Genomic DNA, 56105 nt, shown 5'->3' on the forward strand with positions numbered 1-56105 from the left:
CCGTGTGTGGTGTGGAGCCTAGACACCTCCACCACACCGGAGGTCTTCGCCGTGATCAAGACCCAGCCCTGTTAACAACGCTCGTGATCAATACACCTAGGCCTTGGCTTCCGCCAGGAGCTTCTGGATGCGGGACACGCCCTCCACCAGGTCCGTGTCGCCGAGGGCGTAAGAGAGGCGCAGGTAGCCCGGCGTGCCGAAGGCCTCGCCGGGGACGACCGCGACCTCGGCCTCGTCCAGGATCAGCGCGGCGAGTTCGACGGAGGTCGCCGGGCGCTTGCCGCGGATCTCCTTGCCGAGCAGGCCCTTGACCGACGGGTACGCGTAGAACGCGCCCTCGGGGGTCGGGCAGACGACGCCGTCGATCTCGTTCAGCATCTTGACCATCGTCTGGCGGCGGCGGTCGAAGGCCTTCCGCATCTCCGTGACCGCGTCGAGGTTGCCCGAGACGGCGGCCAGCGCGGCGATCTGGGCCACGTTGGAGACGTTGGAGGTGGCGTGCGACTGCAGGTTGGTCGCGGCCTTGATGACGTCCTGCGGGGCGATGACCCAGCCCACGCGCCAGCCCGTCATCGCGTACGTCTTGGCGACGCCGTTGACGATGATGCACTTGTCGCGCAGCGCCGGCACCAGCACGGGCAGCGAGGTGAACTTAGCGTCGCCGTAGACGAGGTGCTCGTAGATCTCGTCCGTCAGGACCCACAGGCCGTGCTCGGCGGCCCACTCGCCGATCGCGCGGGCGTCGGCCTCGCTGTAGACGGCGCCGGTCGGGTTGGACGGCGAGACGAACAGGACGACCTTGGTGCGCTCGGTGCGGGCGGCCTCCAGCTGCTCGACCGAGACGCGGTAGCCGGTGGTCTCGTCGGCGACGACCTCGACCGGGACACCGCCGGCCAGGCGGATCGACTCCGGGTAGGTGGTCCAGTACGGGGCCGGGACGATGACCTCGTCACCCGGGTCCAGGACGGCGGCGAAGGCGTTGTAGATCGCCTGCTTGCCGCCGTTGGTGACCAGGACCTGCGACGCGTCGACCTCGTAGCCGGAGTCGCGCAGGGTCTTCTCGGCGATGGCCTTCTTGAGCTCGGGCAGGCCGCCCGCCGGCGTGTAGCGGTGGAACTTCGGGTCGCGGCAGGCCTCGACCGCGGCCTCGACGATGTAGTCCGGGGTCGGGAAGTCGGGCTCGCCCGCGCCGAAGCCGATGACCGGACGCCCGGCGGCCTTGAGGGCCTTGGCCTTGGCGTCCACGGCGAGGGTGGCGGACTCGGAAATGGCGCCGATACGGGCGGACACCCGGCGCTCGGAGGAAGGCGTTGCAGAGGTCATGCGGCCAATCGTCCCAGACGCCTCAGAGGCGCCGCACACCGTTTCAGTCACCGGACGGACCAGTCCGGTCCGTGCTCTGTTCGACGTCAGGGCCCGGACCACGTACACTCACCTGTCGTTGGACCCCGCCGGGCACCCCAGAGCGTGAGCACTCCGTGCACTCGTCTGGATGCGGTAGGTTGGGGGACGCAAAGGGTCGTAGCTCAATTGGTAGAGCACTGGTCTCCAAAACCAGCGGTTGGGGGTTCGAGTCCCTCCGGCCCTGCTCCACACTCCTTCTCGGACGTGTGCGCAGGTACGTACTTCGATGCAACGCCGTGCGGCGCAACCGGGCGCGGCTACGGCCACGACCCGGATTCAGGTGAGAGACGTGACGGACGCCCTGGGCTCCATCGACATGCCTGACGCCGAGGACGACACCCGCGAGAAGAAGGCCCGAAAGGGCGGCAAGCGCGGGAAGAAGGGTCCTCTGGGCCGGCTCGCGCTGTTCTACCGCCAGATCGTCGCGGAGCTCCGCAAGGTCGTCTGGCCCACTCGCAACCAGCTCACGACGTACACCACCGTGGTGATTGTCTTCGTCGTCATCATGATCGGTCTGGTGACCGTGATTGACTATGGGTTCCAGGAAGCCATCAAGTTCGTCTTCGGCTGATCCCCGCGGAGGGCGGCGCCTTGATGGGTGCCGCCCGTTTTCGCATGTTCCACCACCTTTTGTATCCAGGAAGAAGCAGCCACCGTGTCTGACCCGAACCTGAACGCGAGCCACGACTCCGTCGAGTCCGTCGAGGACGAGCTCGACATCGTCGAGGCGGCAGACGCTGTGGACCCCGACGAGGCCGAGCGCGCCGACGCCAAGGCCGGTGTCGCTGCCGAAGAGGCCGCCCTGCACGTGGAGGGCGAGGTCGACGCCGAGGCCGACGAGGACGACGCCCCGGCCGATGAGAACGACGTCGACGCCGCCGAGGCGGCCGCCGCCGAATCCCAGGAGTCCGAGGAGCCCGGCGAGGAGGCCCAGGCCGCCGAGGCCGAGGTCGAGGAGGAGGCCGCCGAGGCCGAGCCCGTCGACCCGATCCAGGCCCTGCGCGACGAGCTGCGCCTCCTTCCCGGCGAGTGGTACGTGATCCACACCTACGCGGGCTACGAGAAGCGCGTGAAGGCCAACCTGGAGCAGCGCGCCGTCTCGCTGAACGTCGAGGAGTTCATCTACCAGGCCGAGGTGCCCGAGGAAGAGATCGTCCAGATCAAGAACGGCGAGCGCAAGAACGTCCGGCAGAACAAGCTGCCCGGCTACGTTCTCGTCCGCATGGATCTGACGAACGAGTCCTGGGGCGTCGTCCGCAACACCCCCGGTGTCACCGGCTTCGTCGGCAACGCCTACGACCCGTACCCGCTCACCCTGGACGAGATCGTCAAGATGCTCGCCCCGGAGGCGCAGGAGAAGGCCGCCAAGGCCGCCGCGGAGGAGGCCGGTCTGCCGGCGCCCGCCGTCAAGCGCACCATCGAGGTCCTGGACTTCGAGGTCGGCGACTCGGTCACCGTCACCGACGGCCCGTTCGCGACGCTGCAGGCGACCATCAACGAGATCAACCCCGACTCGAAGAAGGTCAAGGGCCTCGTCGAGATCTTCGGTCGCGAGACCCCGGTCGAGCTGAGCTTCGACCAGATCCAGAAGAACTGATCGCAGAACTGATCTTCTGAGACACAGCTTCCGGACAGGTCAGACCGCCCCCTCGAAGGGCGGTCTGACCTGCTCGGTTTTCAGCCCCGCTCCGATACCCGTTATCGTGGTGCGGTATGCCTCCATCCGGATGACCGGATCGGCGGCGAAAAACTCTCACTAGGACCCGGAGAGAGCAATGCCTCCCAAGAAGAAGAAGGTCACGGGGCTTATCAAGCTCCAGATCAAGGCCGGTGCGGCCAACCCGGCTCCGCCGGTCGGCCCCGCGCTCGGTCAGCACGGCGTCAACATCATGGAGTTCTGCAAGGCCTACAACGCCGCGACCGAGTCGCAGCGTGGCATGGTCGTGCCGGTGGAGATCACGGTCTACGAGGACCGCTCCTTCACCTTCATCACCAAGACGCCGCCGGCCGCGCGCCTGATCCTGAAGGCCGCAGGCATCGAGAAGGGCTCCGGCGAGCCCCACAAGACCAAGGTCGCCAAGCTCACCGGCGCCCAGGTCCGCGAGATCGCCGAGCTGAAGATGCCCGACCTGAACGCCAACGACGTCGACGCCGCGATCAAGATCATCGCCGGCACCGCGCGTTCGATGGGCGTCACGGTCGAGGGCTGATCCAGCCACCCCCAGCACCACCAGTGGTAGGGCCAAGCGCTGGCCCGCACCACGACTCCATGCCTGAATCCGAAACACAGGAGCAGAAGTGAAGCGCAGCAAGACTCTCCGCGCTGCGGACGCCAAGGTCGACCGGGAGAAGCTGTACGCCCCGCTCGAAGCCGTCCGTCTCGCCAAGGAGACCTCCACGACCAAGTTCGACGCCACCGTCGAGGTCGCCTTCCGCCTGGGTGTCGACCCGCGCAAGGCCGACCAGATGGTCCGTGGCACCGTGAACCTCCCGCACGGCACCGGCAAGACCGCCCGGGTCCTGGTCTTCGCGACCGGTGACCGTGCTGCGGCCGCGGAAGCCGCCGGCGCCGACATTGTCGGCGACGACGAGCTGATCAACGAGATCGCCAAGGGCAACCGCCTCAACGAGTTCGACGCGGTTGTCGCCACCCCGGACCTCATGGGCAAGGTCGGCCGCCTCGGCCGCGTGCTCGGTCCCCGTGGCCTGATGCCCAACCCGAAGACGGGCACCGTCACCATGGACGTGGCGAAGGCTGTCACGGACATCAAGGGCGGCAAGATCGAGTTCCGTGTCGACAAGCACTCGAACCTGCACTTCATCATCGGCAAGGTCTCCTTCACCGATGAGCAGCTGGTCGAGAACTACGGCGCGGCGCTGGAGGAGATCCTCCGTCTGAAGCCGTCCGCCGCGAAGGGCCGCTACGTCAAGAAGGCCGCCCTGAGCACCACCATGGGCCCCGGCATCCAGCTGGACTCCAACCGCACCCGGAACCTCCTCGTCGAGGAAGACCCGGCCGCGGTCTGAGCCTGACGGCTCACCTGAGTGGCTGATCGGGCCCCTCGCCCCCTTCACAGGGCGGCGAGGGGCCCGTTCCGCTTTTTCCCCGCCCGGACCGGCACGTAGGGTCGGATCAAGATCCATTCGCGGGGGAAGAACGCAATGAAACAAGGTGGTCCGGGTACGGACGGACGCGGCCCTGGCGGGTGGCGCACTGCTGGTGGCCGCTCTGACGGCCTGCGGCTCCGACGGGGGCGCGGGCAAGGGTGACAGGGACGGCGGGGCGCCGACCGCGGGGAAGACCGCCCAGAAGCCCGCGGAAGCGGTCAGGGCCTCGTACAGGAAGACGGTGCCGGCCAAGTTCGCCAAGGCCTCCGTGTCCACCGTGGAGGCCGACGGCAAGACCCGCGAGGAAACCGGGGTCAAGGACTGGTACCCGTTCAGCTCGGACACCACGAGCGGCGGCAAGCACACCGTCATGATCGGCGACACCGTGTACTCGCCGATGGAGAAGGAAAAGAACGGCGGCAAGCCGTGGATGAAGATCGAGCTGGGTTCCCCGGACAAGCCGGGCGTCCGCCGCCTTCGATCTGTGGATCGACAAGGAGGGCCACCCGGTCCGGGTGGACTCCGTCCTCACGGACGAGAAGGGCGCGGCGAAGACCACGGCGAAGTTCTCCGACTTCGGCAAGGCGCCCGCCGTGGCGGCCCGCCCGCGGACCAGGTCACCGACTTCGACGCCGTGCAGAAGGAGACCGAGCGCAAGCTCAAGGAGGCCGAGGACACGCTGAAGGGCCTCGGTCACTGAGCCGTTCCCGGCCCCCGGACGGTGCCGCCGGCTGACCGATTTGCCTGACCGGTGCACGGTCGCGTAGTCTTCCCCGGAAGCCAAAGACCGCTGGTCGTTGCCGTGCTCGCAAGGGTGCGGTGGCCGAAGGATCCGCTCCATGCGGACGACCCGCGCAGGTGACTGTGGAAGAGTTCCCGGATTTCATCCGGTCGAGCTACGCCCTGGCGCCTGCGCCGGGGCGTTTTGTATGTCAGCCCCTTCTGAGCGGTCCTCATCACCCGGAAGGAGGCCGACGCATATGCCGACGCCCAACAAGGCTGCATCGGTGGCCGAGCTCACGGACGCGTTCCAGAGCTCCAACGCCGCCGTGCTGACCGAGTACCGGGGTCTCACCGTCAAGCAGCTCAAGACGCTGCGTCGCTCCCTCGGTGAGAACGCCCAGTACGCCGTGGTGAAGAACACGCTGACCAAGATTGCGGCCAACCAGGCCGGGATCACCGCACTGGACGAGCACTTCGCTGGTCCGACCGCGGTCGCCTTCATCACCGGTGACCCGGTGGAGTCGGCGAAGGCCCTGCGTGACTTCGCCAAGGAGAACCCGAACCTCATCATCAAGGCCGGTGTCCTTGACGGTAAGGCTCTCTCCGCAGACGACATCAAGAAGCTTGCGGACCTTGAGTCCCGCGAGGTTCTGCTCAGCAAGCTGGCCGGCGCGTTCAAGGGCAAGCAGTCCCAGGCTGCCTCGCTCTTCCAGGCGCTGCCGTCGAAGTTCGTCCGCACCGCGGAAGCGCTTCGCGTCAAGCTCGCCGAGCAGGGCGGTGCCGAGTAATTCGGCTCGCGCATTGATCCACGCCGCCTAGTGCGTGGGTCGCAGCGGGCCGTTACGCCCGCCTCTATATACATCCGGCACCTGCCGAATTAGTGGAAGGATCGCCCATCATGGCGAAGCTCTCTCAGGACGACCTCCTCGCCCAGTTCGAGGAGATGACCCTCATCGAGCTCTCCGAGTTCGTGAAGGCCTTCGAGGAGAAGTTCGACGTCACCGCCGCCGCGGCCGTCGCCGTTGCCGCCCCCGCCGGTGGTGCCGGTGGCGCTGCCGAGGCCGTCGAGGAGAAGGACGAGTTCGACGTCATCCTCACCGGCGCCGGCGACAAGAAGATCCAGGTCATCAAGGTCGTGCGTGAGCTGACCTCCCTGGGTCTGAAGGAGGCCAAGGACCTCGTCGACGGCACCCCGAAGCCGGTCCTTGAGAAGGTCAACAAGGAGGCCGCTGACAAGGCCGCCGAGGCCCTCAAGGCTGCCGGCGCGGCTGTCGAGGTCAAGTAACACCTCTGGGGCCCCCTGTGGGTCCCTGCGAAGGGCGATCACCCGTAAGGGTGGTCGCCCTTCGGCGTACCCGCAGTGCCTGACTTGCCCTGCTCTCGTTGGGGAGTAGGGTGATCTTCGTTGCCCCGCGCCAGGGTCCGCAGATGATCCGCACGGAGCAGGGGGCCTTGACGAACGGCACGAGGCGCGCAATTCTCAGACCCGTTGTGAGACCGGTCCGCCCGGTCCGGGATCCGTGAACCACACGGATCGGCGATCCGAGGCATGGATCGACTACGAAGAGGGCAGTACTGATACGCGCTCCGTGCGCGAGTACCGCAGCGTGGGACGCAGTGTTGGGTTGAGTAGTGCTGGTGTGAAGAGACGTGGGGAAGGCCTGTTGCCGGTTTCCGGAAACCTGGTCTGGACATCAGTGAGCCAAGTGGCTACACTGACCCTTTGCGCTGCCTGTTAGCTGTCCCCTGCCCGTCGCCAGGGGCATGCCCACGCTTGAGCACACTTGATTGATCGTCCTGATCTGGCCTTTTGGTCAAATCAGGCGCAGTCCGTCTTCTGTGCCGGCTGGGACCGGTACGCGCGTAGTGAGTCCGAGCCCTCGGAAGGACCCCCTCTTGGCCGCCTCGCGCAACGCCTCGACCAATACGAACAACGGTGCCAGCACCGCCCCGCTGCGCATCTCCTTTGCAAAGATCAAGGAGCCCCTCGAGGTTCCGAACCTCCTGGCGCTGCAGACCGAGAGCTTTGACTGGCTGCTCGGCAATGCCGCCTGGAAGTCTCGCGTCGAGTCGGCGCTTGAGAGTGGACAGGACGTCCCCACCAAGTCCGGTCTGGAAGAGATCTTCGAGGAGATCTCGCCGATCGAGGACTTCTCCGGGTCGATGTCGCTGACCTTCCGCGACCACCGGTTCGAGCCGGCGAAGAACTCTGTCGACGAGTGCAAGGAGCGCGACTTCACGTACGCGGCGCCGCTCTTCGTTACCGCCGAGTTCACGAACAACGAGACCGGAGAGATCAAGTCTCAGACGGTCTTCATGGGCGACTTCCCGCTCATGACCAACAAGGGCACCTTCGTCATCAACGGCACCGAGCGTGTCGTGGTGTCGCAGCTCGTCCGTTCCCCCGGTGTCTACTTCGACTCCTCCATCGACAAGACGTCCGACAAGGACATCTTCTCCGCCAAGATCATCCCGTCCCGGGGTGCCTGGCTGGAGATGGAGGTCGACAAGCGCGACATGGTCGGTGTCCGCATCGACCGCAAGCGCAAGCAGTCCGTCACCGTCCTCCTGAAGGCCCTCGGCTGGACCACCGAGCAGATCCTTGAGGAGTTCGGCGAGTACGAGTCCATGCGCGCCACCCTGGAGAAGGACCACACCCAGGGCCAGGACGACGCGCTGCTCGACATCTACCGCAAGCTGCGCCCGGGCGAGCCGCCGACCCGCGAGGCCGCTCAGACGCTGCTGGAGAACCTCTACTTCAACCCGAAGCGCTACGACCTCGCCAAGGTCGGCCGCTACAAGGTGAACAAGAAGCTCGGCGCCGACGAGCCGCTCGACGCCGGTGTGCTGACCACCGACGACATCATCGCGACGATCAAGTACCTCGTGAAGCTCCACGCGGGCGAGACCGAGACCACCGGTGAGTCGGGCCGTTCGATCGTCGTCGAGACCGACGACATCGACCACTTCGGCAACCGTCGTCTGCGCAACGTCGGCGAGCTCATCCAGAACCAGGTCCGTACGGGTCTGGCCCGTATGGAGCGCGTCGTGCGCGAGCGCATGACCACCCAGGACGTCGAGGCGATCACGCCGCAGACCCTGATCAACATCCGGCCGGTCGTCGCCTCCATCAAGGAGTTCTTCGGCACCAGCCAGCTGTCGCAGTTCATGGACCAGAACAACCCGCTGTCGGGTCTGACCCACAAGCGCCGCCTGTCGGCGCTGGGCCCCGGCGGTCTGTCCCGTGAGCGGGCCGGCTTCGAGGTCCGTGACGTCCACCCGTCGCACTACGGCCGCATGTGCCCGATCGAGACCCCCGAAGGCCCGAACATCGGTCTGATCGGCTCGCTCGCCTCCTACGGCCGCGTCAACGCGTTCGGCTTCGTCGAGACCCCGTACCGCAAGGTCGTGGACGGTGTCGTCACCGACGAGGTCGACTACCTGACGGCCGACGAGGAAGACCGCTTCGTCATCGCCCAGGCGAACGCCGCGCTGAACGACGAGATGCGCTTCACCGAGAACCGCGTCCTCGTCCGCCGTCGTGGCGGCGAGATCGACTACATCGCCGGCGACGACGTCGACTACATGGACGTCTCCCCGCGCCAGATGGTGTCCGTCGCGACCGCGATGATCCCCTTCCTTGAGCACGACGACGCCAACCGTGCCCTCATGGGCGCGAACATGATGCGCCAGGCCGTTCCGCTCATCAAGGCGGAGGCCCCGCTCGTCGGCACCGGCATGGAGTACCGCTGTGCGGTCGACGCCGGTGACTCGATCAAGGCGGAGAAGGACGGTGTCGTCCAGGAGGTCTCGGCCGACTACATCACCGTCGGCAACGACGACGGCACGTACACCACGTACCGCGTCGCCAAGTTCTCCCGCTCGAACCAGGGCACCTCGGTCAACCAGAAGGTCATCGTCAACGAGGGCGACCGGATCGTCGAGGGCCAGGTCCTGGCCGACGGTCCGGCGACCGAAGAGGGCGAGATGGCCCTCGGCAAGAACCTGCTCGTCGCGTTCATGCCGTGGGAAGGCCACAACTACGAGGACGCGATCATCCTGTCGCAGCGCCTCGTGCAGGACGACGTCCTCTCCTCGATCCACATCGAGGAGCACGAGGTCGACGCCCGTGACACCAAGCTGGGCCCCGAGGAGATCACCCGGGACATCCCGAACGTCTCCGAGGAGGTCCTCGCCGACCTCGACGAGCGCGGCATCATCCGCATCGGTGCGGACGTCGTCGCCGGCGACATCCTGGTCGGCAAGGTCACGCCCAAGGGTGAGACCGAGCTGACCCCGGAGGAGCGCCTGCTCCGCGCGATCTTCGGTGAGAAGGCCCGCGAGGTGCGTGACACCTCGCTCAAGGTCCCTCACGGTGAGATCGGCAAGGTCATCGGTGTCCGCGTCTTCGACCGCGAGGAGGGCGACGAGCTTCCCCCGGGCGTGAACCAGCTGGTCCGCGTCTACGTCGCCCAGAAGCGCAAGATCACCGACGGTGACAAGCTCGCCGGCCGCCACGGCAACAAGGGTGTCATCTCCAAGATCCTTCCGATCGAGGACATGCCCTTCCTGGAGGACGGCACCCCGGTCGACATCATCCTGAACCCGCTGGGTGTCCCGTCCCGAATGAACCCGGGACAGGTCCTGGAGATCCACCTCGGCTGGCTCGCCAGTCGCGGCTGGGACGTCTCCGGCCTCGCGGAGGACTGGGCCGAGCGCCTCAAGGCGATCGGCGCCGACAAGGTCGCGCCCGGTACGAACGTCGCGACCCCGGTGTTCGACGGTGCCCGCGAGGACGAGCTCGCCGGCCTGTTCGAGCACACCATCCCGAACCGCGACGGTGACCGCCTGGTCCTCCCGTCCGGCAAGGCGCGTCTGTTCGACGGCCGCTCCGGCGAGCCGTTCCCGGACCCGATCTCGGTCGGGTACATGTACATCCTCAAGCTCCACCACCTGGTCGACGACAAGCTCCACGCGCGGTCGACCGGTCCGTACTCGATGATCACGCAGCAGCCGCTGGGTGGTAAGGCGCAGTTCGGTGGCCAGCGCTTCGGTGAGATGGAGGTGTGGGCGCTTGAGGCGTACGGCGCCGCCTACGCCCTCCAGGAGCTGCTGACCATCAAGTCCGACGACGTCACCGGCCGCGTGAAGGTCTACGAGGCCATCGTCAAGGGCGAGAACATCCCCGAGCCGGGCATTCCCGAGTCCTTCAAGGTGCTCATCAAGGAAATGCAGTCGCTCTGCCTCAACGTGGAGGTGCTGTCCTCGGACGGCATGTCCATCGAGATGCGCGACACCGACGAGGACGTCTTCCGCGCGGCGGAGGAGCTCGGTATCGACCTGTCCCGGCGTGAGCCGAGCAGCGTCGAAGAGGTCTGACGGGCCTGGCGGGGGGCTCGCTCAAGAGCCCCCCGTCATCCCCGGGACCGTTCAGACCATGATTGAGACTCGACCCCGAAAGAGGGATTGACGCACAGTGCTCGACGTCAACTTCTTCGACGAGCTGCGGATCGGCCTTGCCACCGCGGACGACATCCGAACCTGGTCGCACGGCGAGGTAAAGAAGCCGGAGACCATCAACTACCGCACCCTCAAGCCCGAGAAGGACGGACTCTTCTGCGAGAAGATCTTCGGTCCGACCCGGGACTGGGAGTGCTACTGCGGCAAGTACAAGCGTGTCCGCTTCAAGGGCATCATCTGTGAGCGCTGTGGCGTCGAGGTCACGCGCGCCAAGGTGCGTCGTGAGCGGATGGGCCACATCGAGCTTGCCGCTCCCGTCACCCACATCTGGTACTTCAAGGGCGTCCCGTCGCGCCTGGGCTACCTGCTGGACCTCGCGCCGAAGGACCTTGAGAAGGTCATCTACTTCGCCGCGTACATGATCACGTTCGTCGACGACGAGCGCCGCCAGCGCGACCTGCCGTCGCTGGAGGCCCACGTCTCCGTCGAGCGCCAGCAGATCGAGAACCGCCGTGACGCGGACCTCGAAGGCCGTGCCAAGAAGCTTGAGACCGACCTGGCCGAGCTTGAGGCCGAGGGCGCGAAGGCCGACGTGCGCCGCAAGGTGCGCGAAGGCGCCGAGCGCGAGATGAAGCAGCTCCGCGACCGCGCCCAGCGCGAGATCGACCGCCTCGACGAGGTGTGGAACCGCTTCAAGAACCTGAAGGTCCAGGACCTTGAGGGTGACGAGCTGCTCTACCGCGAGCTGCGTGACCGCTTCGGCACGTACTTCGACGGCTCGATGGGTGCCGCGGCGCTGCAGAAGCGCCTGGAGTCCTTCGACCTGGAGGAGGAGGCCGAGCGCCTCCGCGAGATCATCCGTACCGGCAAGGGCCAGAAGAAGACCCGTGCGCTCAAGCGCCTCAAGGTCGTCTCCGCGTTCCTGCAGACCAGCAACAGCCCCAAGGGCATGGTGCTGGACTGCGTCCCGGTGATCCCGCCGGACCTGCGTCCGATGGTGCAGCTGGACGGTGGCCGCTTCGCGACCTCCGACCTGAACGACCTGTACCGCCGCGTGATCAACCGCAACAACCGCCTGAAGCGCCTTCTCGACCTCGGTGCGCCCGAGATCATCGTGAACAACGAGAAGCGCATGCTCCAGGAGGCGGTCGACGCCCTCTTCGACAACGGCCGTCGCGGTCGCCCGGTCACGGGCCCCGGCAACCGTCCGCTGAAGTCCCTCAGCGACATGCTGAAGGGCAAGCAGGGTCGATTCCGTCAGAACCTCCTCGGCAAGCGCGTGGACTACTCCGCGCGTTCCGTGATCGTCGTCGGTCCGCAGCTGAAGCTGCACCAGTGCGGCCTGCCCAAGGCCATGGCGCTGGAGCTCTTCAAGCCGTTCGTGATGAAGCGCCTGGTCGACCTGAACCACGCGCAGAACATCAAGTCGGCGAAGCGCATGGTCGAGCGCGGCCGCACGGTCGTGTACGACGTGCTCGAAGAGGTCATCGCCGAGCACCCGGTGCTGCTGAACCGTGCGCCCACGCTGCACCGTCTCGGCATCCAGGCCTTCGAGCCCCAGCTGGTCGAAGGCAAGGCCATCCAGATCCACCCGCTCGTCTGCACCGCGTTCAACGCGGACTTCGACGGTGACCAGATGGCCGTGCACCTGCCGCTCTCCGCGGAGGCGCAGGCCGAGGCCCGCATCCTGATGCTGTCCTCGAACAACATCCTCAAGCCGGCCGACGGCCGTCCGGTCACGATGCCGACCCAGGACATGGTCCTCGGTCTGTTCTTCCTGACCACCGACGGTGACCTCCGTGACACCAAGGGCGAGGGCCGCGCGTTCGGCTCCACGGCCGAGGCGATCATGGCGTTCGACGCCGGTGAGCTCGCGCTGCAGTCGCAGGTCGACATCCGCTTCCCGGTGGGCACCATCCCGCCGCGCGGCTGGGTGCCGCCGGTGGCCGAGGAGGGCGAGCAGGAGTTCCAGCCGGGCGACAGCTTCCGTCTGAAGACCTCGCTGGGCCGTGCGCTCTTCAACGAGCTGCTGCCCGAGGACTACCCGTTCGTCGACTACTCGGTGGGCAAGAAGCAGCTCTCCGAGATCGTCAACGACCTGGCCGAGCGCTACCCCAAGGTCATCGTGGCGGCGACGCTCGACAACCTGAAGGCGGCCGGCTTCCACTGGGCGACCCGTTCGGGCGTCACCGTGGCCATCTCCGACGTCGTCGTGCCCGAGGCCAAGAAGGCCATCGTCGCGGGCTACGAGGCGATGGACGAGAAGGTCCAGAAGCAGTACGAGCGCGGTCTGATCACCAAGGACGAGCGCACGCAGGAGCTCATCGCGATCTGGACCAAGGCGACCAACGAGGTTGCCGAGGCGATGAACGCGAACTTCCCCAAGACCAACCCCATCTTCATGATGGTTGACTCGGGTGCCCGAGGAAACATGATGCAGATGAGGCAGATCGCCGGTATGCGTGGTCTGGTGTCGAACGCGAAGAACGAGACCATCCCGCGTCCGATCAAGGCGTCCTTCCGTGAGGGCCTCACCGTTCTGGAGTACTTCATCTCCACGCACGGTGCCCGTAAGGGTCTGGCGGACACCGCCCTGCGTACCGCCGACTCGGGTTACCTGACCCGTCGTCTGGTGGACGTCTCGCAGGACGTGATCATCCGCGAGGAGGACTGCGGTACCGAGCGCGGCCTGAAGCTGAAGATCGCCGTCCGCGGCGAGGACGGCGTGCTGCGCAAGGCCGACGACGTCGAGACCTCGGTCTACGCCCGCATGCTGGCCGAAGACGTGGTCATCGACGGCAAGGTCATCGCGCCGGCCAACGTCGACCTCGGTGACGTCCTGATCGACGCCCTGGTCGCCAACGGCGTCGAGGAGGTCAAGACCCGCTCGGTCCTGACCTGTGAGTCCGCGGTCGGCACCTGTGCCTTCTGCTACGGACGCTCCCTCGCCACCGGCAAGCTGGTCGACATCGGTGAGGCGGTCGGCATCATCGCCGCCCAGTCCATCGGTGAGCCCGGTACCCAGCTGACGATGCGTACCTTCCACACCGGTGGTGTGGCCGGTGACGACATCACGCAGGGTCTGCCGCGTGTCGTCGAGCTCTTCGAGGCCCGTACCCCGAAGGGTGTCGCCCCGATCTCCGAGGCCGCCGGCCGCGTGCGGATCGAGGAGACCGAGAAAACGAAGAAGATCGTCATCACGCCGGACGACGGCAGCGACGAGACGGCGTTCCCGATCTCGAAGCGCGCCAAGGTCATCGTGCACGAGGGCGACCACGTCGAGGTGGGCCAGAAGCTCACCGCGGGTGCCACCAACCCGCACGACGTGCTGCGCATCCTCGGCCAGCGTGCCGTCCAGGTCCACCTGGTCGGCGAGGTCCAGAAGGTCTACAACTCGCAGGGCGTGTCGATCCACGACAAGCACATCGAGATCATCATCCGGCAGATGCTGCGCCGCGTGACGATCATCGAGTCCGGCGACGCGGAGCTCCTGCCGGGCGAGCTCGTCGAGCGCTCGAAGTTCGAGACCGAGAACCGTCGTGTGGTCACCGAGGGCGGTCACCCCGCCTCCGGCCGTCCGCAGCTGATGGGTATCACCAAGGCCTCGCTGGCGACGGAGTCCTGGCTGTCGGCCGCCTCCTTCCAGGAGACGACCCGAGTCCTGACGGATGCGGCGATCAACGCCAAGTCCGACAGCCTCATCGGCCTCAAGGAGAACGTCATCATCGGTAAGCTCATCCCGGCCGGTACGGGCCTCGCCCGCTACCGCAACATCCGGGTCGAGCCCACCGAGGAGGCGAAGGCCGCGATGTACTCGGCCGTCGGCTACGACGACATCGACTACTCGCCCTTCGGCACCGGCTCCGGCCAGGCGGTCCCGCTGGAGGACTACGACTACGGCCCGTACAACGGCTGAGACTCGTAAGAGGAAGCCCCCCGTCGCTCCGAGAGGAGCGGCGGGGGGCTTCTTCGTGTTACCCGGCCGGGGAGCCGCCCCCGGAGCCCTGGGCGGCCGTCAGCCGGCCCTGTGCCGGTCCTCAGCCGCCTGCGCGCCGGCTGGAGGACGGCTGCGAGCCGCCCGTCAGGCCCGGCGCCGGCGGCGGGCTCCGGCGACCGTGACCGAGGTGAGGGCCAGGAGGGCGAGGGTGGCGGCGGCCAGGCCGGGGGTGAGGCCCTTGGGGGTGAAGGTGCAGGAGAGCTTCGTGGTGCCCGGGGATACGGGGAGGGCGAGCAGGCCGTGGAAGGGGCGGATCGGGGCGGAGCACTGCCAGCCGGGGACGGCCGTCGTCGCGAGGACCGCGGTGCCCGTGGTGCCCTGCGGGAGGGTGGCCTCGATGGTGTGGCCGCCCACGTCGACCGCGGTCGCGCCGGTGCGGGTGAGGTGGGTGACCGCCGCGTCCAGCCTGCCGCGGTCCAGGCAGCCGACGGCGTGGTCCCCGGCCGTGGCGCCCTCGGTGCGGGTGTGCACCGTGACCGGGAGGGTGCCGTCCGCGGGGACCGGGCCGAGCTTCAGCACGCCGGTCATCCGGTCCTCCAGGCGGTGCTCGGCGCCGCCGGCGGTGAGGGTGCCGTAGAGGGCCGGGGAGAACCAGTACGCCTCCGAGCCGGGCGTGCAGCGGGCCGTGTAGGTCTGCTCGGTGGAACTGCCACCCCGGGTGACCGGCGGGACCTCGTAGACGGTGGCGCCGAGGACGTTCTCCTGGCGGGCGTAGACGCTGTCCGCCGGGTTGGGGGACGCGTACGCCCCGCTGCGGACCGTCACCAGCGGGGGCGCGGGGGAGCGGGTGGCCGTCCAGCCGCCCTCCGCGGCCCCGGGCCGGACGCGGGCGCCGATCGAGAAGATCGCGTCGAGCACCGGGTTGTCGGCGCCGAAGAAGGTCCGGCCGTCGTTCTTGAAGCCGTAGCCCAGCGGCTCCAGGGCCTGGTAGGTGACCTCCGGGAGGTAGCTGCTGTAGTACTGCGGGCCCTCCGCACGCAGCGCCAGGGCGTCGTTGTACGAGGTCTGCGGCGCGCCCGAGTCCGTCCGGTACGCGGGCCAGCCGTCCACCCCCCGGACGGCCTCCCCGTGCTCGTTGACGGAGCGGTTCGAGGTGGCGACCGGCTTCGCCCAGCGCTCCCGGGCCCGGCGGGCGTCCGCGTTCGCGGCCGCCACGGTGGACTCCGCGAAGACCGCGCCGACCATGAGGACGGCCGCCACGGGGATCAGGAAGCGGCGCTTGTCGCCGAGCGCGAGCAGGACCAGCGCGAGGAGGGAGACGCCCCCGCCGACGAGTACCGCCCGCCAGGTCCAGCCGCCGAAGTCGTCGGTGTGCCGGAGCAGGAACGTGGCCGCGACCAGCAGCCCCGCCGACGCCGCCAGGTGGAGCGGGCGCGGCCGGTTGGCCAGGGCCAGCCAGGCGGCCATCACCACCAGCCCGCTGAAGACGAAGGTCTCGCGGTACGGATTGCCGTTCGGGACGGCCAGGCCGTGCCACAGGTACTGGGTGGGCGGGAACTGGAACGACGCCGCCACCAGCACCACCGCCGCCGCCCACACCAGGCGGGTCCGGCGTGCGACGGCGGTGTTGAGGACGAACGATCCGGCGAGGACCAGGCCGAGCGAGGCCACGTACAGCCGCGGCCGGCCGCCCCACAGGTGGGTGGCCGGGAGCATCCCGGCCAGGAAGACCTCGATCCGCACCGGGTCGAAGGCCCCGGCCTCCGTCGGCTGGGCGGCACCGCTGGACAGGAACGACGGCAGGAGGAGCGGAAGGGTCAGCAGAATTCCGGTCGCCGCGGCGGTCGAGGCCCGCCAGACCGCCCGCAGCCGCTGCGCCCCCGTCATGTCGCGGGTGGCCAGCCGGATGCCGAGCAGTACGCAGGCCGCCATCGTGGCCATCATCGCGGTGTAGAAGTTGCCGAACCAGGCGAGCGCCACGAACAGCGCCACCCCGGGCCAGCGGCGCTCCTCCAGGCACCACTCGACGGCGATGCCGAGCAGCGGGAGCGCGACCAGGCCCCACAGCCACATCGGGATGTACGAGGCGTCGCTCAGGGCCCAGCCGCACAGGCCGTAGCAGGCGCCGAGCACCCCGCGCTGCCATCCCGGGCCGGGATGCAGCTTGCCGAGGTAGACGGTCATCAGGGCGGCGGCGGTGCCCATCGTCACCGGGGTGATCACGAAGACGGCGAGGTCGACGTGGGCGCGCGGGACGAGCACGGCCAGCCAGGAGAACGGGTTGCCGAGGTACGTGTGGTAGTCGGACAGGAACTGCTGGCCGAAGCCGCCGCGCCAGGTGAAGAGCAGGTCGCCGGCGGCCTGCCCGTGGACCAGGTCCCACAGCGCCCGGTGGAAGGGCACGTACTGGTTGGCCTGGTCGTTGATGGCCCGGCCGGTGTCACCGAAGGGGAAGGTGCCGCGCGCCACCCAGGCCGAGCAGAAGGCGGCCGAGGTGATCAGGAAGGCGAGCAGGGGGCCGTACGTGCGCCGGGTCCGGCGCGGGAGCCGCTGGAGGCGGCGGCGGGGCGACGGGTGGGCGGGGCTGTCCGCCGCCGTCGGCTCCGAGGTGACCGTCCCCAATGTCCTGCTCCCTGGTGATCGTGCGGTTCGTGCGGTTCGCGGCTGAATCGCTGACGCAGTTTAGTGGCCGGGGGTACGGCTGCCGGGGCTGCCGGAGCCGGGTGCCCCCGTTACCACGCCCCTCCCGTACGCGCGAGTCGGGACGGCCCGGGCGGGCGCTTGGCCAAGCGGCACATGACCGGCGGGAATGGGGGCCCGGTGGGGGCCGGGCTTTTGTTTTGACCGGAGTCCGTGCGATAGGTACGCTCAGACCTTGTGCCTGGGGTGTGCCTGGGCTCCCGTGCGTGTCCATCAACCGCAAGGCGAGCCGAATCAGCCACCGCGATCCATGCGTTTCCGTGCTTGCGCGGAGGTCCGCCGGATCCGACACACCCGACCGCGTGGGTCGGCAAAGTTCCAGGTTAGCTTCACTACACGGCACACAGAAACCGGAGAAGTAGTGCCTACGATCCAGCAGCTGGTCCGTAAGGGCCGGCAGGACAAGGTCGAGAAGACGAAGACGCCCGCGCTTGAGGCTTCGCCCCAGCGCCGCGGCGTCTGCACGCGTGTGTTCACGACCACCCCGAAGAAGCCGAACTCGGCGCTCCGCAAGGTCGCGCGTGTGCGTCTGACCTCCGGCATCGAGGTCACCGCTTACATTCCGGGTGAGGGACACAACCTGCAGGAGCACTCGATCGTGCTCGTGCGTGGTGGCCGTGTGAAGGACCTGCCGGGTGTTCGTTACAAGATCATCCGCGGTGCGCTTGACACCCAGGCTGTCAAGAACCGCAAGCAGGCCCGCAGCCGCTACGGCGCCAAGAAGGAGAAGTAAGAATGCCTCGTAAGGGCCCCGCCCCGAAGCGCCCGGTCATCATCGACCCGGTCTACGCATCTCCTCTGGTGACCTCGCTCATCAACAAGATCCTGCTGAACGGCAAGCGCTCCACCGCCGAGCGCATCGTCTACGGCGCCATGGAAGGCCTCCGCGAGAAGACCGGCAACGACCCGGTCATCACGCTGAAGCGCGCGCTGGAGAACGTCAAGCCGTCGCTTGAGGTCAAGTCCCGCCGTGTCGGTGGCGCGACCTACCAGGTCCCGGTCGAGGTCAAGCCCGGCCGTCAGTCCACCCTCGCGCTGCGCTGGCTGGTCGGTTACTCCCGCGCCCGTCGCGAGAAGACCATGACCGAGCGCCTCATGAACGAGCTCCTCGACGCCTCGAACGGCCTCGGTGCGGCCGTCAAGAAGCGTGAGGACACGCACAAGATGGCCGAGTCCAACAAGGCCTTCGCGCACTACCGCTGGTAGTCCCACCCCACATCGAGACCGAGAGAAGACTGAAGCCTTATGGCTACCACTTCGCTTGACCTGGCCAAGGTCCGCAACATTGGGATCATGGCCCACATCGACGCGGGCAAGACGACCACCACCGAGCGCATCCTGTTCTACACCGGTGTCTCGTACAAGATCGGTGAAGTCCACGACGGCGCTGCCACGATGGACTGGATGGAGCAGGAGCAGGAGCGCGGCATCACCATCACGTCCGCCGCGACGACCTGCCACTGGCCGCTGGAGGACGTCGACCACACCATCAACATCATCGACACCCCGGGCCACGTGGACTTCACGGTCGAGGTGGAGCGTTCGCTCCGCGTCCTCGACGGTGCCGTCACCGTGTTCGACGGTGTCGCCGGTGTGGAGCCGCAGTCGGAGACGGTGTGGCGTCAGGCCGACCGTTACGGCGTGCCGCGGATCTGCTTCGTCAACAAGCTGGACCGCACCGGTGCCGAGTTCCACCGCTGCGTCGACATGATCGAGGAGCGCCTGGGCGCTGTTCCGATCGTCATGCAGCTGCCGATCGGCGCCGAGGCCGACTTCCAGGGTGTCGTCGACCTCGTCACCATGAAGGCGTTCGTCTGGTCCGCCGAGGCGACCAAGGGCGAGATGTACGACATCGTCGACATCCCGGCCACGCACACCGAGGCCGCTGAAGAGTGGCGCGGCAAGCTGGTCGAGACCGTCGCCGAGAACGACGACGAGATCATGGAGCTCTTCCTGAACGGCGAGGAGCCGTCCGTGGAGCAGCTGCACGCCGCCGTCCGTCGCATCATCATCGCGTCCGGCAAGTCGAAGGGCACCACGGTCACCGCGGTGTTCTGTGGCACCGCGTTCAAGAACAAGGGTGTTCAGCCCCTGCTCGACGCCGTGGTCCGCTACCTGCCGTCGCCGCTGGACGTCGAGGCCATCGAGGGCCACGACGTCAAGGACGCGGAGCTGGTCGTCAAGCGCAAGCCGTCCGACGACGAGCCCCTCGCGGCGCTGGCGTTCAAGATCATGAGCGACCCGCACCTCGGCAAGCTCACCTTCGTCCGGGTTTACTCGGGCCGCCTGGAGTCCGGCACTGCCGTGACGAACTCCGTCAAGGGCAAGAAGGAGCGCATCGGCAAGATCTACCGCATGCACGCGAACAAGCGTGAGGAGATCGACTCGGTGGGCGCCGGCGACATCGTCGCCGTCATGGGCCTGAAGCAGACCACCACCGGTGAGACGCTGTGCGACGAGAAGGACCAGGTCATCCTGGAGTCCATGGACTTCCCGGCCCCGGTCATCCAGGTCGCCATCGAGCCCAAGTCCAAGGGTGACCAGGAGAAGCTGGGTGTCGCCATCCAGCGTCTCGCGGAGGAGGACCCCTCCTTCCAGGTTCACTCGGACGAGGAGACCGGCCAGACCATCATCGGTGGTATGGGCGAGCTGCACCTTGAGGTGCTGGTCGACCGTATGCGCCGTGAGTTCAAGGTCGAGGCCAACGTCGGCAAGCCGCAGGTCGCGTACCGCGAGACGATCCGCAAGGCCGTCGAGCGTCACGACTACACCCACAAGAAGCAGACCGGTGGTACCGGTCAGTTCGCCAAGGTGCAGATCGCGATCGAGCCGATCACGGACTCCGAGGGCCCTGCCTACGAGTTCGTGAACAAGGTCACCGGTGGCCGCATCCCGAAGGAGTACATCCCTTCGGTCGACGCGGGCGCGCAGGAGGCCATGCAGTTCGGCATCCTCGCCGGCTACGAGATGACCGGCGTCCGCGTCATCCTTCTCGACGGTGGCTACCACGAGGTCGACTCCTCCGAGCTCGCGTTCAAGATCGCCGGTTCGCAGGCCTTCAAGGAGGCCGCGCGCAAGGCTTCTCCCGTGCTCCTTGAGCCGATGATGGCCGTTGAGGTCACCACGCCCGAGGACTACATGGGCGATGTCATCGGCGACATCAACTCTCGCCGTGGCCAGATCCAGGCCATGGAGGAGCGCAGCGGCGCTCGCGTCGTGAAGGGCCTCGTGCCGCTTTCGGAGATGTTCGGCTACGTCGGAGACCTCCGCAGCAAGACCTCGGGTCGCGCCAGCTACTCGATGCAGTTCGACTCCTACGCCGAGGTTCCCAGGAACGTCGCCGAGGAGATCATCGCGAAGGCCAAGGGCGAGTAACTCTTCCGAGTTCACGCTTTAGGCTAATCACCGGAACCTCCGGGGCCTCAGGAGAAAATCTCTTGTTGCCCCGGTGGGGACGGCAATCCAGCAAAGATCACCTGGCGCCGATGAGTAAGGCGTACAGAACCACTCTCCAGGAGGACCCCCGTGGCGAAGGCGAAGTTCGAGCGGACTAAGCCGCACGTCAACATCGGCACCATCGGTCACATTGACCACGGTAAGACGACCCTCACGGCCGCCATTACCAAGGTGCTGCACGACGCGTACCCGGACCTGAACGAGGCCTCGGCCTTCGACCAGATCGACAAGGCTCCTGAGGAGCGCCAGCGCGGTATCACCATCTCCATCGCGCACGTCGAGTACCAGACCGAGGCGCGTCACTACGCCCACGTCGACTGCCCGGGTCACGCGGACTACATCAAGAACATGATCACCGGTGCCGCGCAGATGGACGGCGCCATCCTCGTGGTCGCCGCCACCGACGGCCCGATGCCGCAGACCAAGGAGCACGTGCTCCTGGCCCGCCAGGTCGGCGTTCCGTACATCGTCGTCGCCCTGAACAAGGCCGACATGGTGGACGACGAGGAGATCCTGGAGCTCGTCGAGCTCGAGGTCCGTGAGCTGCTCTCCGAGTACGAGTTCCCGGGCGACGACCTGCCGGTCGTCCGCGTCTCCGCGCTGAAGGCCCTTGAGGGCGACAAGGAGTGGGGCGAGAAGCTCCTCGGCCTCATGAAGGCCGTGGACGAGTCCATCCCCACCCCGCCGCGTGACACCGAGAAGCCGTTCCTCATGCCCGTCGAGGACGTCTTCACGATCACCGGTCGCGGTACGGTCGTCACCGGCCGTATCGAGCGTGGTGTCCTGAAGGTCAACGAGACCGTCGACATCATCGGTATCAAGGAAGAGAAGACCACCACCACGGTCACCGGTATCGAGATGTTCCGCAAGCTGCTCGACGAGGGCCAGGCCGGTGAGAACGTCGGTCTGCTCCTCCGTGGCATCAAGCGCGAGGACGTCGAGCGCGGCCAGGTCATCATCAAGCCCGGTTCGGTCACGCCGCACACCGAGTTCGAGGCCCAGGCCTACATCCTGTCGAAGGACGAGGGTGGCCGTCACACCCCGTTCTTCAACAACTACCGCCCGCAGTTCTACTTCCGTACCACGGACGTGACCGGCGTCGTGACCCTCCCGCAGGGCACCGAGATGGTCATGCCGGGCGACAACACCGAGATGTCGGTCGCGCTGATCCAGCCGGTCGCCATGGAGGAGGGCCTGAAGTTCGCCATCCGTGAGGGTGGTCGTACGGTCGGCGCCGGCCAGGTCACCAAGATCACGAAGTAATTCGTGTTCTGACCTGGTAGCTCGCGCGAGCGGGCACCATGTTTGACGGAAGGGCCCCTTCCCCGTCGCTCACGCGAGGGGGAAGGGGCCCTTTTCCTTGCGCCGTTGCCCGTGGGGTACTGCGACCGGGTACTCCGTCCGGGTACTCCTCCGTCCGGGTGCTCCGGGCTCACGCCGTACGACGAAGGGCCGCACCCCGGTCGGGTGCGGCCCTTCGTCGTACGGGGGCGGTGGAGCTCAGTCCACGCGCAGCGACTCCGTGAACTCCCGGCAGACGGCGTAGTCGGGCAGCAGGCCCGTGGCGACGGCCTGCGCGAGCGAGGGGGCGGCCTCGTCGCGGGCGGAGAGCAGCGGGGTGTCGGCCGGCCATTCGATGCCCAGCTCGGGATCGAGCGGGTGAACCGAGTGCTCGGCGGTCGGGTTGTACGTCTCCGAGCAGAGGTACGACAGCGTGGCGTCGTCGCTCAGGGCGCAGAACCCGTGGCCGAGGCCCTCGGAGAGGTAGACCGCGCGGCGGTCCACGTCGTCCAGGCGGACGCCCTCCCAGCGGCCGAAGGTCGGCGAGCCGACCCGCAGGTCCACGATGACGTCGAGGACGGCGCCGCGGACGCAGGTGACGTACTTGGCCTGGCCGCGCGGCACGTCGGCGAAGTGGATGCCGCGGACCACACCGCGCGAGGAGACCGAGAGGTTCGCCTGCGCCAGGTTCAGCGGGTGCCCGACGACCTCGGACAGCTTGTCGAAGCGGTACCACTCGGTGAACAGGCCGCGCGGGTCGCCGTGCAGCTGGGGGGTGATCTCGTAGGCGCCGGCCATCGAGAGCTCGCGGAACTTCATCGGGCTGCCTCCTCGTTGAGCAGGCCCAGCAGGTAGTCGCCGTAACCGCTCTTGAGCAGCGGCTCGGCCAGTGCGCGCAGCTGCGCGGAGTCGATCAGGCCGGCGCGCCAGGCGGCTTCCTCGATGCAGCCGATCTTGAAGCCCTGGCGTTCCTCGATGACCCGGACGAACTCCGAGGCCTGGACCATGGAGACGAACGTCCCGGTGTCCAGCCAGGCGGTACCGCGGTCGAGGATGGTGACATTCAACTCACCGGCCTGGAGGTACGCGTCGTTGACCGCGGTGATCTCCAGTTCGCCGCGGGCGCTGGGCTTGAGGCCGCGGGCGATCTCGACGACGCGGTTGTCGTAGAAGTACAGACCCGGCACGGCGTAGCGGGACTTGGGCTTGGCCGGCTTCTCCTCGATGGAGATGGCCTGGCCGTTCTCGTCGAACTCGACCACGCCGTACGCCGTCGGGTCGGCCACCGGGTACGCGAAGACCCGGCCGCCCTTGGAGTCGGTGTGCTCGGCGAGGCGGGTGCCGAGGCCGCTGCCGTGGAAGATGTTGTCGCCGAGGATCAGGGCCACGGACTCGTCGCCGATGAAGTCGGCGCCGAGCACGAAGGCCTGGGCGATGCCCTCGGGGCGCTCCTGGACCGCGTATTCCAGCCGGATGCCGAACTGGGAGCCGTCGCCGAGCAGACGCTCGAACTGGGCCCGGTCCTCCGGCGTGGTGATGACGAGAATCTCGCTGATTCCTGCCATGACCAGGGTGGAAAGCGGGTAATAGATCATCGGCTTGTCGAAGACGGGGAGCAGCTGCTTCGAGACTGCCCGGGTCAGCGGCCAGAGTCGGGATCCGGTGCCGCCGGCCAAGAGAATTCCACGCATGCCCACAACCCTATGCGAGAGCATCCGGAGTGCCGAGGTCCGGGCCCGGGGGGTGGTGCGCCAGCCGCTAGACTCTTCGTATTATGCGCATCCTCGTGACCGGCGGCGCCGGCTTCATCGGTTCTGAATTTGTCCGCCAGCAGCTCGGTGCGGATGCATCGGCCCAGATCACGGTCTTCGACAAGCTGACCTACTCCGGCGTCGAAGCCAACCTGGCGCCGGTCGCGGACCACCCCGGCTACCGCTTCGTCAAGGGCGACATCTGCGACGCCGAGGCCGTCGACCAGGTGATGCCCGGTCACGACGTCGTGGTGCACTTCGCCGCCGAGTCCCACGTGGACCGCTCGATCGCCGGTGCGGGCCCCTTCGTGATGACCAACGTCGTCGGTACGCAGGTCCTGCTGGACGCGGCCCGCAAGCACGGCGTCGGCCGCTTCGTGCACATCTCCACCGACGAGGTGTACGGCTCGATCAACGAGGGCTCCTGGACCGAGGAGTGGCCGCTGGTCCCCAACTCCCCGTACTCCGCCTCCAAGGCCTCCTCCGACCTGCTCGCGCTGGCCTACGCCCGGACGCACGGCATGGACGTCGTGGTCACGCGCTGCTCGAACAACTACGGGCACTACCAGTTCCCGGAGAAGGTCATCCCGCTGTTCGTCTCGAACCTGATGGACGGCAAGAAGGTCCCGCTGTACGGCAACGGCGGCAACGTCCGCGACTGGCTGCACGTCTCCGACCACTGCCGCGGCATCGACCTGGCCATGCGCAAGGGCCGCGCCGGCGAGGTCTACAACATCGGCGGCGGCACCGAGCTCACCAACAAGGAACTGACCGGCGTGCTCCTGGAGGCCGCCGGCCTGGGCTGGGACATGGTCGAGCACGTCGAGGACCGCAAGGGCCACGACCTGCGCTACTCCATCGACATCAGCAAGATCGGCGCAGAGCTCGGGTACGCCCCGCAGGTCACCTTCGAGGACGGCATCAAGGCCACCATCGACTGGTACCGCGAGAACCGCGCCTGGTGGGAGCCGCTGAAGGCGAAGGCGGCCCTGCAGAAGTGAGGACCAACTCGTTGGCCGGGCGCTGGCTCGTCACCGGCGCCGCCGGGATGCTCGGCCAGGACGTCCTGACCGTCCTGAAGCGCGCCCGGATCGACGCCGTGGGTCTGCGCCGCGACGACCTCGACATCACCGACGCGGCCGCGGTCCGCGCGGCGGTCGAGGGTGTCACCGTGGTCGTGAACTGCGCCGCCTGGACCGACGTGGACGGCGCCGAGACGGCCGAGGACGCCGCAACCGCCGTCAACGGCACGGGCGTACGCGTCCTCGCCGAGGCCTGCGCCGCCGCCCACGTGCGCCTGCTGCACGTCTCCACCGACTACGTGCTCCCCGGCGACGCCACGGAGCCGTACCGCGAGGACGCCGAGACCGGCCCGGTCAACGCCTACGGGCGCTCCAAGCTGGTCGGCGAGCAGGCCGTCGCCGAGCTGCTGCCGCAGGACGGCTACATCGTCCGGACCGCCTGGCTGTACGGCGAGCACGGGCCGAACTTCGTCGCCACCATGCTGAAGCTGGCCGCCCAGCGCGACACCCTCGACGTGGTCGACGACCAGCACGGCCAGCCCACCTGGTCCTACGCGCTGGCCCGCCACCTGGTCGAACTGGGCCTGGCCGCGCTGAAGGGCTGGGCCATGGGCGGGGTCTACCACGGCACCGCGAGCGGCCGGACCACCTGGATGGGACTGGCCCGCGAGACCTACCGGCTGAGCGGACTGGACCCGGAGCGGATCCGGCCCACCACCTCCGAGGCCTTCGTCCGCCCGGCCGTCCGTCCCGCCTTCAGCGTGCTCGCGCACGACCAGTGGGCCGAGGCAGGCCTCGCCCCGCTCGCCGACTGGCAGGAGCAGCTGGCCGAGGCGCTCGCCACCCCCGGCTTCGCGGCACTCGCGAAAGCGGCCCGGGACGGCCGAGCGGGATGAAGGCCCTGCTGAACAAGCTGAGCGCGGCACTGCCGCCGGGCACCGTCGCGGTGGCCGGCGGCACCGTCGTGCTCGGTGCCGCCTCGTACGTCCACCTGGGCGTGGCCGGACACAGCCTGTCCAGCGACGACATGGCGAACGTGTCGGTGCTGTGGACGATCGTCATGTCCGTCGGCATCGGCGTCTTCTTCCCCATCGAGCAGGAGCTCACCCGGATCGTCGCCGCGCGCGCGGTGCTCGGCCACGGGGCCGCCCCCGTACTGCGCCGCGCCACCCTGCTGACCGCGGGGATGCTCGGCGCCACGCTGCTGGTCCTCGGGCTCGGCGCGGCCCCGATCGCGGACCTGCTGTTCCGCGGGGACCGGGGCCTGGTGGCCGCGCTCGGCGGTGCCTTCACCGGCATGGCGGTCTGCTACCTGACCCGGGGGGTGCTGGCCGGCCTCGGCCGGTTCGGTGCGTACGGCGTCCAGCTCGCCGTCGACGGCGGCCTGCGGATCGTCCTCGCGTTCGGCTGCGCCCTCCTCGGACTGCACTCCGCGCTCGCCTTCAGCCTGGTCCTGGCGGTCGCGCCCGTGGTCGCGATGCTGGTGACCCTGCCGGTGCTGCTGCGCGCCGCCGGTCCCGGCGAGGACATCGCCTGGCGGGAACTGGTGGGCGGGCTGGGCCTGTTGATCTGCTCGACCCTGCTCTCCCAGGTGGTCGTCAACGCCGCCGTGATGAGCACCAAGCTGCTGGCGCCCACGGACAGCGCGCTGATCGGCGCGCTGCTGAACGCGCTGGTCCTGGCCCGCGTACCGCTGTTCGTCTTCGGTTCGCTCCAGGCCTCGCTGCTGGGCGGGCTCACCGCGGCCTACACGGCGGGGGACCGGGCGGCGTTCTCGGCGATGCTGCGCCGGATCGCCGTGGTGGTCCTGCTGCTCGGCCTGGCCGGCGGAGTGCCCGCCACCGCCCTCGGGCCGTGGCTGATCGAGGTGCTGTTCGACGCCCGTCCCGTCCTGGGCTGCCTCGACTTCTTCCTGTTGTCCGCCGGCACCGTGGCGTACATGTTCGCGATGGTGCTCGGACAGGCGCTGATGGTATTCAAGCGGCACAACCTGCAGTTGCTCTGCTGGGCCGTCGGCGCCGCCGTCCTGGTCGCCGTCACCTTCGCCCCCGGTGACGTCGCCCTGAGGGTCATCCTGGCCTACGCCCTCGGCTCCCTGGCCACCGTGCTCGGTATGCTGACCGTGCTGAGGCTGGGGTTCCCCGGAGCGGCCCCGGGCACCGCCGAGGGCCCCGGGCGCGAGGTCGCCGCAAGCCCGCTGGGCGCCGGAACGGTCGGGGAGTGACCGTGTCCGCCTACGACGTCCCATCGATCACCGAGCACTCGCACGTGCCACATTCCGCTGGAGCTACCGTGTCCCAATACGACGATGTCTGGCTGGTCATACCGGCCTATAACGAGGGCCAGGTGATCGCCGGTGTGGTCGAGGGAGCACGCGAGACCTTCCCGAACATAGTCGTCGTCGACGACGGCAGCTCCGACGACTCGGCCGAGCACATCGCGACCACGGGCGCCCACCTGGTGCGCCACCCGGTCAACCTCGGCCAGGGCGCCGCCCTGCAGACCGGTCTCAAGTACGCGCTCGCCCAGCCCGGTGCCCGCTACTTCGCGACCTTCGACGCCGACGGCCAGCACCAGACGGCCGACGTGGAGAAGATGGTCGAGCTGCTGCGCGGCGGGGAGGTCGACGTGGTGCTCGGCTCCCGCTTCATCGAGCAGAACGGCCAGGTGCCGTGGATCAAGCGGGTCGTGCTGCGCACGGCGGCTGCCGTCAGCCCGACCGCCCGCAAGCTCAAGCTCACCGACGCCCACAACGGGCTGCGGGTACTCAGCCGCAAGGCGGCCGAGCAGCTGAACATCACCATGAACGGCATGGCGCACGCGTCCGAGATCGTCGGCTTCCTCGCAGGCTCCGGCCTGCGCGTCGCCGAGGTGCCGGTGGACATCCTGTACACCGAGTACTCGCGGGCCAAGGGCCAGTCCCTGATCAACGGCGTCAACATCATCTTCGACATCACTATGCGGGAGCGTGGCCGCTGATGAAGTACTTCTGGATTCAGCTGCTGCTCATCGCGGGCTCGGTGTCGATGGCCCTCGTCTTCATACGCACGTGGGGCCAGGCCAAGAACCGCGCCTGGAAGCGCATCGCGTTCTCGGTGTTCGTCGTGGTCAACGTCTACGCCGTGCTCCGCCCCACCGACGTGACCTGGGTCGCCCACCAGCTCGGTGTCGGCCGCGGCACCGACCTCGTGCTGTACGTCATGGTGCTGGCGATGGGCTTCCTGACCCTCAACACCTTCCTGCGCTTCCGCTCGTTGGAGAAGAAGCTCACCGACCTGGCCCGGACGGTGGCGCTCAGCGAGGGCGCCCGGCACAACGACGAGCGCCTCGGCTCCAAGCCGGGCGCGGCGAGCCCCGACTCCGACTCCGTGAAGGCCTGACGCCCCGTGGTGACCTTCGACTTCATGCTCCCCTACTACGGGGACGTGCAGCTGATGCAGGACGCCGTCCGCAGCGTCCTGGCCCAGACCGACCCGGACTTCCGCCTCGTCGTGATCGACGACGGCAAGGAGCCGGACGTGCCCGGCTGGTTCGAGGCGCTCGGCGACGAGCGGGTCCACTACACCCGCAACGAGCAGAACCTCGGCATCACGAAGAATTTCCAGAAGTGTGTACGGCTCTCCGAGGCCGACTACGTCGTGATCATGGGCTGCGACGACCTGCTGCACCCGCACTACCTGGAGACGGTCCGCGCGCTCATCAAGGCGAACCCGGGCATCGGTATGGTCCAGCCCGGCGTCGAGGTGATCGACGGCGACGGCAAGGTGGCCTACGGGCTGGCCGACCAGACCAAGCGGCGGCTGTACGCCCCGCAGGTCAATGGCCGGCGCCTGATGGGCGGCGAGGAGCTCGCCGCCAGCGTGCTGCGCGGCAACTGGCTGTACTTCCCCTCGATCGCCTGGCGCGGCGAAGCCCTGCGCGGGGTCAACTTCCGCGACGAGTACTCGGTCATCCAGGACCTGGCCCTGGTCGTCGATCTGCTCGAACTCGGCGAGCAGATGCTGATCGACGAGTCGACCACCGTCTTCCAGTACCGCCGGCACGCCGTCAGCGAGTCCTCCGTGCAGGCGTTCTCCGGCACCCGCTTCACCGAGGCCGAGCGGTACTTCAACGCCGTCGCCGACCGCATGGACGCGCGGGGCTGGAAGAAGGCCGCCCGCGCGGCCCGGTTCCACAGCGGCTCCCGCTTCCACGCGCTCACCATGCTGCCCGGCGCGCTGCGCCGCGGACAGCGTGACGGCGTTCGCACGCTCGCCCGGCACGCCTTCACCGCCGGTCAGCGAGCCGACTGACCGGGCGTTCCCCGCACCCAGAGGCCGCCGGCCCCGACCCGCGGTCACCTCGCGACGGAATTGGACTGAGATGACACACCTGGCCCCCGGGGTCGTCGGAGAACCCGGCACGGCACAGAGCCGGACCGGTACCGGTGCCGCGGACGGCAAGCCCGTCTCGTCCCCGGCACCGGCCCGCCGCCCGTGGACGTCCCGGCGCCGGGTGCTCGCCCTCGCCGAGGCCGTCGTCAGCATCACGGCGGCCCTCGGCTACGTGCTGCTCAGCCGGCACGTCAGCGTGAACCCGATCGTCCGCCTCGGCCAGGTCAGCGGCCTCGCCAAGCTCCAGCTGTACGTCGCGCTCATCGGCCTGCCGCTGCTCGGACTGCTCCTGTACACCGCCCACCGGGGCGCCGCCCGGCGCCACCAGCTGGTCAAGCGCCTCGTCTGCGCCGCCCTCGCGGGCCTGGCCACCGGCGTCATCGCGGGCGGTGTCGTCGTCGCCCTGCGCGGCACGCCCCACCCGCTCGGCGGACAGGAGGGCGACCCGGGTGTCCTGATCGACATGGCCAACTCGTTCCTGCACCACGAGGGGATGTCGGGCATCTACCCGCCCGCCTTCCCGGCCCTGATGGCCCTCTGGGCGAAGGTCCGCTACAACGGCCGCGGCGAGACCGGCTTCGCCCTGCACGACCTCCAGATCTTCTTCACCGCCGTGGCCGGCCCGATGGCCTACCTGGCCTGGCGGATACTGCTGCGGCCCTTCTGGGCGCTGCTGCTCGCGGTCCCGGCCGCGGTGGTCTTCCTCGACCCGATCCGTCCGTACAGCCACATCGTCATGATCGTGCTGCTGCCGCTGCTCGGATACTGGCTGCGCGAGATGCGCCGGGCCGGCCGGCGCACCACGCGGCACCTGCTCGTGCGCGGCACCGGCCTCGGCCTGATCTTCGGCGCGCTGTTCCTCTGGTACTCCGGCTGGTACATCTGGGCCGCGCCCGGCGCGGTCCTGGCCGCCCTGTTCTTCTTCCCGTGGCGCCAGGGCGCCGCGGCGGCCAAGCGGGCCGGCCTGTACATAGTGGTCACTCTGGCGTCGACGGTCGTCGTCGGCGCCCCGCTGCTGTACCAGATGGTCCGGCTGGGCGCGGAGAACCCCGACCGCTACGCCTTCCTCGCCGTCTACGCGGACCCCACGTACGTCCTCGGCTGGGTCTCGGACCGGTCCGGGACCCTGACCTACCAGACCTGGCCGGCCGCCGGCGAGCTGGCGGGCCAGAGCGGGTTCGCCCTGCTGCTGCTCCTCGGGGTGGGCCTCGGCCTGGGCCTCGGCCTGCGCAACGTCATGGTCCGCACCGCGGCGGCCGTCCTCGCCGGCGCCTGGCTCGCCCGCTTCTGGTTCGCCGGGCGCATGGCCCACGACAAGGCCATCCAGCTCTACCCGCGCACCACGTGGATCATCATGTACTGCCTGATGATCCTCGCCGTGCTCGGCGTCATGGCCGCCGTCAACCGGGGCTCCGGGTGGATCGAGCGCACGCTGCGCCCGGCCGGGGCGGGGCCGGGGGACGGTCGCGCCCCGGTCGTTCCGCGGCGGGTGGTCCGCCAGCTCGCCGCCGGCATGGTGTGCGTGGTCGCCCTGTTCGCGACCATGGGCGCGTCCTGGTCCGTCAACCGCTACATGCCCTCGGCCGACGTCGACTCCATGGGCATCGACGCGTACCGCGCCCACACCATCAAGCAGCGGGACGGCAGCTGCCCGCGCTTCTCGCCCGTCAAGGACTGCAAGGACATCGAGAAGGACGACTGGAAGCCCGGTCCCATCCAGGACTACATCTGGTGCGCCGGCATCGTGGCCGACGACTGGCCCGCCGTCTGCGGGATGAAGGCGCCCAAGCGCGTGCGGTCGCGGGCGGACATCGAGCGGGACGCCCAGGCCGAGAGGGACGCCCGGAAGGCGGCGGCCGAGGCGGAGAAGGCCGCCGACAAGAAATAGGGACCACCCACTCCGGTAGCCCGGGGTGGCCCCCCGCCCGCACCCGCTGTCACACCTCACCAGTAGCATCCGCCCCGAGAGTCGTGTCCTATGGCGCACCAGCCATAAGGGGTGGGGGAAACAAGGTGAGACTGAGTCGTGTGCGCGGTACCGCTCTGGCGGCCGCGCTCGGTGCCGCAGCGGTACTGGGCATTCAGGGAATGGCCGGGGGAGCCGAACTGGATCCCCCGGGCGGCAAGGGGCCGGCGGCGGCCGCGTACGGCGCCGACGCCAAGGAGACCGGGCCGGTCGAGGGAGAGGTGCACAAGCTCGCCCTCCAGCCCAAGGGCGCCGGCGAGGCCGTGCTCTCCCAGCGCGGCACCCAGCCCTTCGGCATGCTGGGCGTGTCCTGGACGGACCCCGCGGCCGAGGTGAAGGGCACCATCGAGGCCCGTGCCCGCGACGCGAAGACCGGCAAGTGGTCGCGCTGGATCGCCCTCGACCCGGTGAAGGCCGGGCTGGACGGCGTACGCCCCGGCGCGCACGGCTCCACGGAGCCCGTCTGGGTCGGTGCCTCCGACGGTGCCGAGGTACGGATCAGCGGCGGGGGCGCACTGCCCGCCGGGCTGGAGCTGAACCTGGTGGACCCGGGCGGCTCCGGCAGCCCGGCGAAGAAGAGCGGCGCCCAGAAGAGCGGCGCCCAGAAGAGCAGCGCCCAGAAGAGCGGCGCCGAGAGCGGGGCCCTGAACGCCGGCCCGGCCGCCTTCGCCGCCACCACGGCGGACCCCGGACCGGCCTCCACGGCGCCGCAGCCCAGCGTGGTCTCGCGCCTCGCGTGGGGCGCCGACGAATCGCTGAACGACGAGGGCCCGATCTACCTGCCGGGCGCCAAGGTCAAGGCGGTCTTCGTCCACCACACCGCCGACGCCCAGCCGTACGACTGCTCGCAGTCCGCGGCGATCGTCCGGGGTATCCACGTCTACCACGTGAAGACCAACGGCTGGCGCGACCTCGGCTACAACTTCCTCGTCGACAAGTGCGGCACGATCTTCGAGGGGCGGCAGGGCGGTATCGACCAGCCCGTCCTCGGCGCGCACACCTACGGCTGGAACTCCGAGTCCGCGGGTATCGCCGTCCTCGGTGACTACAACGCCGCGGGCGCCTCGGCCGCCGCTCAGGACGCCATTTCCAGGATCGCGGCCTACAAGCTCGGCCAGTACGACGGCGACATGAACGGCACGACCACCCTGACCGCGGGCGACACGCAGAAGAACTACTTCGGCACCGATTTCGTCAAGGGCCAGACGTACACGTTCAAGACGCTGTCGGGCCACCGGGACGGCTTCAACACCGAGTGCCCGGGCAACTCGCTCTACGGCCAGCTCGACGCGATCCGCACCTCCGGCCCCGCGGCGCAGCTGAACCTGACCACGGTCAACGGGGTGCCGGTCCAGCCGGGCGTCGACGCCAAGTCCGACGGCGTCCTGTCCGTCGGCTGGTCGACCGCCACGGCGAGCGCCCGCATCGGCTCCTTCGAGCTACTGGTCGACGGAGTCTCGGCCGCGACGGCCCCCGGCACGGCCCGGACGGCGATCACGACCCTGACCAACGGCACCCACCAGGTCCAGGTCAAGGCCACCGCGGTCAACGGCAAGACCTCCATCAGCCTGCCCGTCAAGGTCGTCGCCGAGGTGAAGACCGCCAAGTTCACCCCGGTCACCCCGAAGCGTCTGATGGACACGCGCACGGGCCTCGGTGTCCCGCAGGCGAAGGTCGGTGCGGGTGGCGTGGTGACGCTGCCGGTGGCCGGTATGAACGGGATCCCGGCGGCGGACGTGACGGCCGTGGTGCTGAACGTGACGGCGACGAACCCGACGGAGCCCAGCTTCGTGTCGGTGTACCCGAGCGGTACGACCCGTACGAGCGCGTCGAACCTGAACTTCACCCCGGGCCAGACGATCCCGAACCTGGTGGTCGTCCCCGTCGTGGACGGGAAGGTGAGCTTCTTCAACAACCAGGGCACCGTGGATCTGATCGCGGACATCACGGGCTACTTCACCTCGGCCGGGGACGGTGCGACGCACACGAACATCGGTCCGAAGCGTCTGATGGACACGCGTGCGGGCCTCGGTGTGCCGCAGGCGAAGGTCGGTGCGGGCGGTGTGGTGACGCTGTCGGTGGCCGGTACGAACGGTATCCCGGCGACGGGTGTGACGGCCGTGGTGCTGAACGTGACGGCGACGAACCCGACGGAGCCGAGCTTCGTGTCGGTGTACCCGAGCGGTACGACCCGTACGAGCGCGTCGAACCTGAACTTCACCCCCGGCCTGACCATCCCGAACCTGGTCGTGGTCCCGGTGGTGGACGGGAAGGTGAGCTTCTTCAACAACCAGGGCACCGTCGATCTGATCGCGGACATCACGGGCTACTTCACCTCGGCCGGGGACGGTGCGACGCACACGAACATCGGTCCGAAGCGTCTGATGGACACGCGTGCGGGCCTCGGTGTGCCGCAGGCGAAGGTCGGTGCGGGCGGTGTGGTGACGCTGTCGGTGGCCGGTACGAACGGTATCCCGGCGACGGGTGTGACGGCCGTGGTGCTGAACGTGACGGCGACGAACCCGACGGAGCCGAGCTTCGTGTCGGTGTACCCGAGCGGTACGACCCGTACGAGCGCCTCGAACCTGAACTTCACCCCGGGCCAGACGATCCCGAACCTGGTGGTCGTCCCCGTCGTGGACGGGAAGGTCAGCTTCTTCAACAACCAGGGCACCGTGGACCTGATCGCGGACATCACGGGTTACTTCAGCAAGTGAACTGAGCAGTGACGCGGGGCCCCCAGGACCAGGTCCTGGGGGCCCCGGACATTTCAGGGGTGGGACATGGGAACGAACGACGACGACATACCGGCCGTCTCCGACCAGGAGTGGGCCCGGTTCATGGAGCAGGCCGCGGCGGGCCCGGGCCAGGCTCCCCAGGAGCCGTCCGCCCGGGCGCGCATGGTCACCGCGCGGCTGCGCGCCGAGGCCGCCGAGCCGCCCGGCTGGCGCACCGGTCCGGCCTGGCAGGAGAGGGAAGGGCGGGGGAGGGGCAAGCGGCGGCTCAAGGCCGCGGCGGCCGTCGTCTTCATCGCCGCCCTCGCGCTGATCACCCTCCGACCGGAGCTGGTCATCGACCGCGTCACCGGCAAGGCCGCGCAGAACGACGAGGTCCGCGAGCCGCTGGCGGCCGAGACCGCCCGGCCCACCGCCGCGCCCTCCACGCTGCCCCCGGACCAGCCCACGCTCAAGGAGCCCTTCAAGGGTTCTCCGGCCCTGCAGTGGGCCGACGGGGCGGCCGGGATCGAGGTGCCGGAGGCCGAGGCCGTCGGCGGCATGAGCAAGGAGCGGGTCGCCGACGCGCTGGAGAACGCCAAACAGTTCCTGGTCGCGGCCAACCTGGATCCGGCGACCCTGCGCGGGGAGCGGCCCGCGGCGGCACTGGCGCTGCTCGACCCGAAGCTGGGGGACGAACTGGGCCGCCTGGAGCAGTCGCTGGCGGCACCGACGAAGGAGAACGACCCGCTGAACCTGTTCACCCGCATCAAGCCGACCGAGCTCAAGTCCGTCGGCGACGTGGTCAAGGTCCGCGGCCGGATGTGGGTGGAGCCCGGCAAGGAGGCCGGCCAGGCCAACGTGCTGACCGACTACACCTTCGTCTACCCGTTCGTGAAGGCGAAGCCGGGCGCCGAGCAGGTGGAGCGCACGATCGTGCGTCGCGAGATCACCTTCTCGGTCGCGGACCCGGGCAAGTGGCAGGCCACCGCCGGCAAGCTCTGGCTGGAGAAGGTCGGCGTCAACCTCGCCAACAGCGGGTGCGACATCTACGACGGGTTCCTGCACCCCGTCTTCGACGAGGACACGCCGACCGGGCCCACGCCCTCGGGGACGCCCGTGGACCCGTACGACCGGAGCAGGAGCACGGGGACCGGCGGTCAGGAAGGCTGCGGGACCCTCTCCCGATCCTGAGCGGGGCAGCTGCACGGCCGGGCCCGGGCATCCCATGGGAGGCCCGGGCCGTGGGTTCGCGTGGCGCGGTTTGACCACTCACCGCAGGGGGGTATTCTCTTCGGCCCGATTGGCGCAGTACGTGTCTTGTATGGCAGACTACTCAAGTTGCTCGGCTGAGTGCCGATGCTGCGCGCCTCCCGCCGGGAGGACCGGAAGCGAGTCCCACAGTACTCGTCGCCTTTATCTGCCTTTCGGGGCAGCAATGGGGCGGACGTACGGGAATCTTCTGGGAAGCGACAGCACGGTGCCTGCCAGGCGCTCGGTGGGTGTTTCTCCCCCGAACCGCGGTCCTGGGACCGCACCCCCTTGGACGAGGGAATTTCCGTATGGGAATTTTCTGAGAGGGAGTGCGACACGCCCGACCGCGTGGGTCGGAGAGGAGCGGTGGATCCGTCCACAGCCGGCCGGGAGCCAGAGCGTTTCCACAACAGACAGGACTACGGAGTAGCCATGGCGGGACAGAAGATCCGCATCCGGCTCAAGGCCTACGACCACGAGGTCATCGACTCCTCGGCGAAGAAGATCGTCGAGACGGTGACCCGCACTGGTGCGTCGGTCGCAGGCCCGGTGCCGCTGCCCACTGAGAAGAACGTGTACTGCGTCATCAAGTCGCCGCACAAGTACAAGGACTCGCGCGAGCACTTCGAGATGCGCACGCACAAGCGCCTGATCGACATCCTCGACCCGACGCCCAAGACCGTTGACTCGCTGATGCGCCTGGACCTTCCGGCCGGCGTTGACATCGAGATCAAGCTCTGAGAGGCGTCGAGAAGATGGCAAAGCAGATCAAGGGCGTCCTGGGCGAGAAGCTCGGCATGACCCAGGTCTGGGACGAGAACAACCGTGTCGTCCCGGTGACCGTCGTCAAGGCCGGGCCCTGCGTCGTTACCCAGGTCCGTACGAACGACATCGACGGCTACGAGTCGGTCCAGATCGCCTTCGGCGAGATCGACCCGCGCAAGGTGAACAAGCCCCTCAAGGGCCACTTCGCCAAGGCCGACGTGACCCCGCGCCGCCACCTGGTGGAGCTCCGCACCTCCGACGCCAGCGAGTACACGCTCGGCCAGGAGATCACTGCTGAGGTGTTCGAGTCCGGCGTCAAGGTTGACGTCACGGGCAACAGCAAGGGCAAGGGCTTCGCCGGTGTCATGAAGCGGCACAACTTCCGGGGCCTCGGCGCCGGTCACGGTGTGCAGCGCAAGCACCGCTCCCCCGGTTCGATCGGTGGCTGCGCCACCCCTGGGCGTGTCTTCAAGGGCATGCGCATGGCTGGTCGTATGGGCAACGAGCGCGTCACCACCCAGAACCTGACCATCCACGCGGTAGACGCGGAGAAGGGTCTGCTCCTCATCAAGGGCGCAGTCCCCGGTCCGAACGGCGGCCTCGTCCTGGTCCGTACCGCGGCCAAGGGGGCTTGAGGTTAATGAGCACCATTGACATCCTTTCGCCGGCAGGCGACAAGGCCGGTACCGTCGAGCTCCCCGCGGAGATCTTCGACGCGAAGACCAGCGTTCCGCTGATCCACCAGGTCGTCGTCGCCCAGCTGGCTGCTGCCCGTCAGGGCACGCACAAGACCAAGACCCGTGGCGAAGTCCGTGGTGGTGGCCGCAAGCCGTACCGCCAGAAGGGCACCGGCCGCGCCCGTCAGGGTTCGACCCGCGCTCCGCAGTTCGCCGGCGGTGGCGTCGTCCACGGCCCGCAGCCGCGTGACTACTCGCAGCGGACCCCCAAGAAGATGAAGGCTGCCGCCCTCCGCGGTGCCCTCTCGGACCGTGCGCGTCACTCCCGCATCCACGTCGTCACCGGCGTGGTCGAGGGTGCCGTCTCCACGAAGGCCGCCAAGACGCTGTTCGGCAAGATCACGGAGCGCAAGAACCTGCTCCTGGTCGTCGAGCGCGCCGACGAGGCCGCGTGGCTGTCCGCCCGCAACCTGCCCCAGGTTCACATCCTGGAGCCGGGCCAGCTGAACACGTACGACGTGATCGTCTCTGACGACGTGGTCTTCACCCAGGCCGCGCTGGAGTCCTTCGTGTCTGGCCCCAAGGCCGACGAGACCGAAGGGAGCGACGCCTGATGTCTGAGGCGACCGTTACCAGCAAGACCTTCACTGACCCGCGCGACCTGCTGATCAAGCCGGTTGTCTCGGAGAAGAGCTACGCGCTGCTGGACGAGAACAAGTACACGTTCATCGTCGCGCCCGGCGCCAACAAGACCCAGATCAAGCAGGCCGTCGAGGCGGTCTTCTCGGTCAAGGTCACCGGGGTCAACACGATCAACCGTCAGGGTAAGCGCAAGCGCACCAAGACCGGTTTCGGCAAGCGTGCTGACACCAAGCGCGCCATCGTGACCCTCGCTGAGGGCGACCGTATCGACATCTTCGGCGGCCAGGCCTCCTAACGGAGTCCTGAGTCGTCCGGAATCGGACGAGGACTGAGAAATGGGTATCCGCAAGTACAAGCCGACGACCCCGGGCCGTCGTGGCTCCAGCGTCGCCGACTTTGTCGAGATCACGCGGTCCACGCCGGAGAAGTCGCTGGTTCGCCCGCTGCACAGCAAGGGCGGCCGTAACAACACCGGTCGGATCACTGTTCGCCACCAGGGTGGTGGACACAAGCGCGCCTACCGCGTGATCGACTTCCGTCGTCACGACAAGGACGGCGTGCCGGCCAAGGTCGCGCACATCGAGTACGACCCCAACCGCACCGCGCGCATCGCGCTCCTGCACTACGCGGACGGCGAGAAGCGCTACATCATCGCTCCCCGCGGTCTGAACCAGGGCGACCGGATTGAGAACGGCCCCACGGCCGACATCAAGCCCGGCAACAACTTGGCGCTCCGCAACATCCCGGTCGGTACCACGATCCACGCGATCGAGCTCCGTCCCGGTGGTGGCGCCAAGTTCGCCCGTTCCGCGGGTGCCTCCGTGCAGCTGCTGGCGAAGGAGGGCACCATGGCCCACCTCCGCATGCCGTCCGGCGAGATCCGTCTCGTCGACGCGCGCTGCCGCGCCACGGTCGGCGAGGTCGGCAACGCCGAGCAGTCGAACATCAACTGGGGCAAGGCCGGCCGTATGCGCTGGAAGGGCGTTCGCCCGTCCGTCCGCGGTGTCGCGATGAACCCGGTTGACCACCCGCACGGTGGTGGTGAGGGCAAGACCAGTGGTGGTCGCCACCCGGTCTCCCCGTGGGGTCAGAAGGAGGGTCGTACTCGTTCGCCGAAGAAGGCTTCGAACAAGTACATCGTCCGCCGCCGCAAGACGAACAAGAAGCGCTAGGAGCGGGTTTAGATGCCGCGCAGTCTCAAGAAGGGACCCTTCGTCGACGACCACCTCATCAAGAAGGTGGACGCTCAGAACGAAGCTGGTACCAAGAACGTCATCAAGACCTGGTCCCGTCGCTCGATGATCATCCCGGCGATGCTGGGTCACACCATCGCGGTGCACAACGGCAAGACGCACGTCCCGGTGTTCGTCACCGAGTCGATGGTCGGCCACAAGCTCGGCGAGTTCTCGCCGACTCGCACCTTCCGCGGCCACGTCAAGGACGACCGGAAGTCGAAGCGCCGCTAAAGGCGGGGTGGTTACGACTATGACTTACACCGAAGGGACAACCATGGAAGCCAGGGCCCAGGCGCGGTACATCCGCGTCACGCCCATGAAGGCCCGCCGCGTGGTGGACCTTATCCGTGGCATGGATGCCACGGAGGCTCAGGCGGTCCTGCGTTTCGCCCCGCAGGCCGCGAGCGTGCCGGTCGGCAAGGTGCTGGACAGCGCCATTGCCAACGCCGCACACAACTACAACCACTCGGACGCCTCTTCGCTGTTCATCAGCGAGGCGTTCGTGGACGAGGGCCCGACCCTGAAGCGGTTCCGTCCGCGTGCCCAGGGCCGTGCCTACCGGATCCGCAAGCGGACCAGCCACATCACCGTGGTCGTCAGCAGCAAGGAAGGTTCCCGGTAATGGGCCAGAAGGTAAACCCGCACGGGTTCCGGCTCGGCATCACCACCGACTTCAAGTCGCGTTGGTACGCCGACAAGCTGTACAAGGACTACGTCAAGGAAGACGTCGCCATCCGTCGGATGATGACGTCCGGCATGGAGCGCGCCGGCATCTCGAAGGTTGAGATCGAGCGCACCCGTGACCGCGTGCGTGTGGACATCCACACCGCTCGTCCGGGCATCGTCATCGGCCGCCGTGGCGCCGAGGCCGACCGCATCCGCGGCGACCTTGAGAAGCTCACGGGCAAGCAGGTCCAGCTGAACATCCTCGAGGTCAAGAACCCCGAGCTCGACGCTCAGCTGGTTGCCCAGGCCGTTGCCGAGCAGCTCTCCTCCCGCGTCTCCTTCCGTCGTGCCATGCGCAAGAGCATGCAGGGCACCATGAAGGCCGGCGCCAAGGGCATCAAGATCCAGTGCGGCGGCCGTCTCGGCGGCGCCGAGATGTCCCGCTCCGAGTTCTACCGCGAGGGTCGTGTGCCGCTGCACACGCTGCGCGCGAACGTGGACTACGGCTTCTTCGAGGCCAAGACCACCTTCGGCCGTATCGGCGTGAAGGTCTGGATCTACAAGGGCGACGTCAAGAACATCGCCGAGGTTCGCGCCGAGAACGCTGCGGCCCGCGCGGGTAACCGCCCGGCCCGTGGTGCCGGCGCTGGCGACCGTCCCGCCGGCCGTGGTGGCCGTGGTGGCGAGCGCGGCGGCCGTGGTGGCCGCAAGCCGCAGCAGGCTGCTGCTGCCGAGGCCCCCAAGGCCGAGGCCGCTGCCGCCGCTCCGGCTGAGAGCACCGGAACGGAGGCCTGACCGACATGCTGATCCCTCGTAGGGTCAAGCACCGCAAGCAGCACCACCCGAAGCGCCGCGGTATGGCCAAGGGCGGTACTGAGGTCTCGTTCGGCGAGTACGGCATCCAGGCGCTCACCCCCGCCTACGTGACGAACCGCCAGATCGAGGCGGCTCGTATTGCGATGACCCGCCACATCAAGCGTGGCGGCAAGGTCTGGATCAACATCTACCCGGACCGTCCGCTGACGAAGAAGCCCGCCGAGACCCGCATGGGTTCCGGTAAGGGTTCTCCCGAGTGGTGGATCGCCAACGTGCACCCGGGTCGGGTCATGTTCGAGCTGTCCTACCCGAACGAGAAGATTGCTCGTGAGGCGCTCACCCGCGCTGCTCACAAGCTTCCGATGAAGTGCCGGATTGTGCGGCGCGAGGCAGGTGAGTCGTGATGGCAACGGGAACCAAGGCGTCCGAGCTGCGTGAGCTCGGCAACGAGGAGCTCGTTGGCAAGCTGCGCGAGGCCAAGGAAGAGCTGTTCAAGCTGCGCTTCCAGGCGGCCACGGGCCAGCTGGAGAACAACGGTCGGCTCAAGTCCGTCCGTAAGGACATCGCCCGGATCTACACCCTGATGCACGAGCGCGAGCTCGGCATCGAGACGGTGGAGAGCGCCTGATGAGCGAGAACAACGTGACTGAGAACAAGACCGACCGCGGCTTCCGCAAGACCCGCGAGGGTCTGGTCGTCAGCGACAAGATGGACAAGACCGTCGTCGTCGCCGTTGAGGACCGCGTCAAGCACGCCCTGTACGGCAAGGTCATCCGCCGTACGAACAAGCTCAAGGCTCACGACGAGCAGAACGCTGCCGGTGTCGGCGACCGCGTCCTCATCATGGAGACGCGTCCGCTGTCGGCGAGCAAGCGCTGGCGCATCGTCGAGATCCTCGAGAAGGCCAAGTAATCACCTGAGGGGTTTTCCTCAGGTCAGTTCCGCCAGGCTCGGCGAGGGGCTCCGGTAACGGACCCCTCGCCGGGAACCGGCAGACAATCAGGAGATAGACGTGATCCAGCAGGAGTCGCGACTGCGTGTCGCCGACAACACTGGTGCCAAGGAGATCCTTTGCATCCGTGTTCTCGGTGGCTCCGGTCGCCGCTACGCGGGCATCGGTGACGTCATCGTCGCCACCGTCAAGGATGCGATCCCCGGTGGCAACGTGAAGAAGGGTGACGTCGTCAAGGCGGTCATCGTTCGCACCGTCAAGGAGCGCCGCCGCCAGGACGGCTCGTACATCCGCTTCGACGAGAACGCCGCTGTCATTCTGAAGAACGACGGCGACCCTCGCGGCACCCGTATCTTCGGCCCCGTCGGCCGTGAGCTGCGCGAGAAGAAGTTCATGAAGATCATCTCGCTCGCGCCGGAGGTGCTGTAAGCATGAAGATCAAGAAGGGCGACCTGGTCCAGGTCATCACCGGTAAGGACAAGGGCAAGCAGGGCAAGGTCATCGCGGCCATGCCCAGCGAGAACCGCGTCCTCGTCGAGGGTGTCAACCGGGTCAAGAAGCACACCAAGGCTGCGCAGAACCAGGCCGGCGGCATCGTGATCACCGAGGCCCCGGTCCACGTGAGCAACGTTCAGCTGGTTGTGGAGAAGGACGGCAAGAAGGTCGTCACCCGCGTCGGCTACCGCTTCGACGACGAGGGCAACAAGATCCGCGTTGCCAAGCGGACGGGTGAGGACATCTGATGGCTACCACTCCGCGTCTCAAGACGAAGTACCGCGAGGAGATCACCGGCAAGCTGCGTGAGGAGTTCTCGTACGAGAACGTCATGCAGATTCCCGGCCTCGTGAAGATCGTGGTCAACATGGGTGTGGGCGACGCCGCCCGCGACTCCAAGCTGATCGACGGCGCCATCCGCGACCTGACGACGATCACCGGTCAGAAGCCGGCCGTCACGAAGGCCCGCAAGTCCATCGCGCAGTTCAAGCTGCGCGAGGGTCAGCCGATCGGCTGCCACGTCACCCTCCGTGGTGACCGCATGTGGGAGTTCCTGGACCGTACGCTGTCGCTCGCGCTGCCGCGTATCCGTGACTTCCGCGGTCTGTCGCCGAAGCAGTTCGACGGCCGTGGCAACTACACCTTCGGTCTCACGGAGCAGGTCATGTTCCACGAGATCGACCAGGACAAGATCGACCGTACCCGGGGTATGGACATCACCGTGGTCACCACGGCGACCAACGACGCTGAGGGCCGCGCGCTCCTTCGTCACCTCGGCTTCCCCTTCAAGGAGGCGTAAGCGAGATGGCGAAGAAGGCTCTCATCGCGAAGGCTGCCCGCAAGCCCAAGTTCGGTGTGCGTGCGTACACCCGCTGCCAGCGCTGCGGTCGTCCCCACTCCGTGTACCGCAAGTTCGGCCTGTGCCGCGTCTGCCTTCGTGAGATGGCTCACCGTGGCGAGCTGCCGGGCGTGACCAAGAGCTCCTGGTAATTCCCTTCCGTCCTTAGGGACTTGGGGAGAACCAGAGACTCTCGGTAAGCATCTGGACGGTGGGTGCCCGGCCGCGCATGCCTTAGGCTTGTGTGGTTGGGCGTCCGCCGCCCATAACGACTTACTACGCCGTAGGTCCCCGCACCGCACCCGTCCCGCCACTGAGTGGGGAGAGGGATGGCGCATACAGGAAACCCCGGCGAGAGAGGCCGAAGGCCACTTCATGACCATGACTGACCCCATCGCAGACATGCTCACGCGTCTGCGTAACGCTAACTCGGCGTACCACGACACCGTCGTGATGCCGCACAGCAAGATCAAGTCGCACATCGCAGAGATCCTCAAGCAGGAGGGTTTCATCACCGGCTGGAAGGTCGAGGACGCCGAGGTCGGCAAGAACCTCGTCCTTGAGCTGAAGTTCGGGCCGAACCGTGAGCGCTCCATCGCGGGCATCAAGCGGATCTCGAAGCCCGGTCTGCGCGTGTACGCGAAGTCCACCAACCTGCCGAAGGTCCTCGGCGGCCTGGGCGTGGCGATCATCTCCACGTCCCACGGTCTCCTGACCGGCCAGCAGGCAGGCAAGAAGGGCGTAGGTGGGGAAGTCCTCGCCTACGTCTGGTAGTCGGGAACGGAGGAAAAGCAATGTCGCGAATCGGCAAGCTCCCCATCCAGGTTCCCGCCGGTGTGGACGTCACCATCGATGGCCGCACGGTCGCGGTGAAGGGCCCCAAGGGTCTCCTCTCGCACACCGTCGCTGCGCCGATCGAGATCGTCAAGGGTGAGGACGGCGTTCTGAACGTCACCCGCCCCAACGACGAGCGTCAGAACAAGGCCCTGCACGGCCTGTCCCGCACGCTGGTGGCGAACATGATCACCGGTGTGACCACGGGGTACGTCAAGGCTCTCGAAATCAGCGGTGTTGGTTACCGCGTCGCCGCGAAGGGCTCCGCTCTGGAGTTCCAGCTTGGCTACAGCCACCCGATCCTGGTCGAGGCGCCCGAGGGCATCTCGTTCAAGGTCGAGTCGCCCACCAAGTTCACGGTCGAGGGCATCGACAAGCAGAAGGTCGGCGAGGTCGCCGCCAACATCCGCAAGCTGCGGAAGCCCGACCCGTACAAGGCCAAGGGTGTCAAGTACGCCGGCGAGGTCATCCGCCGCAAGGTCGGAAAGGCTGGTAAGTAGCCATGGCATACGGTGTGAAGATCGCCAAGGGCGACGCCTACAAGCGCGCTGCCAAGGCTCGCCGCCACATCCGCATCCGCAAGAACGTCTCGGGTACGGCGGAGCGTCCGCGCCTCGTCGTGACGCGTTCCAACCGCAACATCGTTGCCCAGGTCATCGACGACCTCAAGGGTCACACCCTTGCGTCGGCGTCGACCCTGGACGCTTCGATCCGCGGTGGCGAAGGCGACAAGAGCGCCCAGGCCCAGGCTGTCGGCGCGCTCGTCGCCGAGCGTGCCAAGGCTGCGGGTGTCGAGACCGTCGTGTTCGACCGCGGTGGCAACCGATACGCCGGGCGCATTGCCGCTCTGGCTGACGCCGCCCGCGAAGCCGGGCTGAAGTTCTAAGCCCCGGTTCCGGGACTCACGGACGTAACAGAGAGAGGTAATCCAATGGCTGGACCCCAGCGCCGCGGAAGCGGTGCCGGTGGCGGCGAGCGGCGGGACCGGAAGGGTCGCGACGGTGGCGCTGCCGCCGAGAAGACCGCTTACGTTGAGCGCGTTGTCGCGATCAACCGCGTCGCCAAGGTTGTCAAGGGTGGTCGCCGCTTCAGCTTCACCGCGCTGGTCGTGGTGGGCGACGGTGACGGCACCGTAGGTGTCGGTTACGGCAAGGCCAAGGAAGTTCCCGCGGCCATTGCCAAGGGCGTCGAGGAAGCCAAGAAGAACTTCTTCAAGGTTCCCCGTATCCAGGGCACCATCCCGCACCCGATCACGGGTGAGCGTGCCGCGGGCGTCGTGCTGCTGAAGCCGGCTTCCCCCGGTACCGGTGTTATCGCCGGTGGCCCGGTGCGTGCCGTTCTGGAGTGCGCCGGCGTTCACGACATCCTGTCGAAGTCGCTTGGCTCGTCCAACGCGATCAACATCGTGCACGCGACCGTGGCGGCCCTCAAGGGCCTGCAGCGTCCCGAGGAGATCGCGGCTCGCCGTGGTCTGCCCCTTGAGGACGTCGCCCCCGCGGCTCTGCTTCGTGCGCGTGCCGGGGCGGGTGTCGCGTAATGGCCCGCCTCAAGATCACGCAGACGAAGTCGTACATCGGCAGCAAGCAGAACCACCGCGACACGCTGCGTTCGCTCGGGCTCAAGCGCCTGAACGACGTGGTCGTCAAGGAGGACCGCCCCGAGTTCCGCGGAATGGTGCACACCGTCCGCCACCTCGTGACGGTTGAGGAGGTTGACTAATCATGGCTGAGAACAGCCCGCTGAAGGCCCACAACCTCCGTCCCGCCCCCGGCGCCAAGACCGCGAAGACCCGTGTCGGTCGTGGTGAGGCGTCGAAGGGTAAGACGGCCGGTCGTGGTACGAAGGGCCAGAAGGCCCGTTACCAGATCCCGCAGCGCTTCGAGGGTGGGCAGATGCCCCTCCACATGCGCCTGCCGAAGCTCAAGGGCTTCAAGAACCCGTTCCGCACCGAGTTCCAGGTCGTCAACCTGGACAAGCTTGCGGCTCTCTACCCCGAGGGTGGAGAGGTCACGGTGGCCGACCTGGTCGCCAAGGGCGCGGTGCGCAAGAACAGCCTCGTCAAGGTCCTCGGCCAGGGCGAGATCTCCGTGGCGCTGACGGTTTCGGTTGACGCCGTTTCCGGCTCCGCCAAGGAGAAGATCGCCGCTGCCGGCGGCACCGTCACCGAGCTCGTCTAAGACGAACCCAGGTGACAGATAGAGAGTAAAAACCCGACCGGGGATGCCTCACATATGGGGCATCCCCGGTTGGTCGTTCCACGGGGGGCGCAGTCGCCGGTAAGGTGGCCTGCACCTTTGCTTGTACGTATTCGTCGATCCCTCAGACCGTCACCTCTGACGCAGTAGCGCGGGGGTCGCAGGAGGCACCGTGCTCACCGCGTTCGCCCGGGCGTTCAAGACGCCCGACCTGCGCAAGAAGCTGCTCTTCACGCTCGGCATCATCGTGCTGTTCCGGCTCGGGTCCCACATCCCGGTACCCGGCGTGAGCTACAAGAACGTCCAGATCTGTGTCGACCAGGCCGGGAGCAGCAACAGCCTCTTCGGTCTCGTCAACATGTTCAGCGGCGGTGCGCTGCTGCAGATCACGATCTTCGCGCTCGGGATCATGCCCTACATCACGGCGAGCATCATCCTGCAGCTGCTGACCGTGGTCATTCCGAAGCTGGAGAACCTCAAAAAAGAGGGCCAGTCCGGCACGGCCAAGATCACTCAGTACACGCGCTATCTGACGGTCGCACTCGCGATCCTGCAGGGCACCGGCCTCGTCGCCACCGCCCGCACTGGTGCCCTGTTCCAGGGCTGCCAGGTCGCCAGCCAGATCGTCCCGAACCGGTCGATCTTCACCACCATCGTCATGGTCGTCACCATGACCGCCGGTACCTGCGTCGTCATGTGGCTCGGTGAGCTCGTGACCGACCGCGGCATCGGCAACGGCATGTCGATCCTGATGTTCATCTCGATCGCCGCCGGCTTCATGGGCGCCCTGTGGCAGATCAAGCTCCAGGGCAAGATCGCCGACGGCTGGGTCGAGTTCGGCGTGGTCATCCTCGTCGGTCTCGCGATGGTCGCCCTGGTCGTCTTCGTCGAGCAGGCGCAGCGCCGGATCCCGGTCCAGTACGCGAAGCGCATGATCGGCCGCCGTGCGTACGGCGGTACCTCGACCTACATCCCGCTCAAGGTGAACCAGGCGGGTGTGATTCCCGTCATCTTCGCGTCGTCGCTGCTCTACATCCCGGCACTGATCGTCCAGTTCAGCGGATCCACCGCCGGTTGGGCCACCTGGATCCAGAAGCACTTCGTCAAGGGTGACCACCCGTACTACATCGCTGCCTACTTCCTCCTGATTGTCTTCTTCGCGTTCTTCTACGTGGCGATTTCTTTCAACCCCGAGGAAGTTGCAGACAACATGAAGAAGTATGGTGGGTTCATCCCGGGTATCCGCGCCGGTCGACCCACCGCCGAGTACCTGAGCTACGTGCTCAACCGGATCACCTGGCCGGGGTCGCTGTACCTGGGTCTCATCGCTCTAGTGCCGACGATGGCGTTGGCCGGCTTCGGAGCGAACCAGAACTTCCCGTTCGGCGGGACGAGCATCCTCATCATCGTGGGTGTGGGTCTGGAAACCGTGAAGCAGATCGAGAGCCAGCTCCAGCAGCGTAATTACGAAGGGTTCCTCCGCTGATGCGAATCGTCCTCGTCGGACCGCCCGGTGCGGGCAAGGGAACGCAGGCCGCGTTCCTGGCGAAGAACCTGTCGATCCCGCACATCTCCACGGGCGACCTGTTCCGTGCCAACATCAGCCAGAACACGGAGCTGGGCCGGCGCGCGAAGGCCTACATGGATGCCGGTGACCTCGTTCCCGACGAGATCACGATCGGTATGGCCAAGGACCGCATGGAGCAGCCGGACGCCGTGAACGGCTTCCTGCTCGACGGCTTCCCGCGCAACGTCTCCCAGGCCGAGGCGCTGGACGAGATGCTCCAGTCCGCGGCCATGAAGCTGGACGCCGTCCTCGACCTGGAGGTCGAGGAGGACGAGGTGGTCAAGCGCATCGCCGGCCGCCGGATCTGCCGGAACGACTCCTCGCACGTGTTCCACGTCGTCTACGCGGCACCGAAGGCGGCGGGTGTCTGCGACACCTGCGGCGGCGAGCTGTACCAGCGCGACGACGACTCCGAGGCGACGGTCCGCAACCGGCTGGAGGTCTACCACACGCAGACCGAGCCGATCATCGACTACTACAAGGCCCAGGGCCTGCTGGTGACCATCCCGGCCCTCGGTGAGGTCGCGGACGTCACGCAGCGCGCGATGGACGCCCTCAAGAAGTAGTACCCCTGTTCTGCAGGTACGGCCGCGGTGTCCCCAGGACGCCGCGGCCGTACTGTTGAGACGACTCAATCCGAAGGTGGAAGGCACAAGCCATGGTCCAGATCAAGACCCCCGAGCAGATCGCGAAGATGCGCGAGGCGGGGCTGGTCGTCGCCGCGATCCACGCGGCGACCCGTGAGGCGGCCGTACCGGGCGCCACGACGCGGGATCTGGACATGGTGGCCCGCAAGGTCATCGCCGACGCCGGTGCCAAGTCGAACTTCCTGGGTTACGGCGGCTTCCCCGCCACCATCTGCACCTCGGTCAACGAGGTCGTCGTCCACGGCATCCCGGACGACAAGACCGTCCTCAAGGACGGCGACATCATCTCGATCGACGCCGGCGCGATCGTGGACGGCTGGCACGGGGACGCCGCGTACACGGCCTTCGTCGGCACCGGTCACGCCCCGGAGCTGATCGAGCTGTCCCGGGTGACGGAAGAGTCCATGTGGGCCGGGATCGCCGCGATGAAGAACGGCAACCGCCTGGTGGACATCTCCAAGGCGATCGAGGGCTACATCCGCCGCCAGCCGCGGCCGGCGACCGGCAAGTACGGGATCATCGAGGACTACGGCGGCCACGGCATCGGGTCCGAGATGCACATGGACCCCCACCTGCTGAACTACGTCTCGCGCAAGCGGGGCAAGGGGATCAAGCTGGTCCCGGGCATCTGTCTGGCGATCGAGCCGATGGTCTCCCTGGGCACCCCCCAGACGGAGGTCCTGGCGGACGACTGGACGGTCATCACGACCGACGGCACCTGGTCCTCGCACTGGGAGCACTCCATCGCCCTGACGGAGGCGGGCCCGATCGTGCTCACCAGCCCGGACTGCGGCAAGGCGAAGCTCGCGGAGTACGGGGTCACCACGGCCCCGGACCCGCTGGGCTGATCCGGGGCCGGTCACCGTGGCGACGCCCGGCGCGTGTACCCCGTGGCCGGCGGACGGAGTCCGGCGCAGCCGCTCGAAGCATGTGAGGCGCGCCGACGCCGAGCCCGCGAGGGCGGCGTGGGGGAGAGGGGCCGGGGCCACCACGGCCCCGGACCCGCTCGGTTAATGATCTAGACTCATGGGCAAACTTTCCGGATTCGTCTTTCTGGGTGCCCTGACGTAGACTGACTCGTCGGCTTACGTGCATTCCCATGCCCGTGAGCTGATCAAGGTAGCCGATTCGAAAGGCGAAGCGTGGCCAAGAAGCAAGGTGCCATCGAGATCGAGGGCACCGTGATCGAGTCCCTCCCGAACGCGATGTTCAAGGTGGAACTCCAGAACGGTCACAAAGTCCTCGCGCACATCAGTGGCAAGATGCGCATGCACTACATCCGCATCCTCCCCGATGACCGGGTTGTGGTGGAGCTCTCTCCCTACGACCTGACGCGTGGCCGGATCGTCTACCGATACAAGTAGATCTTGTCCTCACTCCTGCCTGGGCGTCCGTCCCGGTGCGGGTGGTGGCACTGACCCGGAGAACCTCACCAACATGAAGGTCAAGCCGAGCGTCAAGAAGATCTGCGACAAGTGCAAGGTGATCCGCCGTCACGGCCGGGTCATGGTCATCTGCGACAACCTGCGCCACAAGCAGCGCCAGGGCTGACGCACGCCGACCGACCTGCACTCCGCAGTTCTTCAGCGCGACGTAAGAACGTACATACGCAGAACCCGCCCAGCCCTGCAGAGGGCCGGCGGTACCTCCGGCGGGGGCCGGGGACCCGGACGTACCACCACTCAACAGGGTGGTCGGCGGTCGGGAGTGGTTCTGCGGAAGACCCCCGAACACACAGGAGCCATTTGTGGCACGCGTTTCCGGTGTTGACATCCCGCGCGAAAAGCGCGTGGAGATCGCACTCACCTACGTCTTCGGTATCGGGCGCACCCGGTCCAAGGAGATCCTCGCCTCCACCGGCGTGAACCCGAACACCCGCGTTCGTGACCTGGCCGAAGAGGACCTCGTCAAGATCCGCGAGTACGTGGACGCCAACCTCCGTACCGAGGGTGACCTCCGCCGCGAGATCCAGGGCGACATTCGCCGCAAGATCGAGATCCAGTGCTACCAGGGCATCCGCCACCGTCGTGGCCTGCCGGTGCACGGTCAGCGCACCAGCACGAACGCGCGTACCCGCAAGGGCCCGCGTCGCGCGATCGCCGGTAAGAAGAAGCCGGGCAAGAAGTAGTCCTGTTCAGCGGTCTTGCGCTGTAGGACCGACCACCTCCCGTAGGAGATTTAGATGCCCCCCAAGGGTCGTCAGGGCGCTGCCAAGAAGGTGCGCCGCAAGGAAAAGAAGAACGTCGCTCACGGGCACGCCCACATCAAGAGCACGTTCAACAACACGATCGTCTCGATCACGGACCCCTCGGGCAACGTGATCTCCTGGGCCTCCGCCGGCCACGTCGGCTTCAAGGGCTCGCGCAAGTCCACCCCCTTCGCCGCGCAGATGGCCGCCGAGTCGGCCGCCCGCCGCGCGCAGGAGCACGGCATGCGCAAGGTCGACGTCTTCGTCAAGGGTCCGGGCTCCGGCCGCGAGACCGCGATCCGCTCCCTGCAGGCCACCGGCCTGGAGGTCGGCTCCATCCAGGACGTCACCCCCACCCCGCACAACGGTTGCCGCCCGCCGAAGCGCCGCCGCGTCTGACGCAGCGACGCCTGTGCGTCTTTGAGTGTCCGGGCGGTACGACCTCTTCGGGGGCCGTGCCGCCCGTACCCTTGCAGTAACCCGCAGTACCTGTCGGGCGTCAAATAGTGGGCGTCCACGACTGAAGGAACACAGACATGCTTATCGCTCAGCGTCCTTCGCTGACCGAAGAGGTCGTCGACGAGTACCGCTCGCGGTTCGTGATCGAGCCGCTGGAGCCGGGCTTCGGCTACACCCTCGGCAACTCCCTGCGCCGTACGCTCCTCTCCTCGATCCCGGGTGCCGCTGTCACCAGCATCCGCATCGACGGTGTCCTGCACGAGTTCACCACCGTGCCGGGCGTCAAGGAGGACGTCACCGACCTCATCCTCAACATCAAGCAGCTGGTCGTCTCCTCGGAGCACGACGAGCCGGTCGTGATGTACCTGCGCAAGCAGGGTCCCGGCCTGGTCACCGCTGCCGACATCGCGCCCCCGGCCGGTGTCGAGGTGCACAACCCGGACCTGGTCCTCGCCACGCTCAACGGCAAGGGCAAGCTGGAGATGGAGCTGACCGTCGAGCGCGGTCGCGGCTACGTCTCCGCCGTCCAGAACAAGCAGCTGGGCCAGGAGATCGGCCGTATCCCGGTCGACTCCATCTACAGCCCGGTCCTCAAGGTCACCTACAAGGTCGAGGCGACCCGAGTCGAGCAGCGCACCGACTTCGACAAGCTGATCGTCGATGTCGAGACCAAGCAGGCCATGCGCCCGCGTGACGCCATGGCGTCCGCCGGCAAGACCCTGGTCGAGCTGTTCGGTCTGGCCCGCGAGCTCAACATCGACGCCGAGGGCATCGACATGGGCCCGTCCCCGACGGACGCCGCCCTGGCCGCCGACCTGGCCCTGCCGATCGAGGAGCTGGAGCTCACCGTTCGGTCGTACAACTGCCTCAAGCGCGAGGGCATCCACTCCGTGGGTGAGCTCGTCGCCCGCTCCGAGGCCGACCTGCTCGACATCCGCAACTTCGGTGCGAAGTCGATCGACGAGGTCAAGGCGAAGCTGGCCGGCATGGGCCTGGCCCTCAAGGACAGCCCGCCCGGATTCGACCCGACCGCCGCCGCCGACGCCTTCGGCGCCGACGACGACGCGGACGCCGGTTTCGTCGAGACCGAGCAGTACTAAGCAGCACCCGTAGATCTTTCCCGCGGCATCCGCCCCGGGGGAACTGACACCGGTACCTGACACGGCCGGTGCAGATATGAAGGAGTAACACCATGCCGCGTCCCGCAAAGGGTGCCCGTCTGGGCGGCAGCGCCGCGCACGAGAAGCACCTCCTCGCGAACCTCGCGAAGTCGCTCTTCGAGCACGGCCGCATCACGACGACCGAGGCCAAGGCCCGCCGCCTGCGTCCGGTCGCCGAGCGTCTGATCACCAAGGCGAAGAAGGGCGACATCCACAACCGTCGCCTGGTTCTCCAGACGATCACGGACAAGAGCATCGTCCACACGCTCTTCACCGAGATCGCCCCGCGCTACGAGAACCGCCCCGGTGGTTACACGCGCATCACCAAGATCGGCAACCGTCGCGGCGACAACGCCCCGATGGCCGTGATCGAGCTGGTCGAGGCCCTGACCGTGGCCCAGCAGGCCACCGGTGAGGCCGAGGCCGCCACGAAGCGCGCCGTGAAGGAGGCCGAGGCCAAGGCCGAGGCTCCCGCCGAGTCCGAGGCTCCGGCCGAGGAGTCGAAGGACGCCTGAGGCGTTTCCCCGCGTCGGCGGGGATGACCCTGAGGCTTGATCCCGCTCTGGGATCGAGCTTGTTCGGTCGGCTCTGAACGGGCCCGCCCCCTCCGGGGCGGGCCCGTTCTGCGTTTCGTTGCGTCTGAGAGGATCGGTCACGTGAGTGACGAGGTGGAGCCCGGGCACGTCCGGGTGCGGCTGGACCTGTCGTACGACGGCAAGGACTTCTCCGGCTGGGCGAAGCAGCGCGTACTGCGGACCGTGCAGGGCGAGCTGGAGTCGGCCCTGCAGACCGTGATGCGGCTGCCGGAGCCGGTGGAGCTGACCGTGGCCGGGCGGACCGACGCGGGCGTGCACGCCCGCGGGCAGGTCGCCCAGTTCGACCTGGCCGAGGAGGTGTGGGCCGAGCACCACGACAAGCTGCTGCGCCGTCTCGCGGGCCGGCTGCCGCACGACGTACGGGTGTGGAAGGTCGCCGAGGCCCCCGTGGGCTTCAACGCCCGGTTCTCCGCCATCTGGCGCCGCTACGCCTACCGGGTCGGCGACCACCAGGGCGGTGTCGACCCGCTGCGCCGCGGACACGTGCTCTGGCACCCGTGGCCGCTGGACGTCGACGCCATGAACGAGGCCGCCGCCCCGCTGCTCGGCGAGCACGACTTCGCCGCGTACTGCCGCAAGCGCGAGGGCGCCACCACCATCCGCACCCTTCAGCAGCTCAGCTGGGAGCGCGCCGAGGACGGGATCGTCACCGCGACCGTCCGCGCCGACGCCTTCTGCCACAACATGGTCCGCTCGCTGGTGGGCGCCCTGCTGCACGTCGGCGACGGCCACCGGCCCACCGACTGGCCCGGGAAGGTCCTCAGGGCCGCCGTACGGGACTCCTCCGTGCACGTCGTGAAGCCCCACGGGCTCACCCTGGAGGAGGTCGGCTACCCGGCGGACGAGCTGCTGGCCGAGCGCAGCCGGGTGGCCCGCAACATGCGGACCCTGCCCGGCGCGGGCTGCTGCTGACCCCGCCCCCGGGCCGCGGCTAATCCGTTTGGGCGGATCGGTCCCGGGCCTGGACAATGCCCGGCATGGGACATCTCGAAGCCAGCCACCTGGAGTACTACCTTCCCGACGGGCGGGTGCTGCTTCCCGACGTCTCCTTCCGGGTGGGGGAGGGCGCGGTGGTCGCCCTCGTCGGGGCGAACGGTGCCGGCAAGACCACCCTGCTCAAGCTGATCTCCGGTGAGCTCCAGCCGCACGGCGGCGGGGTCACCGTCAGCGGCGGCCTCGGGGTGATGTCCCAGTTCGTGGGCTCCGTACGGGACGAGACGACCGTACGGGACCTGCTCGTCTCGGTGGCGCAGCCGCGGATCCGGGCGGCCGCGAAGGCCGTCGACCACGCCGAGCACCTGATCATGACGGTGGACGACGAATCCGCCCAGATGGCGTACGCGCAGGCACTCAGCGACTGGGCCGACGTCCAGGGCTACGAGGCGGAGACCCTGTGGGACGTCTGCACGACGGCCGCGCTGGCCATCCCCTACGACACCGCCCAGTTCCGCGAGGTGCGCACCCTGTCGGGCGGTGAGCAGAAGCGGCTGGTGCTGGAGGCCCTGCTGCGCGGGCCCGACGAGGTGCTGCTGCTCGACGAGCCGGACAACTACCTGGACGTCCCGGGCAAGCGGTGGCTGGAGGAGCAGCTGAAGGCCACCCGCAAGACGGTGCTGTTCGTCTCGCACGACCGGGAGCTGCTGTCCCGTGCCGCCGAGAAGATCATCAGTCTGGAGCCCAGCCCCATGGGCACCGACGTATGGGTCCACGGCGCGGGCTTCGACACCTACCACGACGCCCGCAAGGAGCGCTTCGCGCGCTTCGAGGAGCTCAAGAGGCGCTGGGACGAGGAGCACGCGCGCCTGAAGGCGCTGGTGCTGCGGCTGCGCAACCAGGCGGCGAGCAGCCCCGACATGGCCTCGCGCTACCGGGCGATGCAGACCCGCTTCCAGAAGTTCGAGGAGGCCGGCCCGCCGCCGGAGCCGCCGCGCGAGCAGGACATCCGGATGCGGCTCAAGGGCGGCCGTACCGGCGTGCGCGCCCTCACGGTGGAGAACCTGGAGCTCACGGGCCTGATGAAGCCGTTCTCCCTGGAGGTCTACTACGGGGAGCGGGTCGCGGTGCTCGGCTCGAACGGCTCCGGCAAGTCGCACTTCCTGCGGCTGCTGGCCGGCGAGGACGTCCGGCATACGGGTGAGTGGAAGCTGGGCGCTCGGGTGGTCCCCGGGCACTTCGCGCAGACGCACGCCCACCCGGAGCTGTTCGGGCGCACGCTCGTCGACATCCTGTGGACGGAGAGCGCGAAGGACCGCGGCGCCGCGATGGCGGTGCTGCGCCGCTACGAGCTGGAGCGGCAGGGCGACCAGCCGTTCGAGAAGCTCTCGGGCGGCCAGCAGGCCCGCTTCCAGATCCTGCTCCTGGAGCTGGCGGGGACCACGGCCCTACTGCTGGACGAGCCGACGGACAACCTGGACCTGGAGTCCGCGGAGGCGCTGCAGGACGGCCTGGAGGCGTACGAAGGCACTGTGCTGTGCGTCACGCACGACCGGTGGTTCGCGCGCACTTTTGACCGCTTCCTGGTCTTCGGTTCGGACGGTGTTGTACGAGAGACTCAGGAACCTGTCTGGGACGAACGCAGGGTCGAGCGGAAGCGCTGAGGCGGGACGAACGTAAGGTCGAGCGGAAACGCCGGGGGGATACCGCTCCCCGGCGGTCGATCGGGAGGCGTTGTGCGGCTGCGGCCTGGCACCTGGCTCGGGAAGTGGGAAGAGGCCGCGGGCCCCGCCGCGGGGCACCGGCTGGTCGTGTGGCTGCTGCGGCCGGCGTCCCGGTCCTGGGTGGCCGTGGCCCTCGCGGTCGTCCTCGGCATCGCGGTCTCCACCAGCCTGCGGGAGAACTGGGGCTCGGACAACGCCTTCGTCGTCAAGGCCGCGGACACGCTGCTGGCCGGCGGGTCCCCGTACGAGGACAAGCGGTTCCTCTACCTCCCCAGTGCCGTGATCATGGCCGTCCCCGAGGCGCTGCTGCCCCGGCCGGTGCTGCGCTGGGTGCTGCCGCTGGGGATGTCCGCCCTGCTGGCGCTCGGCTGGTGGGCGGCGCTGCGGCTGTTCTCGGTGCCGGTGCGCTCCCGCTTCGCGGTCGGCGGGTTCGCGCTGCTGGCCCTGGCCTTCAAGCCGTACGTGAACCTGGTGCTGATCGGGAACTGGACGGCCATCTCCGCCGCCGCGCTGCCCGTGGCCCTGCTGCTCGCGCACCGGCGGTCCTGGACGGCCGCCGGGCTGGTCGTGGGGCTGGCCATCGCCTGCAAGCCGATGCTGGTGCCGGTGGGGCTGGTGTTCCTGCTGGCCCGGCAGTGGCGGGGGTTGGCCGTGGCCGTGCTGGTGCCGCTCGGGATCTCGCTGCTCGGGGCGCTGATGATGCCCAGCCCGACGCTGTTCTTCACGAAGACGCTGCCGTTCTTGCTCCAGGGCCAGGACGCGTACGCGCTGCCCTGGGACGCCTCGCCGATCGCGGTGCTGCCGCGGCTGGGGGTCCCGCAGCCGGTGGCGGTGGCACTGGCACTGGCGGGGGCGCTGGGCGGGCTGGTCGCGGCATGGCGGCGGTGGCTGCGTACGGACGGCCCCGGTGACGCGGACGGCGGGGAGCTGCGGCTGGCGGAGACGGCCTGCATGGTGATGCTCGCCGCATTCCTGGTGTCGCGGCCGTCCTTCGACCACTACCTGCTGGTGGTGCTCCCGCTGCTGCTGTGCTCCGCGGTGCGGCCGGGCTCGATGCCCCGCTCGCCCTGGTTCTGGCTGGCCCTGACGCCCCAGGTGGCACTGGTCCCGTGGCCCTCGGAGCTGGCCCACAAGCGGCGCGCCTTCAAGGACTGCGCCACCCTGTGCGGGCTCGCGATCCTGCTGGCGCGTCGTGCACTGCGCTCCAGTCGGGTTACTCTGGGACCCGTAACAACTGCGGGGTCCCCACCCAGGACCGAACCGGAGTGCGCCGCGACGCCAGCAGAATCGGCATCGCGGACCGCGTTTTGACCCGTACGGGTCCGCTTGGGTATCCTGCTGGTTTGTTATGCGTAGTGGCTTGCTCATTCTCACGTGAGGGCCTTACGCCGGTCCACCGGGCCGATGACCAGCGGTTCACACGGGTTGCGTCCCCGATGTGGACGAGGGCTGTCGTGATCGTCCGTGGTGACCTGTCAGGACCTTCCCGCGGGGCTTGCGCCCCTGGGATACCACCACTGAAGAAGCGAAGGCATACGCGTGCGTACGTACAGCCCCAAGCCCGGCG

Annotated in this window: 59 protein-coding genes, 1 tRNA gene and 1 pseudogene (1 of these 61 running past the window's edge); 57 read left to right on the forward strand and 4 right to left on the reverse strand. The window is 68.0% G+C overall.

Annotated elements, in window-relative coordinates; genetic code table 11:
• Positions 1 to 96 precede the first annotated feature (96 nt).
• On the reverse strand, positions 97 to 1323 hold the full coding sequence (locus AB0B01_RS19280) for a pyridoxal phosphate-dependent aminotransferase (protein WP_361720142.1): 1227 nt from the start codon (positions 1321 to 1323) through the stop codon (positions 97 to 99).
• A 192-nt stretch (positions 1324 to 1515) separates the two neighbouring features.
• On the opposite strand from AB0B01_RS19280, the gene AB0B01_RS19285 reads away from it, so the two are divergent.
• The 10 genes from AB0B01_RS19285 (at position 1516) to AB0B01_RS19330 (ending at position 14611) form a co-directional block, all read left to right on the forward strand.
• Positions 1516 to 1588 (forward strand) — tRNA-Trp (locus AB0B01_RS19285).
• Positions 1589 to 1693: 105 nt separating this feature from the next.
• Complete coding sequence (gene secE / locus AB0B01_RS19290; RefSeq protein WP_030298162.1) at positions 1694 to 1975, forward strand: preprotein translocase subunit SecE; 282 nt, start codon at positions 1694 to 1696, stop codon at positions 1973 to 1975.
• Between the two features lie 84 nt (positions 1976 to 2059).
• Positions 2060 to 3001 carry a transcription termination/antitermination protein NusG gene (gene nusG / locus AB0B01_RS19295; RefSeq protein WP_361720146.1) on the forward strand — a complete coding sequence of 314 codons (942 nt, stop codon included), beginning with the start codon at positions 2060 to 2062 and terminating at the stop codon, positions 2999 to 3001.
• 178 nt (positions 3002 to 3179) lie between these two features.
• Positions 3180 to 3614, forward strand: coding sequence for a 50S ribosomal protein L11 (gene rplK, locus AB0B01_RS19300; protein ID WP_356851313.1), 435 nt, complete (start codon positions 3180 to 3182; stop codon positions 3612 to 3614).
• Positions 3615 to 3702: 88 nt separating this feature from the next.
• Positions 3703 to 4431 carry a 50S ribosomal protein L1 gene (rplA, locus tag AB0B01_RS19305; protein ID WP_361720150.1) on the forward strand — a complete coding sequence of 243 codons (729 nt, stop codon included), beginning with the start codon at positions 3703 to 3705 and terminating at the stop codon, positions 4429 to 4431.
• Positions 4432 to 4576: 145 nt separating this feature from the next.
• The gene (locus AB0B01_RS19310) at positions 4577 to 5212 is read left to right on the forward strand and encodes a hypothetical protein (RefSeq protein WP_361720153.1); all 636 of its coding nucleotides are present in this window, start codon (positions 4577 to 4579) and stop codon (positions 5210 to 5212) included.
• Between the two features lie 280 nt (positions 5213 to 5492).
• Positions 5493 to 6023, forward strand: coding sequence for a 50S ribosomal protein L10 (rplJ, locus tag AB0B01_RS19315; RefSeq protein ID WP_361720155.1), 531 nt, complete (start codon positions 5493 to 5495; stop codon positions 6021 to 6023).
• Between the two features lie 110 nt (positions 6024 to 6133).
• A complete protein-coding gene (gene rplL, locus AB0B01_RS19320; protein ID WP_361720157.1) occupies positions 6134 to 6520 on the forward strand; it encodes a 50S ribosomal protein L7/L12 in 387 nt (128 codons plus the stop codon).
• Positions 6521 to 7131: 611 nt separating this feature from the next.
• Complete coding sequence (rpoB, locus tag AB0B01_RS19325) at positions 7132 to 10614, forward strand: DNA-directed RNA polymerase subunit beta (RefSeq protein WP_361720160.1); 3483 nt, start codon at positions 7132 to 7134, stop codon at positions 10612 to 10614.
• Between the two features lie 97 nt (positions 10615 to 10711).
• Positions 10712 to 14611 (forward strand): DNA-directed RNA polymerase subunit beta', encoded by a 3900-nt coding sequence (locus AB0B01_RS19330; RefSeq protein ID WP_361720163.1) that lies wholly within the window; start codon positions 10712 to 10714, stop codon positions 14609 to 14611.
• 165 nt (positions 14612 to 14776) lie between these two features.
• On the opposite strand, the gene AB0B01_RS19335 is transcribed toward AB0B01_RS19330, so the two are convergent.
• The gene (locus tag AB0B01_RS19335; protein WP_361720166.1) at positions 14777 to 17254 is read right to left on the reverse strand and encodes a YfhO family protein; all 2478 of its coding nucleotides are present in this window, start codon (positions 17252 to 17254) and stop codon (positions 14777 to 14779) included.
• A gap of 439 nt (positions 17255 to 17693) precedes the next feature.
• Here AB0B01_RS19335 and rpsL point away from each other — a divergent pair, with 439 nt between their 5' ends.
• From rpsL to tuf, 4 genes are all read left to right on the forward strand, one after another.
• A complete protein-coding gene (rpsL, locus tag AB0B01_RS19340) occupies positions 17694 to 18065 on the forward strand; it encodes a 30S ribosomal protein S12 (protein ID WP_007265893.1) in 372 nt (123 codons plus the stop codon).
• 2 nt (positions 18066 to 18067) lie between these two features.
• Entirely contained in the window at positions 18068 to 18538 is a 471-nt protein-coding gene (gene rpsG, locus AB0B01_RS19345) for a 30S ribosomal protein S7 (RefSeq protein ID WP_007265894.1), read from the forward strand.
• A 39-nt stretch (positions 18539 to 18577) separates the two neighbouring features.
• Positions 18578 to 20707, forward strand: a complete 2130-nt coding sequence (gene fusA, locus AB0B01_RS19350) for an elongation factor G (RefSeq protein ID WP_361720169.1) — start codon at positions 18578 to 18580, stop codon at positions 20705 to 20707.
• A gap of 150 nt (positions 20708 to 20857) precedes the next feature.
• Positions 20858 to 22051 (forward strand): elongation factor Tu, encoded by a 1194-nt coding sequence (tuf, locus tag AB0B01_RS19355; RefSeq protein WP_356851304.1) that lies wholly within the window; start codon positions 20858 to 20860, stop codon positions 22049 to 22051.
• A gap of 237 nt (positions 22052 to 22288) precedes the next feature.
• On the opposite strand, the gene rfbC is transcribed toward tuf, so the two are convergent.
• Entirely contained in the window at positions 22289 to 22888 is a 600-nt protein-coding gene (gene rfbC / locus AB0B01_RS19360) for a dTDP-4-dehydrorhamnose 3,5-epimerase (RefSeq protein ID WP_361720173.1), read from the reverse strand.
• Entirely contained in the window at positions 22885 to 23760 is an 876-nt protein-coding gene (rfbA, locus tag AB0B01_RS19365) for a glucose-1-phosphate thymidylyltransferase RfbA (protein ID WP_361720176.1), read from the reverse strand. The genes rfbC and rfbA overlap by 4 nt, the downstream gene beginning before the upstream one ends.
• Before the next feature lie 83 nt (positions 23761 to 23843).
• On the opposite strand from rfbA, the gene rfbB reads away from it, so the two are divergent.
• The 43 genes and pseudogenes from rfbB to rplM form a co-directional block, all read left to right on the forward strand.
• The gene (rfbB, locus tag AB0B01_RS19370; protein ID WP_361720179.1) at positions 23844 to 24821 is read left to right on the forward strand and encodes a dTDP-glucose 4,6-dehydratase; all 978 of its coding nucleotides are present in this window, start codon (positions 23844 to 23846) and stop codon (positions 24819 to 24821) included.
• A 47-nt stretch (positions 24822 to 24868) separates the two neighbouring features.
• On the forward strand, positions 24869 to 25738 hold the full coding sequence (rfbD, locus tag AB0B01_RS19375) for a dTDP-4-dehydrorhamnose reductase (protein WP_361720283.1): 870 nt from the start codon (positions 24869 to 24871) through the stop codon (positions 25736 to 25738).
• Complete coding sequence (locus tag AB0B01_RS19380) at positions 25735 to 27066, forward strand: hypothetical protein (protein ID WP_361720182.1); 1332 nt, start codon at positions 25735 to 25737, stop codon at positions 27064 to 27066. The genes rfbD and AB0B01_RS19380 overlap by 4 nt, the downstream gene beginning before the upstream one ends.
• Positions 27067 to 27134: 68 nt before the next feature.
• Positions 27135 to 27821 (forward strand): glycosyltransferase family 2 protein, encoded by a 687-nt coding sequence (locus AB0B01_RS19385; protein ID WP_356851298.1) that lies wholly within the window; start codon positions 27135 to 27137, stop codon positions 27819 to 27821.
• Positions 27821 to 28222, forward strand: a complete 402-nt coding sequence (locus AB0B01_RS19390) for a DUF2304 domain-containing protein (RefSeq protein WP_361720185.1) — start codon at positions 27821 to 27823, stop codon at positions 28220 to 28222. The genes AB0B01_RS19385 and AB0B01_RS19390 overlap by 1 nt, the downstream gene beginning before the upstream one ends.
• Before the next feature lie 6 nt (positions 28223 to 28228).
• The gene (locus AB0B01_RS19395) at positions 28229 to 29134 is read left to right on the forward strand and encodes a glycosyltransferase family A protein (protein ID WP_361720188.1); all 906 of its coding nucleotides are present in this window, start codon (positions 28229 to 28231) and stop codon (positions 29132 to 29134) included.
• 70 nt (positions 29135 to 29204) lie between these two features.
• Complete coding sequence (locus AB0B01_RS19400; protein WP_361720191.1) at positions 29205 to 31103, forward strand: hypothetical protein; 1899 nt, start codon at positions 29205 to 29207, stop codon at positions 31101 to 31103.
• 140 nt (positions 31104 to 31243) lie between these two features.
• Entirely contained in the window at positions 31244 to 33898 is a 2655-nt protein-coding gene (locus tag AB0B01_RS19405) for an N-acetylmuramoyl-L-alanine amidase (protein ID WP_361720194.1), read from the forward strand.
• A 66-nt stretch (positions 33899 to 33964) separates the two neighbouring features.
• Complete coding sequence (locus AB0B01_RS19410; protein ID WP_361720197.1) at positions 33965 to 35089, forward strand: hypothetical protein; 1125 nt, start codon at positions 33965 to 33967, stop codon at positions 35087 to 35089.
• Between the two features lie 492 nt (positions 35090 to 35581).
• On the forward strand, positions 35582 to 35890 hold the full coding sequence (gene rpsJ / locus AB0B01_RS19415; RefSeq protein ID WP_003948644.1) for a 30S ribosomal protein S10: 309 nt from the start codon (positions 35582 to 35584) through the stop codon (positions 35888 to 35890).
• A 14-nt stretch (positions 35891 to 35904) separates the two neighbouring features.
• Positions 35905 to 36549 (forward strand): 50S ribosomal protein L3, encoded by a 645-nt coding sequence (gene rplC, locus AB0B01_RS19420; RefSeq protein WP_007265899.1) that lies wholly within the window; start codon positions 35905 to 35907, stop codon positions 36547 to 36549.
• A 5-nt stretch (positions 36550 to 36554) separates the two neighbouring features.
• A complete protein-coding gene (gene rplD, locus AB0B01_RS19425) occupies positions 36555 to 37205 on the forward strand; it encodes a 50S ribosomal protein L4 (RefSeq protein WP_361720200.1) in 651 nt (216 codons plus the stop codon).
• Positions 37206 to 37225: 20 nt separating this feature from the next.
• A pseudogene (gene rplW, locus AB0B01_RS19430) lies at positions 37226 to 37528 on the forward strand (50S ribosomal protein L23); the annotation flags it as partial.
• 40 nt (positions 37529 to 37568) lie between these two features.
• The gene (gene rplB, locus AB0B01_RS19435; protein WP_356851291.1) at positions 37569 to 38405 is read left to right on the forward strand and encodes a 50S ribosomal protein L2; all 837 of its coding nucleotides are present in this window, start codon (positions 37569 to 37571) and stop codon (positions 38403 to 38405) included.
• 12 nt (positions 38406 to 38417) lie between these two features.
• A complete protein-coding gene (rpsS, locus tag AB0B01_RS19440) occupies positions 38418 to 38699 on the forward strand; it encodes a 30S ribosomal protein S19 (RefSeq protein WP_166628878.1) in 282 nt (93 codons plus the stop codon).
• Positions 38700 to 38742: 43 nt separating this feature from the next.
• Entirely contained in the window at positions 38743 to 39090 is a 348-nt protein-coding gene (gene rplV, locus AB0B01_RS19445) for a 50S ribosomal protein L22 (RefSeq protein ID WP_361720204.1), read from the forward strand.
• Positions 39090 to 39929: a 30S ribosomal protein S3 gene (rpsC, locus tag AB0B01_RS19450; protein ID WP_114053739.1), complete on the forward strand. Its 840-nt coding sequence runs from the start codon at positions 39090 to 39092 to the stop codon at positions 39927 to 39929. The genes rplV and rpsC overlap by 1 nt, the downstream gene beginning before the upstream one ends.
• Before the next feature lie 5 nt (positions 39930 to 39934).
• Positions 39935 to 40354, forward strand: coding sequence for a 50S ribosomal protein L16 (gene rplP / locus AB0B01_RS19455; protein WP_030026326.1), 420 nt, complete (start codon positions 39935 to 39937; stop codon positions 40352 to 40354).
• Positions 40354 to 40578 (forward strand): 50S ribosomal protein L29, encoded by a 225-nt coding sequence (gene rpmC / locus AB0B01_RS19460; protein WP_008739703.1) that lies wholly within the window; start codon positions 40354 to 40356, stop codon positions 40576 to 40578. Before rplP ends, rpmC begins: the two co-directional genes overlap by 1 nt.
• Positions 40578 to 40862: a 30S ribosomal protein S17 gene (gene rpsQ / locus AB0B01_RS19465; protein WP_355410230.1), complete on the forward strand. Its 285-nt coding sequence runs from the start codon at positions 40578 to 40580 to the stop codon at positions 40860 to 40862. The genes rpmC and rpsQ overlap by 1 nt, the downstream gene beginning before the upstream one ends.
• 100 nt (positions 40863 to 40962) lie before the next feature.
• Complete coding sequence (rplN, locus tag AB0B01_RS19470) at positions 40963 to 41331, forward strand: 50S ribosomal protein L14 (protein ID WP_003956455.1); 369 nt, start codon at positions 40963 to 40965, stop codon at positions 41329 to 41331.
• Positions 41332 to 41333: 2 nt separating this feature from the next.
• On the forward strand, positions 41334 to 41645 hold the full coding sequence (gene rplX / locus AB0B01_RS19475; protein ID WP_249767358.1) for a 50S ribosomal protein L24: 312 nt from the start codon (positions 41334 to 41336) through the stop codon (positions 41643 to 41645).
• Positions 41645 to 42196 carry a 50S ribosomal protein L5 gene (rplE, locus tag AB0B01_RS19480; RefSeq protein ID WP_356851289.1) on the forward strand — a complete coding sequence of 184 codons (552 nt, stop codon included), beginning with the start codon at positions 41645 to 41647 and terminating at the stop codon, positions 42194 to 42196. Before rplX ends, rplE begins: the two co-directional genes overlap by 1 nt.
• Positions 42197 to 42201: 5 nt before the next feature.
• A complete protein-coding gene (locus tag AB0B01_RS19485; RefSeq protein WP_003956452.1) occupies positions 42202 to 42387 on the forward strand; it encodes a type Z 30S ribosomal protein S14 in 186 nt (61 codons plus the stop codon).
• 223 nt (positions 42388 to 42610) lie between these two features.
• A complete protein-coding gene (gene rpsH, locus AB0B01_RS19490) occupies positions 42611 to 43009 on the forward strand; it encodes a 30S ribosomal protein S8 (RefSeq protein WP_007265911.1) in 399 nt (132 codons plus the stop codon).
• A 20-nt stretch (positions 43010 to 43029) separates the two neighbouring features.
• Positions 43030 to 43569: a 50S ribosomal protein L6 gene (gene rplF, locus AB0B01_RS19495; protein WP_356851288.1), complete on the forward strand. Its 540-nt coding sequence runs from the start codon at positions 43030 to 43032 to the stop codon at positions 43567 to 43569.
• A 2-nt stretch (positions 43570 to 43571) separates the two neighbouring features.
• A complete protein-coding gene (gene rplR / locus AB0B01_RS19500) occupies positions 43572 to 43955 on the forward strand; it encodes a 50S ribosomal protein L18 (RefSeq protein WP_356851287.1) in 384 nt (127 codons plus the stop codon).
• 45 nt (positions 43956 to 44000) lie between these two features.
• A complete protein-coding gene (gene rpsE / locus AB0B01_RS19505; RefSeq protein WP_361720211.1) occupies positions 44001 to 44606 on the forward strand; it encodes a 30S ribosomal protein S5 in 606 nt (201 codons plus the stop codon).
• Positions 44606 to 44788: a 50S ribosomal protein L30 gene (gene rpmD / locus AB0B01_RS19510; protein ID WP_005313525.1), complete on the forward strand. Its 183-nt coding sequence runs from the start codon at positions 44606 to 44608 to the stop codon at positions 44786 to 44788. Before rpsE ends, rpmD begins: the two co-directional genes overlap by 1 nt.
• Before the next feature lie 2 nt (positions 44789 to 44790).
• Positions 44791 to 45246, forward strand: a complete 456-nt coding sequence (rplO, locus tag AB0B01_RS19515) for a 50S ribosomal protein L15 (protein ID WP_356851286.1) — start codon at positions 44791 to 44793, stop codon at positions 45244 to 45246.
• A gap of 190 nt (positions 45247 to 45436) precedes the next feature.
• Complete coding sequence (gene secY, locus AB0B01_RS19520; RefSeq protein ID WP_054222528.1) at positions 45437 to 46750, forward strand: preprotein translocase subunit SecY; 1314 nt, start codon at positions 45437 to 45439, stop codon at positions 46748 to 46750.
• A complete protein-coding gene (locus tag AB0B01_RS19525) occupies positions 46750 to 47397 on the forward strand; it encodes an adenylate kinase (protein WP_361720215.1) in 648 nt (215 codons plus the stop codon). The genes secY and AB0B01_RS19525 overlap by 1 nt, the downstream gene beginning before the upstream one ends.
• Before the next feature lie 92 nt (positions 47398 to 47489).
• The gene (gene map / locus AB0B01_RS19530; protein WP_361720217.1) at positions 47490 to 48326 is read left to right on the forward strand and encodes a type I methionyl aminopeptidase; all 837 of its coding nucleotides are present in this window, start codon (positions 47490 to 47492) and stop codon (positions 48324 to 48326) included.
• A 294-nt stretch (positions 48327 to 48620) separates the two neighbouring features.
• On the forward strand, positions 48621 to 48842 hold the full coding sequence (infA, locus tag AB0B01_RS19535; protein WP_003956442.1) for a translation initiation factor IF-1: 222 nt from the start codon (positions 48621 to 48623) through the stop codon (positions 48840 to 48842).
• 73 nt (positions 48843 to 48915) lie between these two features.
• Positions 48916 to 49029: a 50S ribosomal protein L36 gene (gene rpmJ / locus AB0B01_RS19540; RefSeq protein ID WP_003956441.1), complete on the forward strand. Its 114-nt coding sequence runs from the start codon at positions 48916 to 48918 to the stop codon at positions 49027 to 49029.
• A 196-nt stretch (positions 49030 to 49225) separates the two neighbouring features.
• Entirely contained in the window at positions 49226 to 49606 is a 381-nt protein-coding gene (gene rpsM / locus AB0B01_RS19545) for a 30S ribosomal protein S13 (RefSeq protein ID WP_007265919.1), read from the forward strand.
• Between the two features lie 54 nt (positions 49607 to 49660).
• Positions 49661 to 50065, forward strand: coding sequence for a 30S ribosomal protein S11 (gene rpsK, locus AB0B01_RS19550; RefSeq protein WP_003956432.1), 405 nt, complete (start codon positions 49661 to 49663; stop codon positions 50063 to 50065).
• Between the two features lie 137 nt (positions 50066 to 50202).
• Positions 50203 to 51225: a DNA-directed RNA polymerase subunit alpha gene (locus AB0B01_RS19555; protein ID WP_010473911.1), complete on the forward strand. Its 1023-nt coding sequence runs from the start codon at positions 50203 to 50205 to the stop codon at positions 51223 to 51225.
• A gap of 92 nt (positions 51226 to 51317) precedes the next feature.
• Positions 51318 to 51800: a 50S ribosomal protein L17 gene (gene rplQ / locus AB0B01_RS19560; protein WP_361720221.1), complete on the forward strand. Its 483-nt coding sequence runs from the start codon at positions 51318 to 51320 to the stop codon at positions 51798 to 51800.
• 141 nt (positions 51801 to 51941) lie between these two features.
• A complete protein-coding gene (truA, locus tag AB0B01_RS19565) occupies positions 51942 to 52793 on the forward strand; it encodes a tRNA pseudouridine(38-40) synthase TruA (protein WP_361720224.1) in 852 nt (283 codons plus the stop codon).
• Between the two features lie 65 nt (positions 52794 to 52858).
• Positions 52859 to 54478, forward strand: a complete 1620-nt coding sequence (locus AB0B01_RS19570) for an ATP-binding cassette domain-containing protein (RefSeq protein ID WP_361720227.1) — start codon at positions 52859 to 52861, stop codon at positions 54476 to 54478.
• Between the two features lie 72 nt (positions 54479 to 54550).
• The gene (locus AB0B01_RS19575; RefSeq protein WP_361720230.1) at positions 54551 to 55849 is read left to right on the forward strand and encodes a glycosyltransferase family 87 protein; all 1299 of its coding nucleotides are present in this window, start codon (positions 54551 to 54553) and stop codon (positions 55847 to 55849) included.
• Between the two features lie 228 nt (positions 55850 to 56077).
• Positions 56078 to 56105 carry the start of a 50S ribosomal protein L13 gene (gene rplM, locus AB0B01_RS19580; protein WP_356851278.1) on the forward strand. 416 nt of this gene lie beyond the right edge of the window, so the window shows 28 of its 444 coding nt (coding positions 1–28); the start codon lies at positions 56078 to 56080; its stop codon lies beyond the right edge, outside the window.

It is taken from the genome of Streptomyces sp. NPDC044571 (assembly GCF_040647115.1).
Lineage (GTDB): Bacteria > Actinomycetota > Actinomycetes > Streptomycetales > Streptomycetaceae > Streptomyces.

What these genes read in the sequence shown, in the direction of transcription:
- rpsS (WP_166628878.1), top strand. Translation starts at nt 38,418, where the DNA reads ATGCCGCGCAGTCTCAAGAAGGGACCCTTCGTCGACGACCACCTCATC.
- AB0B01_RS19410 (WP_361720197.1), top strand. Translation starts at nt 33,965, where the DNA reads ATGGGAACGAACGACGACGACATACCGGCCGTCTCCGACCAGGAGTGG.
- rfbC (WP_361720173.1), bottom strand. Translation starts at nt 22,888, where the DNA reads ATGAAGTTCCGCGAGCTCTCGATGGCCGGCGCCTACGAGATCACCCCC.
- rplK (WP_356851313.1), top strand. Translation starts at nt 3,180, where the DNA reads ATGCCTCCCAAGAAGAAGAAGGTCACGGGGCTTATCAAGCTCCAGATC.
- rpsJ (WP_003948644.1), top strand. Translation starts at nt 35,582, where the DNA reads ATGGCGGGACAGAAGATCCGCATCCGGCTCAAGGCCTACGACCACGAG.
- fusA (WP_361720169.1), top strand. Translation starts at nt 18,578, where the DNA reads ATGGCTACCACTTCGCTTGACCTGGCCAAGGTCCGCAACATTGGGATC.
- rplD (WP_361720200.1), top strand. Translation starts at nt 36,555, where the DNA reads ATGAGCACCATTGACATCCTTTCGCCGGCAGGCGACAAGGCCGGTACC.
- rpsC (WP_114053739.1), top strand. Translation starts at nt 39,090, where the DNA reads ATGGGCCAGAAGGTAAACCCGCACGGGTTCCGGCTCGGCATCACCACC.
- map (WP_361720217.1), top strand. Translation starts at nt 47,490, where the DNA reads ATGGTCCAGATCAAGACCCCCGAGCAGATCGCGAAGATGCGCGAGGCG.
- rplE (WP_356851289.1), top strand. Translation starts at nt 41,645, where the DNA reads ATGGCTACCACTCCGCGTCTCAAGACGAAGTACCGCGAGGAGATCACC.
- rplL (WP_361720157.1), top strand. Translation starts at nt 6,134, where the DNA reads ATGGCGAAGCTCTCTCAGGACGACCTCCTCGCCCAGTTCGAGGAGATG.
- rplR (WP_356851287.1), top strand. Translation starts at nt 43,572, where the DNA reads ATGGCATACGGTGTGAAGATCGCCAAGGGCGACGCCTACAAGCGCGCT.
- rplF (WP_356851288.1), top strand. Translation starts at nt 43,030, where the DNA reads ATGTCGCGAATCGGCAAGCTCCCCATCCAGGTTCCCGCCGGTGTGGAC.
- rfbB (WP_361720179.1), top strand. Translation starts at nt 23,844, where the DNA reads ATGCGCATCCTCGTGACCGGCGGCGCCGGCTTCATCGGTTCTGAATTT.
- rplO (WP_356851286.1), top strand. Translation starts at nt 44,791, where the DNA reads ATGGCTGAGAACAGCCCGCTGAAGGCCCACAACCTCCGTCCCGCCCCC.
- AB0B01_RS19380 (WP_361720182.1), top strand. Translation starts at nt 25,735, where the DNA reads ATGAAGGCCCTGCTGAACAAGCTGAGCGCGGCACTGCCGCCGGGCACC.
- AB0B01_RS19570 (WP_361720227.1), top strand. Translation starts at nt 52,859, where the DNA reads ATGGGACATCTCGAAGCCAGCCACCTGGAGTACTACCTTCCCGACGGG.
- rplV (WP_361720204.1), top strand. Translation starts at nt 38,743, where the DNA reads ATGGAAGCCAGGGCCCAGGCGCGGTACATCCGCGTCACGCCCATGAAG.
- AB0B01_RS19280 (WP_361720142.1), bottom strand. Translation starts at nt 1,323, where the DNA reads ATGACCTCTGCAACGCCTTCCTCCGAGCGCCGGGTGTCCGCCCGTATC.
- rplX (WP_249767358.1), top strand. Translation starts at nt 41,334, where the DNA reads ATGAAGATCAAGAAGGGCGACCTGGTCCAGGTCATCACCGGTAAGGAC.
- rplJ (WP_361720155.1), top strand. Translation starts at nt 5,493, where the DNA reads ATGCCGACGCCCAACAAGGCTGCATCGGTGGCCGAGCTCACGGACGCG.
- rpmC (WP_008739703.1), top strand. Translation starts at nt 40,354, where the DNA reads ATGGCAACGGGAACCAAGGCGTCCGAGCTGCGTGAGCTCGGCAACGAG.
- rpmJ (WP_003956441.1), top strand. Translation starts at nt 48,916, where the DNA reads ATGAAGGTCAAGCCGAGCGTCAAGAAGATCTGCGACAAGTGCAAGGTG.
- AB0B01_RS19525 (WP_361720215.1), top strand. Translation starts at nt 46,750, where the DNA reads ATGCGAATCGTCCTCGTCGGACCGCCCGGTGCGGGCAAGGGAACGCAG.
- rpsH (WP_007265911.1), top strand. Translation starts at nt 42,611, where the DNA reads ATGACCATGACTGACCCCATCGCAGACATGCTCACGCGTCTGCGTAAC.
- rplC (WP_007265899.1), top strand. Translation starts at nt 35,905, where the DNA reads ATGGCAAAGCAGATCAAGGGCGTCCTGGGCGAGAAGCTCGGCATGACC.
- rfbD (WP_361720283.1), top strand. Translation starts at nt 24,869, where the DNA reads ATGCTCGGCCAGGACGTCCTGACCGTCCTGAAGCGCGCCCGGATCGAC.
- rpsE (WP_361720211.1), top strand. Translation starts at nt 44,001, where the DNA reads ATGGCTGGACCCCAGCGCCGCGGAAGCGGTGCCGGTGGCGGCGAGCGG.
- rpsQ (WP_355410230.1), top strand. Translation starts at nt 40,578, where the DNA reads ATGAGCGAGAACAACGTGACTGAGAACAAGACCGACCGCGGCTTCCGC.
- rplQ (WP_361720221.1), top strand. Translation starts at nt 51,318, where the DNA reads ATGCCGCGTCCCGCAAAGGGTGCCCGTCTGGGCGGCAGCGCCGCGCAC.
- rpsK (WP_003956432.1), top strand. Translation starts at nt 49,661, where the DNA reads ATGCCCCCCAAGGGTCGTCAGGGCGCTGCCAAGAAGGTGCGCCGCAAG.
- AB0B01_RS19485 (WP_003956452.1), top strand. Translation starts at nt 42,202, where the DNA reads ATGGCGAAGAAGGCTCTCATCGCGAAGGCTGCCCGCAAGCCCAAGTTC.
- rpsG (WP_007265894.1), top strand. Translation starts at nt 18,068, where the DNA reads ATGCCTCGTAAGGGCCCCGCCCCGAAGCGCCCGGTCATCATCGACCCG.
- rplP (WP_030026326.1), top strand. Translation starts at nt 39,935, where the DNA reads ATGCTGATCCCTCGTAGGGTCAAGCACCGCAAGCAGCACCACCCGAAG.
- rplB (WP_356851291.1), top strand. Translation starts at nt 37,569, where the DNA reads ATGGGTATCCGCAAGTACAAGCCGACGACCCCGGGCCGTCGTGGCTCC.
- AB0B01_RS19555 (WP_010473911.1), top strand. Translation starts at nt 50,203, where the DNA reads ATGCTTATCGCTCAGCGTCCTTCGCTGACCGAAGAGGTCGTCGACGAG.
- rpmD (WP_005313525.1), top strand. Translation starts at nt 44,606, where the DNA reads ATGGCCCGCCTCAAGATCACGCAGACGAAGTCGTACATCGGCAGCAAG.
- rfbA (WP_361720176.1), bottom strand. Translation starts at nt 23,760, where the DNA reads ATGCGTGGAATTCTCTTGGCCGGCGGCACCGGATCCCGACTCTGGCCG.
- AB0B01_RS19400 (WP_361720191.1), top strand. Translation starts at nt 29,205, where the DNA reads ATGACACACCTGGCCCCCGGGGTCGTCGGAGAACCCGGCACGGCACAG.
- AB0B01_RS19390 (WP_361720185.1), top strand. Translation starts at nt 27,821, where the DNA reads ATGAAGTACTTCTGGATTCAGCTGCTGCTCATCGCGGGCTCGGTGTCG.